This is a genomic window from Pseudoduganella sp. R-43, from assembly GCF_049913255.1.
GTDB lineage: Bacteria > Pseudomonadota > Gammaproteobacteria > Burkholderiales > Burkholderiaceae_D > Rugamonas.
In genome coordinates, this window is record NZ_CP183988.1 from 3961777 (window position 1) to 4019447 (window position 57671).

General features: G+C 60.1%; 44 protein-coding genes and 1 pseudogene (1 of these 45 running past the window's edge). 22 read left to right on the top strand and 23 right to left on the bottom strand.

What is annotated here, in order from left to right; all coding sequences use genetic code 11:
• Window positions 1-231, top strand: the end of a protein-coding gene (locus tag ACN9M3_RS17930; protein ID WP_426318181.1) for a dockerin. 2139 nt of this gene lie to the left of the window's left edge; only the last 231 of its 2370 coding nucleotides appear in the window; its start codon lies beyond the left edge, outside the window; its stop codon occupies window positions 229-231.
• A 14-nt stretch (window positions 232-245) separates the two neighbouring features.
• Entirely contained in the window at window positions 246-827 is a 582-nt protein-coding gene (locus ACN9M3_RS17935) for a hypothetical protein (RefSeq protein ID WP_426318182.1), read from the top strand.
• On the opposite strand, the gene ACN9M3_RS17940 is transcribed toward ACN9M3_RS17935, so the two are convergent.
• From ACN9M3_RS17940 to ACN9M3_RS17950, 3 genes are read right to left on the bottom strand one after another with little or no spacing between them, the layout of a single operon-like run.
• Window positions 824-1744, bottom strand: a complete 921-nt coding sequence (locus tag ACN9M3_RS17940) for a putative DNA-binding domain-containing protein (RefSeq protein WP_426318183.1) — start codon at window positions 1742-1744, stop codon at window positions 824-826. The genes ACN9M3_RS17935 and ACN9M3_RS17940 overlap by 4 nt on opposite strands.
• Window positions 1731-2678 carry a DUF692 domain-containing protein gene (locus tag ACN9M3_RS17945; RefSeq protein WP_426323783.1) on the bottom strand — a complete coding sequence of 316 codons (948 nt, stop codon included), beginning with the start codon at window positions 2676-2678 and terminating at the stop codon, window positions 1731-1733. The genes ACN9M3_RS17940 and ACN9M3_RS17945 overlap by 14 nt, the downstream gene beginning before the upstream one ends.
• Complete coding sequence (locus tag ACN9M3_RS17950) at window positions 2678-4675, bottom strand: ferritin-like domain-containing protein (RefSeq protein ID WP_426318184.1); 1998 nt, start codon at window positions 4673-4675, stop codon at window positions 2678-2680. The genes ACN9M3_RS17945 and ACN9M3_RS17950 overlap by 1 nt, the downstream gene beginning before the upstream one ends.
• Before the next feature lie 612 nt (window positions 4676-5287).
• Here ACN9M3_RS17950 and ACN9M3_RS17955 point away from each other — a divergent pair.
• Genes ACN9M3_RS17955 through ACN9M3_RS17985 form a run of 7 tightly spaced genes read left to right on the top strand, consistent with a single transcriptional unit; the run spans window position 5288 to window position 18762 of the window.
• Window positions 5288-6721: a TolC family protein gene (locus tag ACN9M3_RS17955; RefSeq protein WP_426318185.1), complete on the top strand. Its 1434-nt coding sequence runs from the start codon at window positions 5288-5290 to the stop codon at window positions 6719-6721.
• Window positions 6718-7491, top strand: a complete 774-nt coding sequence (locus tag ACN9M3_RS17960) for an efflux RND transporter periplasmic adaptor subunit (protein ID WP_426318186.1) — start codon at window positions 6718-6720, stop codon at window positions 7489-7491. Before ACN9M3_RS17955 ends, ACN9M3_RS17960 begins: the two co-directional genes overlap by 4 nt.
• A gap of 32 nt (window positions 7492-7523) precedes the next feature.
• Complete coding sequence (locus ACN9M3_RS17965; RefSeq protein WP_426318187.1) at window positions 7524-8360, top strand: phage tail protein; 837 nt, start codon at window positions 7524-7526, stop codon at window positions 8358-8360.
• 43 nt (window positions 8361-8403) lie between these two features.
• A complete protein-coding gene (locus tag ACN9M3_RS17970) occupies window positions 8404-9387 on the top strand; it encodes a tetratricopeptide repeat protein (protein ID WP_426318188.1) in 984 nt (327 codons plus the stop codon).
• Window position 9388: 1 nt separating this feature from the next.
• Window positions 9389-15295, top strand: a complete 5907-nt coding sequence (locus ACN9M3_RS17975; protein WP_426318189.1) for an Ig-like domain-containing protein — start codon at window positions 9389-9391, stop codon at window positions 15293-15295.
• Entirely contained in the window at window positions 15292-16650 is a 1359-nt protein-coding gene (locus tag ACN9M3_RS17980; protein ID WP_426318190.1) for an efflux RND transporter periplasmic adaptor subunit, read from the top strand. The genes ACN9M3_RS17975 and ACN9M3_RS17980 overlap by 4 nt, the downstream gene beginning before the upstream one ends.
• 9 nt (window positions 16651-16659) lie before the next feature.
• Complete coding sequence (locus ACN9M3_RS17985; protein WP_426318191.1) at window positions 16660-18762, top strand: HlyD family efflux transporter periplasmic adaptor subunit; 2103 nt, start codon at window positions 16660-16662, stop codon at window positions 18760-18762.
• Window positions 18763-18978: 216 nt separating this feature from the next.
• Here ACN9M3_RS17985 and ACN9M3_RS17990 read toward each other — a convergent pair whose 3' ends face one another.
• From ACN9M3_RS17990 to ACN9M3_RS18000, 3 genes are all read right to left on the bottom strand, one after another.
• Window positions 18979-19809 carry a hypothetical protein gene (locus ACN9M3_RS17990; protein ID WP_426318192.1) on the bottom strand — a complete coding sequence of 277 codons (831 nt, stop codon included), beginning with the start codon at window positions 19807-19809 and terminating at the stop codon, window positions 18979-18981.
• Between the two features lie 241 nt (window positions 19810-20050).
• Window positions 20051-21124, bottom strand: coding sequence for a diguanylate cyclase domain-containing protein (locus tag ACN9M3_RS17995; RefSeq protein ID WP_426161866.1), 1074 nt, complete (start codon window positions 21122-21124; stop codon window positions 20051-20053).
• An 18-nt stretch (window positions 21125-21142) separates the two neighbouring features.
• Window positions 21143-21391 (bottom strand): hypothetical protein, encoded by a 249-nt coding sequence (locus tag ACN9M3_RS18000; RefSeq protein WP_426318193.1) that lies wholly within the window; start codon window positions 21389-21391, stop codon window positions 21143-21145.
• Window positions 21392-21799: 408 nt separating this feature from the next.
• Here ACN9M3_RS18000 and ACN9M3_RS18005 point away from each other — a divergent pair, with 408 nt between their 5' ends.
• On the top strand, window positions 21800-22009 hold the full coding sequence (locus tag ACN9M3_RS18005; protein ID WP_426318194.1) for a cold-shock protein: 210 nt from the start codon (window positions 21800-21802) through the stop codon (window positions 22007-22009).
• Here the strand turns inward: ACN9M3_RS18005 and ACN9M3_RS18010 are convergent.
• Genes ACN9M3_RS18010 through ACN9M3_RS18020 form a run of 3 tightly spaced genes read right to left on the bottom strand, consistent with a single transcriptional unit; the run spans window position 21996 to window position 23117 of the window.
• Window positions 21996-22250, bottom strand: a complete 255-nt coding sequence (locus tag ACN9M3_RS18010) for a hypothetical protein (protein WP_426161871.1) — start codon at window positions 22248-22250, stop codon at window positions 21996-21998. The two genes, ACN9M3_RS18005 and ACN9M3_RS18010, sit on opposite strands and share 14 nt — an antisense overlap.
• 4 nt (window positions 22251-22254) lie before the next feature.
• Window positions 22255-22452: a hypothetical protein gene (locus ACN9M3_RS18015; protein ID WP_426161872.1), complete on the bottom strand. Its 198-nt coding sequence runs from the start codon at window positions 22450-22452 to the stop codon at window positions 22255-22257.
• Window positions 22453-22478: 26 nt separating this feature from the next.
• The gene (locus tag ACN9M3_RS18020) at window positions 22479-23117 is read right to left on the bottom strand and encodes a hypothetical protein (protein ID WP_426318195.1); all 639 of its coding nucleotides are present in this window, start codon (window positions 23115-23117) and stop codon (window positions 22479-22481) included.
• Between the two features lie 327 nt (window positions 23118-23444).
• Between ACN9M3_RS18020 and ACN9M3_RS18025 the strand changes: the two genes are divergently transcribed.
• The 3 genes from ACN9M3_RS18025 (at window position 23445) to ACN9M3_RS18035 (ending at window position 25756) form a co-directional block, all read left to right on the top strand.
• Window positions 23445-23714, top strand: coding sequence for a hypothetical protein (locus ACN9M3_RS18025; protein WP_426161874.1), 270 nt, complete (start codon window positions 23445-23447; stop codon window positions 23712-23714).
• 92 nt (window positions 23715-23806) lie between these two features.
• On the top strand, window positions 23807-24115 hold the full coding sequence (locus ACN9M3_RS18030) for a transcriptional regulator (protein ID WP_426161875.1): 309 nt from the start codon (window positions 23807-23809) through the stop codon (window positions 24113-24115).
• Window positions 24116-24505: 390 nt separating this feature from the next.
• Window positions 24506-25756: a cation:proton antiporter gene (locus tag ACN9M3_RS18035; RefSeq protein WP_426323785.1), complete on the top strand. Its 1251-nt coding sequence runs from the start codon at window positions 24506-24508 to the stop codon at window positions 25754-25756.
• A gap of 785 nt (window positions 25757-26541) precedes the next feature.
• Here ACN9M3_RS18035 and ACN9M3_RS18040 read toward each other — a convergent pair.
• Together ACN9M3_RS18040 and ACN9M3_RS18045 are read right to left on the bottom strand one after the other, a co-directional pair.
• Window positions 26542-27192, bottom strand: coding sequence for a hypothetical protein (locus ACN9M3_RS18040; RefSeq protein WP_426318196.1), 651 nt, complete (start codon window positions 27190-27192; stop codon window positions 26542-26544).
• 18 nt (window positions 27193-27210) lie between these two features.
• Window positions 27211-27633 carry a hypothetical protein gene (locus ACN9M3_RS18045; RefSeq protein ID WP_426161879.1) on the bottom strand — a complete coding sequence of 141 codons (423 nt, stop codon included), beginning with the start codon at window positions 27631-27633 and terminating at the stop codon, window positions 27211-27213.
• Between the two features lie 277 nt (window positions 27634-27910).
• Between ACN9M3_RS18045 and ACN9M3_RS18050 the strand changes: the two genes are divergently transcribed.
• Window positions 27911-28120 (top strand): cold-shock protein, encoded by a 210-nt coding sequence (locus tag ACN9M3_RS18050; protein WP_426161880.1) that lies wholly within the window; start codon window positions 27911-27913, stop codon window positions 28118-28120.
• 1439 nt (window positions 28121-29559) lie between these two features.
• On the opposite strand, the gene ACN9M3_RS18055 is transcribed toward ACN9M3_RS18050, so the two are convergent.
• The 4 genes and pseudogenes from ACN9M3_RS18055 to ACN9M3_RS18070 form a co-directional block, all read right to left on the bottom strand.
• Entirely contained in the window at window positions 29560-30744 is a 1185-nt protein-coding gene (locus tag ACN9M3_RS18055; protein WP_426318197.1) for a DesA family fatty acid desaturase, read from the bottom strand.
• A 27-nt stretch (window positions 30745-30771) separates the two neighbouring features.
• A complete protein-coding gene (locus tag ACN9M3_RS18060; RefSeq protein WP_426161882.1) occupies window positions 30772-31368 on the bottom strand; it encodes a hypothetical protein in 597 nt (198 codons plus the stop codon).
• Between the two features lie 204 nt (window positions 31369-31572).
• Complete coding sequence (locus ACN9M3_RS18065; RefSeq protein ID WP_426318198.1) at window positions 31573-31905, bottom strand: hypothetical protein; 333 nt, start codon at window positions 31903-31905, stop codon at window positions 31573-31575.
• Between the two features lie 97 nt (window positions 31906-32002).
• A pseudogene (locus ACN9M3_RS18070) lies at window positions 32003-32637 on the bottom strand (GGDEF domain-containing protein).
• Window positions 32638-33014: 377 nt separating this feature from the next.
• Between ACN9M3_RS18070 and ACN9M3_RS18075 the strand changes: the two are divergent.
• Window positions 33015-33359: a hypothetical protein gene (locus ACN9M3_RS18075; protein ID WP_426318199.1), complete on the top strand. Its 345-nt coding sequence runs from the start codon at window positions 33015-33017 to the stop codon at window positions 33357-33359.
• Between the two features lie 416 nt (window positions 33360-33775).
• Window positions 33776-35683 (top strand): PAS domain S-box protein, encoded by a 1908-nt coding sequence (locus ACN9M3_RS18080; RefSeq protein WP_426318200.1) that lies wholly within the window; start codon window positions 33776-33778, stop codon window positions 35681-35683.
• Window positions 35684-36052: 369 nt separating this feature from the next.
• Here ACN9M3_RS18080 and infA read toward each other — a convergent pair whose 3' ends face one another.
• The 4 genes from infA to ACN9M3_RS18100 all read right to left on the bottom strand — a co-directional run bounded on the left by infA (window position 36053) and on the right by ACN9M3_RS18100 (window position 39405).
• Complete coding sequence (infA, locus tag ACN9M3_RS18085) at window positions 36053-36319, bottom strand: translation initiation factor IF-1 (protein WP_426161886.1); 267 nt, start codon at window positions 36317-36319, stop codon at window positions 36053-36055.
• 900 nt (window positions 36320-37219) lie between these two features.
• Window positions 37220-37468 (bottom strand): DUF86 domain-containing protein, encoded by a 249-nt coding sequence (locus ACN9M3_RS18090; RefSeq protein WP_426318201.1) that lies wholly within the window; start codon window positions 37466-37468, stop codon window positions 37220-37222.
• Complete coding sequence (locus ACN9M3_RS18095; protein WP_426318202.1) at window positions 37465-37671, bottom strand: hypothetical protein; 207 nt, start codon at window positions 37669-37671, stop codon at window positions 37465-37467. Before ACN9M3_RS18095 ends, ACN9M3_RS18090 begins: the two co-directional genes overlap by 4 nt.
• Before the next feature lie 213 nt (window positions 37672-37884).
• Window positions 37885-39405, bottom strand: coding sequence for a nucleoside hydrolase-like domain-containing protein (locus ACN9M3_RS18100; RefSeq protein ID WP_426318203.1), 1521 nt, complete (start codon window positions 39403-39405; stop codon window positions 37885-37887).
• A 1065-nt stretch (window positions 39406-40470) separates the two neighbouring features.
• Between ACN9M3_RS18100 and ACN9M3_RS18105 the strand changes: the two genes are divergently transcribed.
• The 5 genes from ACN9M3_RS18105 (at window position 40471) to ACN9M3_RS18125 (ending at window position 49730) form a co-directional block, all read left to right on the top strand.
• Window positions 40471-41532, top strand: coding sequence for a non-reducing end alpha-L-arabinofuranosidase family hydrolase (locus ACN9M3_RS18105; RefSeq protein ID WP_426318204.1), 1062 nt, complete (start codon window positions 40471-40473; stop codon window positions 41530-41532).
• Window positions 41533-41630: 98 nt separating this feature from the next.
• Window positions 41631-43169 (top strand): alpha-N-arabinofuranosidase, encoded by a 1539-nt coding sequence (locus ACN9M3_RS18110; RefSeq protein WP_426318205.1) that lies wholly within the window; start codon window positions 41631-41633, stop codon window positions 43167-43169.
• 97 nt (window positions 43170-43266) lie between these two features.
• Window positions 43267-46341 (top strand): family 43 glycosylhydrolase, encoded by a 3075-nt coding sequence (locus tag ACN9M3_RS18115; protein ID WP_426318206.1) that lies wholly within the window; start codon window positions 43267-43269, stop codon window positions 46339-46341.
• Between the two features lie 378 nt (window positions 46342-46719).
• Complete coding sequence (locus ACN9M3_RS18120; protein WP_426318207.1) at window positions 46720-48630, top strand: cellulase family glycosylhydrolase; 1911 nt, start codon at window positions 46720-46722, stop codon at window positions 48628-48630.
• A gap of 416 nt (window positions 48631-49046) precedes the next feature.
• Window positions 49047-49730 (top strand): PA14 domain-containing protein, encoded by a 684-nt coding sequence (locus tag ACN9M3_RS18125; protein WP_426318208.1) that lies wholly within the window; start codon window positions 49047-49049, stop codon window positions 49728-49730.
• A gap of 13 nt (window positions 49731-49743) precedes the next feature.
• On the opposite strand, the gene ACN9M3_RS18130 is transcribed toward ACN9M3_RS18125, so the two are convergent.
• Window positions 49744-50790 carry an RNA-guided endonuclease InsQ/TnpB family protein gene (locus ACN9M3_RS18130; RefSeq protein WP_426318209.1) on the bottom strand — a complete coding sequence of 349 codons (1047 nt, stop codon included), beginning with the start codon at window positions 50788-50790 and terminating at the stop codon, window positions 49744-49746.
• Window positions 50791-51095: 305 nt separating this feature from the next.
• Here ACN9M3_RS18130 and ACN9M3_RS18135 point away from each other — a divergent pair, with 305 nt between their 5' ends.
• Window positions 51096-52331, top strand: a complete 1236-nt coding sequence (locus ACN9M3_RS18135; RefSeq protein WP_426318210.1) for a glycoside hydrolase family 27 protein — start codon at window positions 51096-51098, stop codon at window positions 52329-52331.
• Between the two features lie 78 nt (window positions 52332-52409).
• Here ACN9M3_RS18135 and ACN9M3_RS18140 read toward each other — a convergent pair whose 3' ends face one another.
• The 3 genes from ACN9M3_RS18140 to ACN9M3_RS18150 all read right to left on the bottom strand — a co-directional run bounded on the left by ACN9M3_RS18140 (window position 52410) and on the right by ACN9M3_RS18150 (window position 57494).
• A complete protein-coding gene (locus tag ACN9M3_RS18140) occupies window positions 52410-52811 on the bottom strand; it encodes a tryptophan 7-halogenase (protein WP_426318211.1) in 402 nt (133 codons plus the stop codon).
• Between the two features lie 172 nt (window positions 52812-52983).
• Window positions 52984-56127 (bottom strand): TonB-dependent receptor, encoded by a 3144-nt coding sequence (locus ACN9M3_RS18145; protein WP_426318212.1) that lies wholly within the window; start codon window positions 56125-56127, stop codon window positions 52984-52986.
• Window positions 56128-56222: 95 nt separating this feature from the next.
• On the bottom strand, window positions 56223-57494 hold the full coding sequence (locus tag ACN9M3_RS18150; protein WP_426318213.1) for a hypothetical protein: 1272 nt from the start codon (window positions 57492-57494) through the stop codon (window positions 56223-56225).
• Window positions 57495-57671 lie beyond the last annotated feature (177 nt).

Here is a 57671-nt window from a genome sequence, read left to right on the forward strand (position 1 = left end):
GCGCTGGGCAAGGCGACTGCCGGCGCCACTTATTCCTCGACCATCTACATCGTTGGCACCATCAGCAACGTATGGGGCGTGCATCGTTCCGACGATGGCGGCGCGACCTGGCGCCGTATCAACGACGACAAGCACCAATACGCGGGCCTCGGCAACCTCGCAGCCGACCAGTCCGTGCCGGGACGCGTGTTTGCCAGCGCCGCAGGCCGTGGCGTCGTGTTCAGCTATTGAAAAAGGGAGAAACCGTGAAACTCAATACTATCCTGGCCGCCTTGTGCTTCAGCATGGCAGCAAGCAGCGCTAGCGCGACCGTCCTGGAGTTCAGCAAGCTTACCGAGATGATGTATGGCGACGGCTTTCCGCTGGCGGACAGCATGCGCTACGATGGACCGAACCTGAAGTACGAGGAGTCGGGTTTCCAGCTAACCCTGCACGCCCCTAATGCAGCACCAGGTGCGGCCAATGTTGGCAGCGGTACTTTCGAACCGCAGACCTACAACTGGCATGACGGCCTTGACAACGGCTCCGACACGTTCGTCACGCTGACCCGCATCGGTGGCGGCTTGTTCAACCTGAGTGGCTTTGACTACTTCGCAGACTGGAGCTCCGTCTCCGCCGATGGGAAACTGGTTGGCGTCATCCAGGACGCAGGCATCTGGGCCACGGCCTTGACCGGCATCATGGAACTGCGCATCAGCTCCGGCGCCTTCACCCAGATCGACAACATCGATGTCGAAGCTTCCACCCGGGCCGTAGGCTTGCCAGGGACGTTGTCGCTGATGCTGGCGGGATTTGCTGCCTCCGGATTCACGCGACGCCGACGCTAATCCTGTGAAGCCGCGGCAAATGGATCGCATCCACCTGCCGCGCGCCCCTTGTCCGGCTCATTGCCTGCAGGGAGACTATGAATCAGGCCCGCCGCCAAGGCACCGGGCAGCCAGGCCAGCAGGTTGGCCCGCATGTCGTGCTCGGACAAATCGGCGTGCCGCGCCGCCAGTGGCAAACACTGGCTGGCTAGCATGCCCTCGGGACCGGCGGCCACCAGCCGGGCCAGGAAATGGTATTGCCACTCCTGCAGTTCCTTCATGCCGACGCGGAATGCCATGCGCGTCACGGCGAGCAGCGAACGTGCGCGTGCCGGCGCGGGCGGTACGTCGGCGGCGGCACGCAGGGCGCGCGCATAGTCAAGCGCCGGCACGTCCAGGTCCAGCAGGCGCAGGCAGGCCGGCGTGCGCAGCAAGGGATCGCACCCCATCAACCAATCCAGCGGCGAGACGGCTTGCCCGGCGGCGCGGCCGGCAGCCTCCAGCCCGGGCGCTCGGCCAGCCTCGGTGCAGGCGCGCTCCAACTGCGCCAGCGCGACCGGCAACCGCAGTGCCCCATCGGCGCCCTGTCCCGCCTGGCTTGCGGCCAGGAAGCCGGCAAAACCCGCGCCCAGGTCATACAGCGATGTGGTGGATGGAGGATGGCGCCAGATGTAGCCTCTCGCAAAGAAGGAAAACAAGTCCTCGCCCAACAGCTTGTGCAGCAGTGGGTAGTCGGCGCGCAGGCAGTCCAGCAGTCGCAGCACATAGCCGTCGGCGTAGATGCGCATGCGCGCGGCAGGCGCTGCCCCATGGCCGTGGGCGATCACGTCGTCCAGGCGCCAGCCATGGCGTTGCAACGCCAGCGCCTGCCCCTGCTCGACGCCACCCGGCGATGTCATCACCGTCAGGAACCAGGCTTGCAAATCAGGCAGAGACATCGACGCCATCCCCCTGCCCCAGGCAGAAATCGAGCGGCGTCGAAACGGCGTCTTCGCGGCGCGCCGCGGCAACGCTCTGCGGCATCCCGCCGTTGAGGACCTGGCGCGCCTTACCCAGTTCGTCCAGCAATTCCGGGTAGGAGGGAATCTTCGCGTCCCATTCCAGCAGGGTCGACACCCCGCCTGTCAAGCGCTGGGCCAGCGCGTACAGCTGCCATACCGGCCCGGGCACCGGCGCATCGTGCGTGTCGACCAGGTAGGCGCCGCAGTCCGCCGGCCCGGCCAGGTGGATCTGGACGATGCGCTCGTGCGGCAGGCGCCGGATGTATTCCGCCGCGTCAAAGCCATGGTTGAAGGCCGAAACGTACACATTGTTCACGTCGAGCAGCAAGCCACAGCCGGTGGCTTCCGCCAGCCGTCCGAGGAACTCCCATTCCGGCATCTGCGAGACGCGGAACTCCGCATAGCTGCTGGGATTCTCCAGGACCAGCGGGCGCTCCAGGTAGTCCTGCACCTGGCGCACGCGCGCTGTCACGTGGGCCAGGCAGGCGTCCGTCAACGGCAGCGGCAGCAGGTCGTGCGCGTTGTGCGACGCCACGCCGGTCCAGCACAGGTGGTCCGAGACCCAGGCCGGCCCGATGTCGCCGGCCAGCCGCTTCAATCCGTCCAGATAGGCGAAGTTGAGCGGCGCCGTGCTGCCGATCGACAGCGACACTCCGTGCATGACCAGCGGCACCTGGCACGCCACGGTCTCCAGCACATGACGCGCATGGCCGTGGTGGCCGATGAAATTCTCGCTGATGATTTCGAACCAGTCGACACCGGGACCATGCGCCAGGATGTGCTGAAAATGCGGCGTGCGCAGGCCCAGGCCGAGCCCAAGATTGGGCAGGCCCAGGCGCTGGCGCACATTGTCGGGCGCTTCGCCTGCCATCAGGTGGATGGCGGCAGGGCCACGCGCAGGTCGGTCGGCTCCGGCATGGGCGCCGTCACCGGGGCGCCGCGCTTGGCCATTACCGCCTTGTAGGCTTCCCATGCCTTCTCGTACACCGAGTCGCCCTTGGTGAACGCCATGGTCTGCCCCAGCGGCACCGCCTGGTGGTCCGGCCCCTCGAAGTCGTACAGCTTCATGGCCGGAGGCGGCGCCGTCTCCGGATACAGCTGCGAGGCCGAAATCGGCACCGCGCAGCCGCCGAAGCTGGCGCACTTGTTGTCGCTCGGCGCGCTGTATGGCGTCACTTTTCCGGTGCTGCCTGCAGCAGGCGCCTGCGCCACCTTGGCGCCGCACAGTCCTCCGCCTCCCGTATCGCGCTGCGCGAAGCCGCAGCCGCCCTGTGCATGGCAACCGTTGGAACCGCGGCAGGTATGGTAGATCTCGATTGCCGCACAGCTGGCGCCGGTATCCGGCTTGGCCAGCGACAGGCCCTGGCAGGCGTGGTACAAGGTATCCTTGCCGGGCGCGTCCAGGCCGTGGCGCAGGTCCGCCGACTGCCCCGTGATGGCCCAGCAGATCGACATGCGGTCACCCGATCCCACCATCGATGGATAGGGGAAGCTGGCGCCCTGGTCCTGCCAGTATGTGTCGAGCACCGTGGTGATGCCGGCGATGGCGCCCACGGCCACCTCGCTCAGCATCTTGCGGGTGGCGGAACCCTGCGCCTTCAGGCGATTGAGCGCATCGGCTACCTGCTGCGGCGTGGGGATGTTGTGGGGCGCCGTTTCGGGATCGTACTGCGCGTTGGTCAGGTCGGCGGCGCTCCAGCCCTTGCCCTCCTTGTCCCATGCCGCATGCCACGATTCCCAGGTCACGACCTGCTTGAGGATTTCGCGCACTTCCAGAAAGCGCTCGAAATGGTCCTGCTTTTTGCTGTCGCCGCGCGCCGCGGCATCGCGCGACGGCGCCTGCTTGCCGTCCTGGTCGTAGGATGGATAGTCCGCTTCCAGCGCGGCGCGATCTTCCTGGTATTTCCCATCCACCGCAGTCAACAGGCGTTGCTTGCGGTAGCGCTGGATCTCGATGGTATTGCCCTCCCCCTGGTCGGAGATCGCACTCATCATGTCGATCACCTTGTCGAAGGCGGTGGCGGCGCTGCCCTGGTCTTCCGTCGTCAGCAAGGTGTCGAAGCGCGGGAACTCTTTCTTCGGGTGGCCATCGGCCTTGGAGTTGAACATGTCCTGCTGCACCGAGCCGGCGCGGAACATTTTCGTAAACAGCGACTCGCCATCCGCATATTCGATGCTCAGGTACTGGGCATAGCATTCGTACATCCAGCCGATGGTGCCGAACATCGGCAGGTTGCGCTCAGTGTAGTCCACCTGCCAGCCCGCGAACGGGACCTCGGGGAAATACCTCTTCGCGTTCTCAGGATCGGCTTCCAGCTCCTTGCGCGCATCCTTTTCCGGCTGCTCGATGGCCAGGAACAGCTTGCACTGGTTTTCGTTCAGCGCTTCCAGGTTGACGCGCACATGGCTGTAGTTACTGGTGTTCTTCAGGTCGACGATGTGGGGAATCACACTGCAGTCGGGTCCATAGCAATGCCAGCCATGCTCTTTCGTCTGCAGCGACAGGCTGGTGAAGGAGGCCTTGACGTCCAGCGCCGTGGCGATGTTGGAAGCCATCTGCAAATGCAGCATCTCCTGGATGAACACACTGAAGATGATGTTGAATGCCTTGGCGTTCGGCGTGCCCGGCATGGCGCGGGTCGACATGCCCGGCCATTCGCGGCCCTTGTAGTAGGTGGTGCCGTCGGAATTGATCTGGTGCATGCCGTGGATCGAGTACATGGTGCTCATGTACAAGGGGATGGTGAACAACTCCACGTTGATGGCCGCTTGCGCCATGGCGCGTGCGGCCGACTTGTCTTCCTCGACGAACTTCAGGCTGCGTCCGGTAATCGGCTTGATGGTCTTGCCCAACAATGGAATCTGCATGGAGGTTCTCCTCGGGGTGGTGAACCAGCGGGCGGCCCGCTGTGCCGCTACGACCTATAGCTCGGCAAGTGTGCCCGAGTCCCCTGCCTGGAATTCTCTCCAAATATTTACTTCGCGGAATATTTCGTTGCCGCTCCTTGAATTGCTTGGAGTTTCGCAACACTTGCGAATTACGAGCCGGACAAAATGGACTGATAATTGGTTATCAACGCAAGGACGTATTAATACTTTTATAACAGTAGAAAAGCATGCGCCCGCCTTCCCGTTTAATTCTCTCCAATGCTCACATGTTGAATTGAAAGCCTAAGTTCAAGCCCAGCCTCCTTTTCCTGAAGGTTGCGGAAATCCTACACATTCGTTCGGAAGCGTAACAGAATATTGTTTTTCCAGAGGCAAGTCTAAAATCCCATGTATTTTATGATCCTATGCGCCAATAAGCCAAACCCTTACCTCCTCGATAACCTGGCACCATTAACCTGAGAAATCAAATTAATGCGCTCCGTCCCTTGCAAGCTTCAAAATAAATATCGTCCAATAAACAAAATCGCGCTTGGCGCCGCAAGCCTGCTAATCCTTTCAGGCTGCTCGACGCTGAACGTCGATAGCGCCAAGTTGACGTTGCCTGAAGTGCGCGCCACCCTGCAGGAGGACAAAACCGCCCTGGCCCGCGACGTCGAGCCGCTGAACGGCCCGCTGACCTTGGACAACGCCATCGCCCGCGCCATCAAATACAACGCTGACCGCCGCTTCCGGGCCATGGAACTGGCAGTGGCTCAGGACAGCTTTGAAGCAGGCAAATACGATATGCTGCCCAGGCTGGTAGCCTCGGCCGGCTACCGCGACCGCAGCAACGACCTGATCACGCGCAGCACCGATTCGGTCACCGGTGAACCGTCGCTGGCCCACCCGTATATTTCTTCCGAACGCCAAGCGCTGAATACTGAAATTGGCATTTCCTGGAGCCTGCTCGACTTCGGCCAAAGCTATTACGCCGCCCGCCAGAACGCCGACCGTGTATTGATCGCCGCCGAGCGCCATCGCAAGGCCCTGAATAACCTGGTGCAGGACGTTCGCTCGGCCTACTGGCGGGTCGTGGCGGCGCAAAAACTGCTGCCGCAGCTGCGCCAGACCATTGCCGATTCCGAAGCGGCGCTCAAGGATGCACGCAAGGCTGAGGACGACCGCATCCGTACGCCGCTGGAACCGCTGCGTTACCAACGCCAGCTGCTGGAAAACCTGCGCCTGCTGGAAACGATCGACCAGGAGCTATCGACCGGCAAGGTCGAGTTGGCCACCCTGGCAAACTTGCCGCTGACAGCTGACTACACCGTGGTCGAGCCGGCCAGCGAAGTCAACGCTGCTTGGCTGCAGCAGCCGGTCGATCGTCTGGAAGAGTACGCATTATTGCGCAACCCGGACCTGCGCGAGGGCATCTACAACGCCCGCATCGCCCAGCAGGAAACCCGTCGTGCGCTGCTGAAGATCTTCCCTGGCCTGTCGTTCAACTATGGCGTCAAGCACAGCAATGACGACTACCTGATCCACCGCAACTGGAACGAAGCCGGCGCACAGGTTTCCTTCAACCTCCTGGGCTTGCTATCGGCCCCGGCACAGATGCGCCTGGCCGATGATGGTGTTGCGCTGGCCAACCAGCGCCGCATGGCGACCCAGATGGCCGTGCTGAGCCAACTGCATATCGCGCGCCTGCAATATGCCAACACGATCCGCCAGTACGAGCGCGCCGACGCCATTGCGGGCGTCGACAATCGCATCGCTCAGCACGTCGCCAACCAGGCCGAAGTGCAGAAGCAGTCGGCCCTGGACCGCATTTCGCAGCAGAGCAGCACTGTCCTGTCGCAGCTGCGCCGCTACCAGGCGCTGTCCAACGCACAGGCCGCTGCCTCGCGCCTGCAGGCGACGCTGGGCATGGAGCCGGCCATCGCAGGTGCCGCCACCATGCCGCTGGACCAGCTGACCGCGGCCGTCGGGCAGTCGCTGCAACGCTGGAACCAGGGCCAGCTGCCGCCGCTTGAGGACGGTAAATGAGCGCTGGACGCACCACTCTGGCCAGCCTGCTGGCAGCTGCCACCCTACCCCTGTTGAGCACCCAGGCCGCCACGCCGCCAACGGTCGGCGCTGCGCTCGATAGCCGTGAGATCCGTGCCCAGTTGATGCCGCGCCGCTACACGACCCTTGCCGCCGAGATTGGCGCCAAGATCAATCGCCTGCCGCTGGCCGAAGGCGCATCTTTCAAGCAGGGCCAGTTGCTGGTGCAGTTCGACTGCACGCTGCAGCAAGCGCAGCAGGCCAAGGCCGAGGCGGCGCTGATGGCGGCCGACACCAACTGGAAGGGCAACCAGAAGCTGGCTCAACTGAATTCGGTTGGCAAGGTCGAACTGGACGTGTCGAAGGCGGAAATGCTGAAGGCCCAGGCCGAAGTGGGGGCCAGCCGCGCGCTGCTGGGCAAGTGCCAGGTCAGCGCGCCATTTGCCGGGCGCATCGCCGAGCAAAAGGCGCGTGAGCAGCAATATGTGCAGCCCGGCCAGGCATTGATGGAGATCATCGACGACAGCGCGCTGGAACTGGAATTCATTGTGCCGTCGCGCTGGCTCAACTGGGTGCACAGCGGCAGCGCCTTCCAGGTCAGTATCGATGAAACCGGCAAGACCTACCCGGCCAAGGTGCAGCGTATCGCTGCCAAAGTCGACCCGGTCAGCCAGTCGGTCAAATTAACAGCAGTCATCGAAGGCCGCTACGGCGAGCTGATCGCCGGCATGAGCGGCAAAGTGCTGATGACACCGCCAACGCCGAAGTGATCTTTTACCACAACGGAAAGAAAGGGGATCCAATGAATTCGCGCTCTCACCGCATCACCCGTTGTCTCACCCTGACTGCGACCCTGGCTGCTGCCGCTGGCTGGAACAGCGCCGCCTATGCCTGCTCGGCAGAACCGTATTTGTCGTCAGTCTGCATCATGGCCTGGAGCAGCAATGACTTCCGCGGTTTTCTGCCGGCCGCCGGTCAGCTGCTGAACATCTCGCAAAACTCCGCCTTGTTCTCCCTGCTTGGCACGACCTATGGCGGCAACGGGCAGAGCACGTTCGCCCTGCCCGACCTGCGCGGCCGCGTGGTGGTAGGCGCGGGCACCGGTGCCGATGGCATCCCCTATACCGTGGGCCAAGCTGGCGGCGTTGCCAACGCCACCCTGACGATGGCGCAAATGCCTCTCCACGTCCATAGCTCCGGCGCGGCCAGCCTGAACGGCGTCGCGGTCACGCTCGACCTGAGCAAAGCCACCGGCGCCACCGCCGCGCTGAGCGGTGCGACCTTCACGGCGAATACCAGCGCCCTGACGCTGAAAGCGTTCAGTGGCAACGGTACAGCCTCGGCTCCCGGAGGTGCTGCACTGGCGACTACGGCCTCCCCAAGCAACAAGATTTACTCGACTACCGCGCCTGACGTCAACATGGCGGCGGGCACCTTCGGCGGCAGCATCGCGGTGAGCTCCACCAGCACGATCCCCGTCACCCTGCCGGCATCGGCCAGCGCCACGCTGAGCGGCACCGCGCCGGGCAGCGGCAACACCGGCCCGGCCGGCGGTAGCACGCCGTTCAGCAATATGCAGCCTTACCTTGTGATGAATTACTTTATTTCCACCCAGGGCGTTTACCCTTCCCGCAACTAAAGCAACGCGGCCGCTCTTCAGGGAGAGCGGCCAGTGGAACGATATGCAGTCTATTCGCATTTCCCTCCTGCTCGCCGCCGCGCTGTCTGCGGCGCCAGCGAGCGCAAAAAAGGCATCCGACCATGCGGAGCCGCTGCATGCCGCCTACGCTTTGCTGGACAAAGGCGATTATGCGCACGCCTATCCTGCATTCCTGCGCCAGAGTGGCAAGAATCCACTGGCTCAATTCATGCTCGGGCTGTTTCACCAAATTGGCTGGGGCCGCCCCGTTGACCAGGATGCCGCCTGTGCCTGGTTTGCCAAGGCTGCCAGGGGCAAGATTCCGACCGCCCAGCACTACAGTGCGACCTGCCTGATGCGCACACCCGACGTACCTGGAAACGCGGGCGCCGCGCTGGCCGAATACCTGGCCGCTGCCGATGGCGGCCACAAGATCTCGCTGTGTTCGGCAGCCGAGTTCTACATCCGTGGTCGTTACGTTGCCAGGGATGTGGTGCGCGGCCTGAACCTGTGCGGCCAGGCCGCGATGGCCAATTCGCCGCCGGCCATGCTGTTGCTGGCCAATTACCTGCAAAACGATCCCGACGTGCCGCGCGATCTTGCCGGCGCGCGCCACTGGTACCAACTGGCTGCGGGACACAACCTGCCCGAGGCACGGTACCAGCTGGCCATCATGCAGTCCCAGGGTGATGGCGGCCCGGTCGACAGCAATGCGGCGCTGGGCAATATGGAAGCCCTGGCTGCCGCCGGCTACGCCGCAGCCTACCTGCCTACCGCCGTCCTGTATGCCCATCTGCCACCGCAAGCCGACACCGGCGCGCCCAGCGCAGTACACCTGGCCAAGGCCTACCTGTGGGCCAGCGCAGCCAAGGCCAGCCTGGCCGACCCGGCCCCGGCTGAAAAACTGCTGGCCAGTGTCCTGGCCCTCATGCCCGCCGAATGGCGCCCCGGACTGGACCGGAAAGTCGCCGACCATTTGGCCAAATTTGCCGCACCTCGCGCCACCGGCGCATCCCCTGGAGCCTGACATGAACGATTCATCCTTCCCCGCCGATCGACGCCGCCGCCCCCTGCGCCGCAGCTCCCAACTGCTGCCGCTGGAGCAGCGTTTCATGTTCGACGGTGCTGTCGCCGATGCTGCGCATGCCGCCCAGGCGCACGAAGCACCGCCGGTCCCGCCCGCGGTCACGGTGCGGGCGGCCGAGCCGGCCAAGGACCAAGGCAAGAAGGAAGTGGCGATCGTCGATACCTCGCTGGCCAACTACAAGACCCTGGAAGCCGGCCTGCGCGCCGGCGTCGGCATCGTCGAATTCGACGGCAGCAAGGACGGCCTGGCGCAAATCGCGCAATGGGCTGCCAGCCAAAGCAATGTCGACGCGATTCACATCCTGTCGCACGGCGCGCAAGGTGTGGTCGATCTCGGCACCATGCACCTGAGCGAGAGCTCGCTGTCGTCGGCCGCGACCCAGCGGGAACTGGCGCAACTGGGCAAGGCGCTGTCCAGCGACGGCGACCTGCTGTTCTATGCCTGCGATGTCGCCGCCGGTGGCAAAGGCACTGCGCTGCTGGATGGCCTGGCACGCGCGACCGGCGCCGATGTGGCGGCGTCGACCGACGCGACCGGCGCCGCCGGCAAAGGCGGCAACTGGGGGCTTGAAGTCCGTGCGGGCAAGATTGAAACCGAGGCGCTGCGCATCAGTGACTACCAGGACTTGCTGACCCTGGTCACCATCACCAACAGCGACGCCGATTATTCGAACTACCAGTTCACCAAGAGCGTCAATGGCGTTACCTTTACCTTTGCCGGCGACCCGAGCTTCGGCGTCGGCATGGATGCATCCTTCGGGCCAGACGGATTGTATGCATTCGATACCAGTACCGGGAGTGGCGTCAAGCTGACCATCTCGGCCCAGTCTGGTTATATGTTCGACCTGAGCGGCCTTGATGTAGGCACCAATGCCAGCGGAATAAGCATCCAATACACCGATGCCGGCAACCATACCAACACGGTGTCACCGGGGGTGGCAAACGGCAGCTGGCAAACCCTCTCAGGTTTGGGCAGCACGGTCAGGAACGTAGTCAGCATCGTGCTGACCGCAAATGATTTCACCCTTTTCCAGAATTTTAATTTCATCAACATCCAGACGATAGCGCCGGCCGCCGTGGTCAACAGCGCCTCGCTGTCGTCCGATAGCGGCACCAGCAGCAGCGACTTCATCACCAACGTTGCCAGCCAGACGATCAGCGGTACGTTGAGCAGCGCGCTGGGCACGGGCGAAAAGGTGCAGGTCTCTTTTGACAACGGCAATACCTGGAGCGATGCCACCAGCTACACCGTCGGCTCCAGCAGCTGGAGCACCACCACCACCCTGTCCGGCAGCAATACCTTTCAGGCCCGCGTTTCCAATTCCAATACCTCCAGTACGGCCTATACGCACACCTACACCCTGGACACCACGGCGCCGGCCACCACCTTCAGCAACGCGGCGCTGGGAACCGATACCGGCGCCAGCAACACCGATTTCATCACCAACGTCTCCAGCCAGACCATCAGCGCCACCCTCGGCAGTACGCTGAGCGCGGGCGATGTGCTCAAGGGCTCGCTCGATGGTGGCAGCACCTGGGCCGATATCACCGCCAAGGTCTCCGGCACCACGCTGACGTGGAACGGGGCCACGCTCGGCAGCGGGACCAATACCCTGATGCTGAAGGTGACCGACGCTGCCGGCAACGACAGCAGCACCTACAGCAAGAGCTATACGCTGGATACCGTCGCGCCGGCCACCACGATCAGCACCGTCAGCTTCTCGAACGACAGCGGCAGTTCCGGCAGCGACTTCAACACCAACGTCGCGTCGCAAACGGTCAGTGGGACGCTGTCGGCCAACCTGCAATCCGGCGAGACGGTGTACGTCTCGATGAACAACGGCGCCACCTGGACCGCGGCCACCACGACGGTCGGCACGAACACTTGGTCGCTGGCAGGCGTCACGCTCACCGCCAGTAACAATATGCGCATCAAGGTATCCGACACTGCCGGAAACGACGGCACCGTGCTAGTCCAGGCCTATGTCTACGACGCCACGGCGCCCAGCACGACGTTCAGCGGCCTGGCTTTCTCCAACGACAGTGGAGCCGCTGGCGACTTCATCACAAATTCCGCCAGCCAGACCATCAGTGCCACATTGAGTGGCAGCCTGGCAGGAGGCGATATCCTGTACGGTTCGCTCGATGGCGGCAGCACATGGACGAACATCACCAGCAACGTCAGCGGCACCGCGCTGAGCTGGACGGGCGTTACCCTCACAGGCAGCAACACCCTGCAGCTGAAGGTAGTGGACGCCGCCGGCAACCAGGGCGCGGCAAGCAGCCAAGCTTATGTGCTGGACACCGGCGTCCCTTCCGCGCCGTCCGCGCCGGTGCTGACCATCGACAGCGGTATTTCCAGCAGCGACCTGGTCACCAATGTCAACACGCCTACGTTCACGGGAAGCGCAGAGAATGGCAGCACGGTCAGGATCTACGATGGCGCTGTGCTGCTGGGCAGCGTGACCGCCACCGGTGGTGTCTGGAGCTACACTTCGACCACGCTTGGCGAGGGCAGCCACAACATCTCCGCAACGGCAACTGACGCGGCCGGCAATGTCTCTGCATCGTCCAGTGCCATTGCGGTGACAGTGGATACAACTGCTCCAGTGGTCAATTCCGTGTCCGTGCCGGCGAACGCCACCTACTACACTGGCAATACGCTGGACTTTACTGTCAACTTCAGCGAAGCCGTATACGTGGACACCAGTGGCGGCACGCCGCGTATCGCGATGGTGATTGGCGCCACCACACGCTATGCCAACTACCTTTCCGGCTCTGGCACCAGTGCCCTGCTGTTCCGCTATACCGTGGTCAACGGCGACAGCGACAGCGACGGCATCACGGTCGGCGCCATGACATCCAACGGCGGCGTGCTATCCGACTTGGCGGGAAACATCGGCGTCAACACGCTGAATAGCGTCGGCAGCACGGCAGCGATCCTGGTCGATGGCTCGCAACCCAGTGTCACCAACATCAGCTCGACTACCGCAGACGGCGCCTATCGCACTGGCAGCACCATCACCATCACGGTCGATTTCAGCGGCACCGTGAACGTTGACACTACCGGCGGCACGCCGACGCTGGCACTCAACTCCGGTGGTACCGCTACGTACAGCGGCGGCAGCGGCAGCAGCACCCTGACCTTCAGCTATACGGTGATGGCGGGAGAAAACAGCGCCGATCTCGATTACACCAGCAGCAGCGCCCTTTCCCTTAATGGCGCCACCATTGCGGACGCGGGCGCCAGCGGCCAAAGCGCCTCCTTGACACTGGCCGCACCGGGCGCCGCCAGCTCGCTCGGCGCCAACAAGAACATTGATATCGACACCATTGCGCCTGTCGTCACCGGAAGCACGGCTGCATTCTCGGCCGATACCGGCATTTCCAGCACGGACCTGATCACCAATGTGGCAGCGCAAAGCATCAGCGGCACGCTGACCGGGAGCCTGCCGGCCGGGGACAGCGTACAAGTCTCGCTGGACAACGGCGCCACCTGGACCACCGCTCTTGCCTCAGGCAACAGCTGGTCGCTTGCCGCACCCGTCGTACTTACCGGCAGCAATACATTGCAAGTGCGCGTCGTCGACCCCGCCGGCAACGCCGGCAGCGCCGCCTCCTTTGCCTACGTGCTGGACACCGCCGCCCCTGCTACCGCTTTCAGCAATATCGCCTTCTCCAGCGACACCGGCATCAGCAATATCGACCTGGTCACCAACATCAGCGCGCAAACCATCAGCGCCAACCTGAGCGCCGCGATGGCAAGCGGCGAACGGCTGTTTGGTTCGCTGGATAACGGCGCCACCTGGGCCGACATCACCAGCGAGGTCAGCGGCACGACGCTGAACTGGGATGGCATCACGCTACGCGGCAGCAACACCTTGCAGCTGCGTATGACAGATGCCGCCGGCAATGATGGCGCCATTACCAGCAAGGCCTACGTGCTCGACACAACGGCACCGGCCACCGCCATCGCCAGCGCATCTCTTTCCGACGACAGCGGCAGCAGCACGAGCGATTTCATCACCAGCGTGGCGGCGCAAATCCTCAGTGGCACGCTGTCCACCAGCCTGGGGGCCGGCGAAACCGTTTACGTTTCCCTGGACAATGGCGCCACCTGGCACGCCGCCAGCGCCAGCGTCGGCCAGAGTAGCTGGTCGCTTGGCGGCCAGACGCTCAGTGCCAGCAATACCCTGCTGGTGAAAGTCAGCGACGTCGCCGGCAACGATGGTCCGGTCCACATGCAAGCCTATGTTTTCGACACGACAGCGCCAGTCAGTCCATCTGCCGATACCGTGTTCAGTAGCGATCTGGCGCCGGTGCTGTCAGGCAGCGCTGCGCTTGCTAGCGGCGAGACGCTTACTGTCACGGTCGGCGGTGCGACATACATCGTCAGCCCAGCCGGTGGCCACTGGAGCCTGGACCTTTCCAGCGCCACGCCCGCCAGCGGCACCCTGGCCCTTGCTCAAAACAGCAGCTACGACATCCTTGCGACCGCCACCGATCCCGCCGGCAATACCAGCAGCGGCACCGGCCAGCTAAGCATCGCCTCCACAACACTGGTTACCGGCTTCCAGCTGTCGGCCGATAGCGGCATCAGCAACAGCGATTTCATCACCAACATGGCTGCACAGACCGTGAGCGGAACGTTATCGGCCCCACTGTTCAACGGCCAAACGGTGGAAGTGTCAGTCGACGGCGGCGCCACCTGGAGCCCGGCAAATGCCAGCGGAAATAGCTGGAGCGCCAACGTGACGCTCAATGGCAGCAACACCCTGATGGCGCGCGTTACCAGCGCCAGTGGGAGCGGCACGCCACTGCAGCATGCATTCACACTGGACACCACTGCACCAACCACCGCGCCATCGCTCATCTCGCTAAGCACGGATGGCATCGTCGACGGTGCCCTCTCGGCCCCTTTGGCTGCCGGCGAAGCCTTGCACGCTTCGTTAGATGGCGGAACCACCTGGTCTGCTGTCAGCACCATCGGTCGAGCCTGGTCCGTGAACAGCAACGGTGCCAGCAGCGTACAAGTAGCCGTGCGCGATACCGCCGGCAATAGCGGCGCCACGCTGGTGATCAATACTGCGGTGCCGCCAGCGATTCCCTTGCCCGTTACACCGATGATGGCAGTTACCCCGCCCAGTGCGCCATTCACCGTCGTTCCGGGTGGGGATGAACAGCAGGGGCAGGACCACCCGGATGCGACGGCGCCATTGGTGCTGCCGCTGACCAGCATGGGCGGGGACATTGCCTCCAGTTGGCCGGGCGCCGCGCCCAAACCAGTGCTGGACATTCTGCCAGCCACCGTCGCACTGGCACCGGTTCCAGGATTCGACCCCGGCCAAAGCGCAACGGCCTTCAGGGATGTACAAGGATCGACCGGTGTCACCTTCCAGATCGCCATCGTGCCGGAACTGCCGGGTGGCGATACGCTGGTGGCATACCGGCCTATCCCGGATGTCAGCAGCGCTAGCGGCCAGCGGATATCCGTACAGATAGGCAGCGAGGCCTTTGCCCAATCGAGCAAGAGCGCGAGCGTCATGTTGAGCGCGCAATCGGCGGACGGTTCACCGCTTCCCGGATGGATCAGGTTTGATGCCCGCACCGGGCGCTTTGAAGGCACGTCACCGCCGGCTTTCGAAGGCACCCTGAGCTTCAAGGTCATTGCGCGCGACAGCAAAGGCCATATCGCAACACAGGTGTTCAAGATTGTCGTTTCCAAGGATGGGCAAGCCGGTAAGCACAGCGAATGGCATGCAGAACCGGCCGGCCGGTCAAGTCTCGGTGAACAGCTGCGCGCGGCGCGCAGTGCGGCTGCGGCCCGTCTGGCGGCGCTCTCGGCATGAACGACGGCGCACTGCAGAACCCCTTGCTGCTCCTGCTGGAACTGGCCCAGCGCGCGCGCGCTGCGGCCAGTGCCAACGAACTGGCCTTCCTGGCGGTGAACGACAGCCGTGCGATGGCGCCTTATCGCCAGGCTGCGCTATGGTTCCAGTCCAGTGGCGTGCATACCCTGTCCGGCGTGGTCACGGTGGAAGCCAATGCACCCTACGCGCAGTGGCTGGACCAGCTTTGCCGCACACTCTCCGAACAGCACACGCTGACGACGCCGCTGGACATCGATCCAGCCCAGCTTCCAACTGCCATCAAAGCCGAATGGGACGAATGGCTGCCAGCGCACGCGACCTGGTTGCCGCTGCGTGGCTTGGCCAGTCCAGGCGGCCTGCTGCTGGCCGGTGAGGCGGCCCTCCCGCCCCATCAACTGGCGCTGTTGAGCGAATGGATGGACATCTGGCAGCACGCCTGGCGCTCCGCGCATCCGTCGCCGGGCTGGTCACTGGGCCGCCTGCCCACGCTGCTACGCGAGTGGTGGCGAGGCAGTACCCAGGGCAAGCACTGGCCTCGCCGGCTGGGCACTGTTGCCGTGCTTCTGGCCGTGCTGGTGTTTCCGGTTCGGCTGACGGTTCTGGCGCCGGGCGAACTGGTGCCGGCCAATCCGGCCACCATACGCGCACCGCTCGATGGCGTGATCGCCGCAATCTCCGTACGTCCGAACCAGGTGGTGACGGCTGGCCAGCCGCTGTTCTCATTCGACCAGGCTCCTATTGGCAGCCGGCTGAATGTGGCGCGCGAGGCCCTGTCCACCGCACAGGCAGAGTATCGCCAGAACGCCCAGCTGATGCTCAACGATCCACGCGCACGAGGCCAGCTGGCCGCGGCGCTCGGCAAGGTGGCGGAGAAGCAGGCGCAGGCCGACTTCCTTGAAGGCCAGGCGCAGCGCTCGCGGGTGTTGGCACCGCAGGCCGGCATCGTTCTGTTCGACGATCCATCCGAATGGATAGGCCGTCCGGTGCAAACCGGCGAGCGCATCATGCAGGTGGCAGCGCCTGACGATGTTGAAATCGAAGCCTGGGTACCGATTGGCGATGCCATCCCCCTGGCCAACAACGCCCCACTACATCTCTACCTGGCCACGACGCCAATGTCGCCACTGAACGGTACGCTACGCTACATGAGCCACCGCGCCGTGGCTCGTCCGGACGGAAGCTACGCCTATCGGGTGCGCGCGAGGCTGAACGCCCCCTCCGGCCAGCGTATCGGCCTCAAAGGCACAGCCAAACTGGGCGGAGAGCGTGTACCACTGATCTACTGGATACTGCGCCGGCCGTTGGCCAGCATTCGCCAGTTCATCGCACTTTAAGGGCGCCCCATGTCATCACGCCTTCCCCTGCTGCGCCAGGAACTATCGATCTCAGTCGGGCCGCGCCTGGCCGACGGCCAGCCCAGCTGGACGCTGCACGACCCGGTGCGCAATCTGTTCTTCCAACTGGACTGGCCCAGCTTTGAAATGCTGAACCGCTGGGGCCTGCACGAGCCGCAAGCCTTGCTTGCACAGGTCAACCGCGATACCACCTTGCAGCTGGAAGCAGGAGATCTCGAACGATTGCAGGCCTTCCTCGCAAATCAGCAACTCCTGCAACCAGCGCTTGGCGCTGCTGCGGAACTGGCCGCCATGCGCGACCGCCAGCGCGGCAGCTGGTACGAATGGCTGCTGCATAACTATCTGTTCTTCCGCATCCCGCTGCTGAAGCCGGATCGCTGGCTTGGCAGGCTCACACCGCAACTGACCTTTCTGTTCTCGCCGCTATTCCTCTGGCTGACGCTGGCCGCGGGCGTGTTCGGACTGGCCGGTGCCTACCGCGAGTGGGACCGTTTTACCGCAACGCTGATGGACACCCTGAGCTGGCAAGGTGCGCTTCTGTACGGCTGCGCCGTCATCTTCGCAAAGATCTGCCACGAATTCGGACACGCACTGACGGCCAAGCGTTACGGCTGTCGCGTACCAGCGATGGGCATCGCCTTCCTGGTCATGTGGCCTGTGGCCTACACCGATACCAACGAAGTATGGAAACTGCCGCGCCGTGAACAGCGCCTGGCGGTCGCAGGTGCCGGTATCGTGACAGAACTGATGATCGCCGCATGGGCCACGCTGGCATGGGTGTGGTTGCCGGACGGAGCACCGAAACAGCTCGCCTTCCTGCTCTCCACTACCACCTGGATTTCGACCGTGGTGATCAACGCCAGCCCGTTCATGCGTTTTGACGGCTACTTCCTGCTGTCGGATTATCTTGGCATGCCCAACCTGCACAACCGAGCGTTTGCACTGGCACGCTGGGATCTGCGCGAGCGCCTGTTCGCGCTGGGCGACCCAGTTCCCGAACCTTTTCCGCCGCGTTTGCAGAAAGGGCTGATTCTATTTGCCTGGATGGTGTGGATTTATCGCTTGGTCGTATTCCTCGGGATTGCCGCGCTTGTCTACCACTTCTTCATCAAGGCCGTGGGCATCCTTCTGTTCATGGTGGAGATCAGCTGGTTCGTCGCATTGCCAGTGTGGCGCGAGCTGCAAGCGTGGCGCACGCGCTGGAGCGTCCTTCGCCATAGCCGCCGCGCCAAACGCAGTGCCGTCGTTTTCCTGTTCTTGGCGGGCCTGTTCCTGGTACCGTGGCCCAATCGCGTGCTGAGTTCAGGGCTGCTGCAACCCAGCCAGCGCCTGGCGCTGTATGCACCGGGTAATGCAGTCCTCGAGGCGCTGCCGGTAAAGAATGGCCAGCAAGTAGCAGCAGGCATGCCGCTGCTACGCCTGTCTACGCCAGAACTGGCGCTTCGCGAAGGTGAAACCACTGCGCACCAGGATGCGCTGGCCTGGCAGTCAGCAGCAGCCGGCCTGGACACGGCAAGCCGCAAGGACTGGCAGGTTCTGCATGACCAGCTGGTTTATGCCAATGCAGAAAGCGCGACTGTGGACTCGGACCTGCAGCGCTACCGTCCAGTGGCGCCGAATGCCGGCGTGCTGGTCGATATCGACCCTGACCTGCGCCCTGGCGACTGGCTGAAGGGCCAGGAATACCTGGGATCGCTGATTACGCCAGGGCGTTGGCAAGTTGTCACCTATATCGACGAAGAGGCCGTGCGACGTATCGCCAAAGGAGATCGTGCGCTGTTCATTGCCGACGGCATGTCCGGGCCCGTGGTGCAGCTGAGCGTGTCGAGCATCGACCGCGATGCCAGCCGTACCTTGGGCGAGCCTGAGTTAGCTGCAACGTTTGGTGGCGACGTGCTGGTGCGGGAGAAGGCTGGCGCGCTGTATCCTGAACATGCTGTGTACCGCGTGCTGCTCGTGGCGGATGCTGAACTGCCTCCGACGAATCCGGAATGGCGCGGCCATGTCGCCATTGCCGGGCAATGGGAGGCGCCTGCGTTGCGCTTCCTGCGCACCGCAACCTCCGTCGCTTGGCGCGAAGCGGGCTTTTAATTGAGCGTCGCCGTCCATACTGACCAATCGGCCAACTGTGACGCTGACCGCTTGATCAAATGGCGTCCATAAAGTGACGAAACCTTGGTCGAGCAATTTGAATAATAGTGACGCGCCTGTACGTTCAGACGCCTCCCCCGCAGGCATTGGGCGCCGCGAGGCTCGGCCAAACCGCCGCAAAGACTAACGCGGTCACCACCGTGCGCCCTAAGCCGATTACCTTAACCCGTCCGAAATACCAATGGCTTTGAGCACGAACGCCTGTTCATCCATTACGCCTTCAGACGTTGTGCCGCAACCGCTATGAGTTTGTTGATCAAGAAAGTAGCGCATCGTCGCAAGTAACAGTCCGTCGCGGCGATCCCAGACGGTTATGTCGACGGACTCGAGATTACTTTTGGTGTCCTTGGGATCGATCCGAGATACCTTGTATTTCACCAGTACATCGGCGGTCGACTCTGGAACACCGAAGTAAGATGCAGAGTTGTCTCCATCATTCTGGCGGCGAATGAACGGATGAATCCCGTTCGTTGCGGCACCTTCAAGCTGACAGCACCGGACCTCCGTGAACTTAATCGACCTAGGAAATCTCGGAGGGTCGCTTCGCAAATTCTGAGCAGTACCCCGAGCATCCAAGGTGAAATAGTTGATCCGGGGTGGATACGTGGCAGGTTCCCAATCATATGCGAGCGACTCCACAGTCGATGCCGGTTTGGCAATGAAGCGCGGCCCCACGTCTTTGCATACGGCTTCGAGCTTAGGTGAGTTGGGTTTAAACGAGTTGAAAGCGATGACGACGGGTATGCTCGCCAACGCGACGATATAGCCCACAGGCAGTGTTAGGCAAGCAGTGCCGATGGCGGTCGACCGTTTCCCCTCAGCGCAAAGTACAAGCGAACCCAACGAAGAGAGAGCAATCCACGAAAAGCCGAAGATCCACACCTGGAACATTCCCTTTGCACTGCCGTCGCCGGCGGCTAGGAACGAAAAGAAGAACAGAACGACGCAGTTCAGGATCGCGATGAGGAGGACGACAATATATGCCATGAGGCGCTAGTGTTGATGCAAAACGGCCTATGGTGCCATGTGACTGTTGGTAAAGCAATATTAGCTCAAGCGCCGATCCTTACCTTGCATCGCGTTCTCACCATCGGCAAATAGAAAAAGCCCCTGAAGAATCAGGGGCTTGGCGGTGTTTTTTTAACCGGGTGCTGCGCTATGCAGCCTGACGGGAAACCTCGACGAGGATGCAGCGACGGCGAAGCGTCGTCTGTCGGAGGCGCCTGATTCAATGCAGACGGCTCCGCTTTTGCGCATACATTTGTTCGTCTGCCAGGAGGACGTAGTACGACAGGGTCTGGTTCGCAGATGAATCGACCAGCACGACGCCGGCACTGATCGAGACGCAATACGGCCGCTCCTGCATCAAGTTGAATGCACTCAGGTTAGCCTCGATACGCGCCAGGATGACCCCTGGCTGCTCGTCGTCCAGGGTATATGCAACAAATTCGTCGCCGCCGAGGCGTGCAACAACATCGGCATGGCGAAACGACTGGCGGAACACAAGCGCGGCGTCCTTGATCATGGCATCTCCGGCCTCATGCCCCAGTTGATCGTTTACACGCTTCAGGCCATCGATATCTGCGAAGATCACGGCACTCTTCGTACGCTTGCGGCGCGCAAGCTTATAGATCTGTTCGGCCTGCAGGAAGAAGCCGCGCCTGTTGTACAGACCTGTCAGCACGTCGGTCAACGACAGCATCCGCATTTCGCTCACCGCTGCGTCCCTTTGCTGCAATTCTTCCGCATGGCTTACTGACGTGTCAGCGATTTCCTGGCGTTGTTCGCGTAGCAGCCGCTCGAGTGAAGTCTGCGACTCGATTTTGCCCAGCGCTGCCCCAGCCAACTGCAAAATGTATGAGAGCGTGCGTTCGTAGGCGTCCTGCGTCGCCGTATCCAAGTCGTGATCCCAACTGACTGCGAGGACCACCGCAGCGGCGTGCGCTGGCACGGCCAGCACCAGCCTGCGCGGCCCTCTGTATTCGAGCTGCTGTTCATCATAGGACTGGGCGTTCGCAGCCTCTACCGCGTCGGCGGTCATACGCACGGCGGCGCGGTATAGCGGATGGTCTGTGCCGGCCGAACGCGCAATGCCGTGGCTGTCGAATTCGACCAGTTCCGTCCGGTCGCTGCGCAGGAGCAGCAAGGCCGAATCGAACCGGACAGTCTCCGCCAGCGCGCGGCCGATCAGTGCCAACGAACCTTGCGCCTCGTCGGTCTGAAGCAGGTCGCGCGCCAGGGTCAACAACATGCGCAACTGGGCTGGTCCGAGCTGCCGCGTTTCCACCCGATCCTTTCTCATTGGGCATCGCCCTCCATGCTAGTCCTCCACCTCGTCTGTCGTCGGCGGCGCATCGGACGGAGTAATAGCCTCCGAGACTAGTTGATCGGTACTGGGGGCTCGGCGCAACAACGGCTTGTCGAGCACTCGTGCAATCACGTCCGAGGGAACGCGCCTGTATTCCATGTACTTCTGTGCCAGCGCCCGGTTGCGCACCGACTCGATGTTGATGCCGCGCGCCACCGCCTTCGCGGTACCAATGTCAGAGCGCCTTTGCCGTTCGTTCATCTCGGTCCCGATATGCTAAACATGTTGATGCTTCATGACTTCCGGTTCCCCAGCCACAAGGCGTTCTTCGCTTTTGCGGCCTGCACTGAGTGTATTCCTATTCCGGCCCATGCGCCGCCCACTTTCCTGGTCCTTCAAGTGTTGTTTGCTGAGTGGCACCGCCGCCTCGTATTGGCCAATCAACTCATCAACCGGCAGAGCTGACACGTTCCGTGAAAATCGCTAGGTGTTCGTCTGAAAGACCTGTATATTGGATTCACCGCGTATTCAGCACCGCTAAAGAATTGCCGGTTTCTCTCCTGTCTCGCCTATCTTGGCGACTCCCGTCTGATTCCCTCATCTGTTGCCCCTGCTCGTTGGCGCGTATCGCCGGAAACGGCCCGACTCTACATCTTTTGAGGTTATTTGATGACTACCCAAACCGGAATCGTTAAATGGTTCAACGAAGCCAAGGGCTTCGGCTTTATCACCCCAGACGCAGGAGGACCAGATCTGTTCGTCCATTTTCAGGACATCCAGGCTACTGGCTTCAAATCGCTCGCCGAGAACCAGCGCGTCTCGTTCGAGCGCAGCCCCAGCCCTAAAGGCGAAAAGGCGACCAACGTCAGTCCTTCCTGACAATCTGCGCTGCCTTCCGTTCGCGCGTGTGCTGGACCTTCAACCGCTTTTCCCACCAGCCATAATCTGACAAGGTTTCCTTGGCCACCTCCACGCATCGCAAATAGTCGGGGACTGCCTTGGAGCATGGCGGGGCCGGTGGTTCAATGCCCTGGGAGGTGCAATAGCGTACTGCATCCTCCAGATCGCCGTCATTGAGCAAATCCCGGCACGCGGTCGAGTGAATCAGTGCAAGGTTCATGTCTCTATCCAGAACTCACCAATCGCCTGGAAAAGCGCTGCAGGAGACGCTGGCCGCAACGCTCCAGCGTGGCAAAGGTCGGCTGCCGCATCGCGGTAGAGATCGGTCCGGTCATGTACGCGGTCACCAGTCCGGCCAGCGAAAGCTGCCGCCAGCTTAAGGAGAGACGGCCTTCAGCCACCCACTGCAGATACCTCTTCATACCGGCGCTCCTTCACGATCCTGGGTCTACAAGTTGGGGTGGTCCTCAGCAAACGCGATCGCGTCGCACAGTTGGCCATACCGATAGCCTCCATACAGGAAGTGGCCCTCAATATAGGCGATGCCATGCAGTTTCATCATGCTTTCGTCTTCGTCGGTTGGGTGATATGCCGCCACCCAGCTCGGTTGGAACGCATCATCGCGCAAGAAGCCGGCTTTGGCGTGTTCTGCGACTGCGTAGCGCAAGGCATCCCGAAATACATCGTAATGGTGCTGCCGAAATGCATACCGCCTCCCATCGAACGAAATCTCAAATTGTGCCGCCAGGCTTTCATCCGATTCCTGCTGCATATTTGTGTCGCGCGGGCCTTCCATGACCTTCCCACCTGAACTATCCCGACTCCCATTCATTACGCAGATCTGACGCCGGGCCTTTAACATCGCGTCGGTGTTGGCGCCCTCTCGGGATCCGAACGCCTCGTCCGGGAAGATAATCGTTCGCCTGATGCTGTCCGGCCATTGAAGGCTGGTGCAGTCCGATGATGGCGGCATATGTTTGAGTATGGCAGTCGAGGCGTACTTCAGTGCTCCGTCCTGGCACCTGAACTCAGCGCACCTGAGCAGGATATTCCACCCCTGGAACCACGTTGTTGAGTGTTGGCGCATGGCGCCCTCCTTCGCTCGCGTTCAGGAACAATCTCGGAAAGGTGGCGGCAACGAGCAAGCCTTCCTTCCCGGCGCTGCACGCCAACGGCGTGCCAAACGCATGTGCAATACCAATTCAGGACGATTATGGGCTTTGACGCGATTGCGCTGTCAGGCAGCAATGCTGAGGAAGACCGGCACGAAACTCGATATTGGCTAGGTACCTGCTTACCCAATATACGCCCACAAACGAAATTCACCTAATGAATTCGGCAGCCAAGACGAGCCGTGCAAACGGGCCATTGCCGGATATACTGGAATGGTGGATTCGGGCGCTGGGAGGAACCGATGGAGAGCATGCTGCAGTGGAAAGTCTCCTATTGCCGCTCAGATGGGAGCACCGGCCTGGTCTTCATCGCGCTGCCCAGCGAACCTCTATGCACTGACCTGATGGACTCCATTCTTCAATGGGATACGGATCGCGCATACCTTCACCCAGGCGCGCTGCCAGAAACCGATCGGTTTGCGCAAGCGATCGCATTCTTTGAGTTTAATCACATCACAAATATGCGCGTGAAGTCACTTGATGACCAGATAGACTCTACGTCCGACGCCTAGTTCCCGGCAACATACGGCGTCAGTACAGCGCGAAACTGGGACCCGCGTCAATGGCAAGCGATGGCGTCGGCAGGATCACTTTGGGAGGATGTATGGAACTGCTCGAAACAGAAGACATTGCCGAGTTTCGGAAGATTTTGCGCAGGAGTCGCTTACTTCGTGCAGACTTTTCTCTCAGCGCTACGGACACAACCGATCCGAAGACTGATGAAGTGCCGGCATTGCAGGGTGAATTGACGGTGCGACGAAAATCGACCGGACAGACCAAACAATACCTGATCAGTGACAGCACCTCGTGGCTCGACCTGTTTCGCAATGACATCAAGAGCGGCGCGTTTATTGGACAGGATTCTTTGCAAGTGCGCTATCCGGCAAGTTGGCCGCACAAGACCAGCCATTAACGTACGCTCTGCCCCAGCCTATTCTGCCCATCGAACCTGGCTGCATAGTACAGAATTGTGCCCAGCATCGATGCGCGCCGGTCGCCGACACGCATCGCTCGGCGCTTTAGCCCTCTTTGACTCTGCTCCCGGCGTGGTATCAGTGGGCCTACTAAATGCCCGCAATCGAGCATGGGCCAATGCACTCTTGGCGCCAGGCAGCGAAGCGGCGGCACCGAGCCCGCAACGGAGCCGCCCCTTGGCGCCGATGCAGGTAGACTCGAGCAATCCCGCACCAATGGACGAATGTGCAGTCATGACAACTGACGGTCCCGGGTGATCCCATCGTTGCAAACTCTAATGCCTTCGTCATATTGGGTCCTCCTTGCAGGCCTCTTGCTCATCGCAATGATGTTGGGCGGGACGTTGCTTGGGCGTCTCCCGCTGAGCGGAGCCATGATTTACCTCGCAGTTGGCTACGTGCTTGGTGTGGCGGGGCTTATCACCCCGGACCCAATCCGCCATGCCGGGGCTCTGCAACTGGCGACGGAAGGCGCCCTGCTCATTTCGCTCTTTTCGGTCGGCCTTAAGCTGGAGCTTCCATTGCTGGACCGTCGTTGGCTCGCACCTTTCCGACTTGCCTTCGCGGCGATGGCAATGACCGTGGCGCTCATCGCTGTTATCACTGTCTATGGGTTCGGCTTGTCTGTTGGCGCCGCGATCCTGCTTGGCGCAATTCTGGCACCTACGGATCCTGTGCTCGCATCGGCGATTCATTCGGAGTCAGGACCGGCGCCCGATCCGACCCGCTTCAGTCTCGCCGGAGAAGGCGCACTCAACGATGGCACGGCATTCCCCTTCGTTCTACTGGGCTTGGGTATCATGCAGCTGCATGATCTCGGGGAATCCGGATGGCGTTGGTGGGTTATCGACCTGCTCTGGTCAACCGCCGGCGGAATGCTGATCGGGGCAGCCGTCGGCGGCATGCTCGGCACACTTGTGATCTACCTGAGAACGCGACACCAAAGCGCAGTCGGATTGGACGAGTTCCTCTCGCTTGGCGTCATCGCGGTCTCGTTCAGCCTGGCACAGTTGGCATTAGCTTCCGGCTTCTTGTCGGTCTTCTTCGCCGGTTTAGCGCTGCGGCGCGCGCGAGACTTTCCCATCACCGGGACGACGCCGATGACGCGGAGCGCGGGCTTGGAAGCCTCGCCCACCAATGCGTCAACCCATTCCCATCATGCCAGTGGCGTCATGACCCGGGCAGTACTGAGCTTCAATGAGCAGTTGGAGCGTCTCGCCGAGCTGGCAATTGTATTGATGATCGGCGCCATGCTGCCTTCGATGGTCCTATTTAGCGGATTGTGGTGGCTCATCCCAGCGATCTTCTTTGTCGTGCGCCCCGTGTCGGTCGTGCTTGCATTTGCCGGCTCCAAAGTGCCAACGCACCAGTTGGCAGCCTTGAGCTGGTTAGGGATCCGAGGGATCGGGTCTATCTATTATCTGATGTTCGCCATCCGCAGGAACATCGACGATGGGCTCGCTCAACAGCTCGTCACGTGCACCCTGGCTGTGGTTACGACATCCATCATCGCGCATGGCATCACTGTTCTACCACTGTTGAAATGGTACGCATCCCGTAACCGCGGAGCCGCAAAATGATATGCTATAACTAGGGCGGAACCCACGGGGATTGGCGTTGACGAGAATGAGTTCGCCACTGCCGCTCTTTGTACCGTACTGCCCTTGAGGACAGGTGGCTTGCGATGAATACGTTACTTGAAAAAGAGCGGAGGCGGGATTGGCGTATGGCCGAGCTTGTACAGTACGGCATGACGCTGCGCGCTGTTATCGGCCTAGCGGAAGCCCAACGATACTTGCTCTCCCGCTGTGTTCCCCAGGCGGTTGTCGATCGCGCTTTGAATGCCGTCGGACCTCGGCCATCGATGCCGACGCGCATCGCGCAGGAATTGGAACGGTGCCTACTCACCAAACCCGTTCGATCCGTGCTGGATTAGCTGGGCATAGACTTGGGCAGCACCTCTCCCCTATAGGTCGAACCTCTTCTTGGTTTCAATGGTGGCCCGATCGCTCCAGCGGCCGCCGCGCTGAAGTGTAAATCTTAACAGCGATCTGTCGTGGTACACGGCCCGCAGAAAATGACCATGAGCCTGGTGTGAATTGCCGCGCTCATACCGAGCGATCCAGGCATTCTCGGCCGTGCGGCGGCCCCAGGCGTCGTACCGCAATGAGAATGCAGAGACGGCGAAGCGCCGTTTGCCGGAGGCGCCAGATTCAATGCCGGCGGCTCCGCTTTTGCGCATACATTTGTTCATCTGCCAGGAGGACATAGTAAGACAGGGTCTGGTCCGCGGATGAATCGACCAGCACGACGCCGGCACTGATCGAGACGCAATACGGCCGCTCCTGCATCAAGTTGAATGCGCTCAGGTTGGCCTGTTGTACAGACCTGTCAGCACGTCGGTCAACGACAGCATCCGCATTTCGCTCACCGCTGCGTCCCTTTGCTGCAATTCTTCGGCATGGCTTACTGACGTGTCAGCGATTTCCTGGCGTTGTTCGCGTAGCAGCCGCTCGAGTGAAGTCTGCGACTCGATTTTGCCCAGCGCTGCCCCAGCCAACTGCAAAATGTATGAGAGCGTGCGTTCGTAGGCATCCTGCGTCGCCGTATCCAAGTCGTGATCCCAGCTGACTGCGAGCACCACCGCAGCGGCGTGCGCTGGCACGGCCAGCACCAGCCTGCGCGTCCCTCTGTATTCGAGCTGCTGTTCATCATAGGACTGGGCGTTCGCAGCCTCTACCGCGTCGGCCGTCATACGCACGGCGGCGCGGTATAGCGGATGGTCTGTGCCGGCCGAACGCGCAATGCCGTGGCTGTCGAACTCGACCAGATCCATCCGGTCGCTGCGCAGGAGCAGCAAGGCCGAATCGAACCGGACAGTCTCCGCCAGCGCGCGGCCGATCAGTGCCAACGAACCTTGCGCCTCGTCGTTCTGAAGCAGGTCGCGCGCCAGCATCAACAGTATGCGCAACTGGGTCGGCCCGAGCTGCCGCGTTTCCATCCGATCCATTCTCATTGGGCATCGCCCTCCATGCTAGTCCTCTGCCTCGTCTGTCGTCGGCGGCGCATTGGACGGAGTGATGGCCTCCGAGACCAGTTGATCGGTACTGGGGGCTCGGCGCAGCAACGGCTTGTCGAGCACTCGTGCAATCACGTCCGAGGGAACGCGCCTGTATTCCATGTATTTCTGTGCCAGCGCCCGGTTGCGTACCGACTCGATGTTGACGCCGCGCGCCACCGCCTTCGCGGTACCAATGTCAGAGCGTTTTTGCCGTTCGTTCATTTCGGGCCCGATATGTTGAACATATTGATGCTTCATGACTTCCGGTTCCCCAGCCGCAAGAGATTCTTCACGCGTCATAATCGCGACGCCGTCACCGGCACTCTGGGCCAGCGCAGGGAAAGAAAATTTCAGTCCAGCATTATCAAGGTGCTTCGCCTGATTTGCGGCCTGCACCGAGTGTATTCCTATTACGGCCATGCGCCGCCTACTTTCCTGGCCCTGCAACGCAGTCAGCTGCCAGAACTAACAAATTCCGTGAAAATCGCTAGGTGTTCGTCAGAAAGGCATGTACACTGGACTCACCGCGTATTCAGCACCGCTAAAGAATTGCCGGTTTCTCTCCTGTCTCGCCTTTGTTGGCGACTCCCGTCTGATTCCCTCATTTGTTGACCCTGCTCGTTGGCGCGTATCGCCGGAAACGGCCCGACTCTACATCTTTTGAGGTTATTTCATGACTACGCAAACCGGAATCGTTAAATGGTTCAACGAAGCCAAGGGCTTCGGCTTTATCACCCCGGACGCAGGAGGACCAGATCTGTTCGTCCATTTTCAGGACATCCAGGCTACTGGCTTCAAATCGCTCGCCGAGAACCAGCGCGTCTCATTCGAGCGCAGCCCTAGCCCCAAAGGCGAGAAGGCTACCAACGTCTGTCCTTCCTGACAATCCACGCATCCTTCGACTCCCAATACAGGTGAGCCACATGTCCATATGGCGAATTCAATACCAAGACGATCATGGAGCGCATCAAGAATGTTTTGGGGAACGAGACGGCCGGCCGAGTCCTCATGAAGCCATGGAGATCGTGGTCCAAAGCCTTATTCTGGCTGCACACACACGGCATGAGCGCTGTACCAAACTTGACGCTGCTATCGGCAGACGCGCTTTCCGAATTTCGGGTCCACTTCATTTCACCAGTTAGCGCGATTTCCCAGACCAACCGAGAAACCAAGTGCCCGCCCGAACGGTAGTAAATGACAACTGGACCTTCAACCTTTTGGCTCATGTTCTTCATCCATAGGTCGCCAAACACCTGACAAAGCGCTGAAGGGGGCATGGCGCAACAGTCGCTTCGCCTGGACTGAAGTTGAATGCGGGACCAGCCTCGCCAAGGCGCTACGTTCAGCCTGAAATACGTCCAGCGTCAGGATGGTCAGCTCACGCGTGTATAGCGCACGATGGCCAAGGACGGTTCAAAGTCTCCAAGGTCGGCACGAACTGTCCTGCGCATCGCGTCAAGAGCTTCCGGGGGGCCGAAGCGGCCTCCCATTGCCGCGTCATCATCCCCGTCGTCAACCCAAGCCAGCAGCGGAAGCAATGTGCCACGAAAGGTTGCAGCATGAGGGAACGATGGGTCTAACAACGTGCAAATATATCGTCACCGTGACGATCGTCATGTGCGTGGTCACCAGTCAGATCAGCGAAAGCGGCCACCAGATTTAGGCGAGAAGACCTTCAGCCGTCTACTGCAGACACCTCTCCATGCCGGCGATCATTAGCTGGGGGGATTACCAGTTGCCTTGCAATGGACGGCCCGAAGAGATAAGCCGGCTTCAATGTATGCTGGAGTTCCCGCTCGATCAAATTTATAGGCATTCGATAGAAGCGCCGCACATACCCACTACATTTCTTTTAGGTAGGGACTTGTGCAGGATCGACGCCAACACATTCACTCGCCAGACGCGGCTCAAGCAGAAAGCGGTAACTCATTCGGTTCGTCTTCATCTGTCCGAACTTCGACGATCTCTGCGCGCCGTCTGATCAAGCTGGATGCGCGTACACACAAGAGGCCGAACGAAGACCGCTTTGATCAGAGTCATCCGCAGACCATATGACACAGCCGTGCGCAATCCTGCCGTTGTGCCAAAGGCAACTCTAGTTAGAAGGACGATGGACATCTGTTGAGCAGTAACTTGGTCAACGCGTCGTTTCTTTTGCATAGATCCCATCCATCTTCGGAACGCATTTCGGATGAAGCCTTTTTGCAAGGCTGGAATGCCGAAGGACTCCTTGCGCCAGACAATAAAGCATGGCGCCAGCCAGAGCGCCTTCGTTCAACAGCTCTTGGCATGTAGGTGAACGTATCGAGAGAACTCATCGCGTCACCCGTAACTGGCCAGTTGCCGCGCGAAGCGCTGCAAGGGGCGCGGCCCACAACGCTCCGCATCAGTGCACCATCGTTGCAGGCGGGCCAACAGTTGCTCTTGCGTTTCAGACGAGCGGTCCCACAGCGTTTCAAGCGTCTTCTGCGCCATATGCATTCGATGAAGACGTTCACTATGCGTCAACACCCGTTCGAGATCCCCGCACTGCGCACCAGAGAGACGGCATGGCGCTTGCTGCAACAACCCCTTGGCTTGCTGTAGGTCTGCCCTCGATATCAAGTTCGCCATTCGCGGACGCTCAGCCTGAAAGACCGCTTGTTTGAGCACAGTCAATTCCCGCATCAGGACCGCGCGATGTCCCAGAACCAATTGCAGCGTGCGCAGGGTCGGCGCGAACTGGCCGGCACAGCGCGTCAATGGAACGGGCGCCTTGCGCAGTGTTGCGAGACGCATCAATCCCATCAGCCTGATATAGACCCAGCCGACGTCCACTTCGAACCAGCGGACGGAGAACTTTGCCGAGGTAGGAAAAGTGTGGTGGTTGTTGTGCAGCTCTTCGCCACCGATCAGTACCCCAAACGGCAAGATGTTAGTCGCGGCCTCTTTGCATTCGAAGTTGCGGTAGCCGAAATAGTGCCCGAGACCATTGACCACCCCTGCGGCCAGAAACGGAATCCACATCATTTGGAACGCCCATAGCGTCAGCCCCGGAATTCCAAACAAAAGTAGTTCAATCACCAATAACAGGCCCACGCCTTGCCAGGTATAACGCCCGTAAATTTTTCGTTCCATCCAGTCGTCCGGACCACCTCCCCCATAGCGCCCAACCAAGCCGGGGGCGCTAGCCGCTTTCCGGTAGAGCTCAGCGCCCCGCCACAAAACTTCATTAATGCCCTCCTGTAACGGGCTGTGCGGATCTCTTGCTGTTTCGCAATGCGCATGATGACACCGGTGTACCGCCACCCACTCCCTCGTCACCATCCCCGTGGTTAGCCATAGCCAGAAACGAAAGCAGTGCGCCACAACTGGATGCAAGGTCAATGCGTGATGCGTTTGGCACCGATGCAGGTAGATCGTCACGGCGACGATCGTCGCATGCGTCATCGCCATTCCGACCAGGATCAATTTCCACCAGCTCCAGGCCAGCAATCCCCCCATCAACCATTGCACGGTTTCTCCCATCACGCAGATCCTTTCAACTTCACTAAACTACAGCCCCGGATGTGCGATGGCGTAAGTGACCGCATCACGCAACTGGTCGTACCGATAGCCGCCGTAATGAAAGCGCCCTGTTGCAAAGACGATGCGATGCTGACGCATCAAGAAGTCCTCCGCGTCTGTCGGGCGATAAGCGCTCCTCCAATTCGGCCGAAAGCCATCATCAGGTACGAACCCCTCTTTGGCATGTTCAGCGATGGCGTAGCGTAAAGCATCGCCAAAGACATCGTAACGATATTGCCGGAAGGTGTACCGGAGCCCGTCGAAAGAAATCTCGTACTGTTCCGCCAGGAGCTGGTCCGCCGATGGCTTGCGCAACGTGCCGTCAACGCATTCCGTATCCCCGGCCCCACCAGCGACAATGCCGCTTTCCATGGCAATGATTTCGCGCTTGGCGCGCGAAGTGGCGGCAACATTGGCATCCTCTCGCGTATCAAAGGCCTCCTCGGGGAACACGACGGAACGTTTGCCGAGGTTCCGGAGAATAGCAGTCGACGCGAACCTGCGCACGCCATCCTGGCAACGAAACTCGGTACATCGCAAGACGATACGCCATCCATGGAACAAGGTGTCTTCCCGCCATCTCATCGCGCACTCCTTCGCTCGCGTTGGTGAAGGATTAGTGAAATGAGGTCGCGACGAGCAAGCTCTCGTTTCAGGCGAACCACGACTTAGAGAGGGGTGTAGGCCATACCGCCATCCTGGTTAGTCCCGGGAATTAAGGCTGCCCGGCGCCAATCATTGGTCAAAGAAGCGTCATGACCCCACTATACGCGCAGCGTACGAAACCACCTATTCATTTCGGTGGCCCTGCGTGCCTTGGTGCTTCATGAACTCAGCCTCACTGGCAGCGTTGCGCTCTTCGCGCGCGGCAATGGGATCGCCGCCGCTATCAATCCGGTTTGCGGCGCGCTCGGCGTCAGTGTGCGGCCCTTCGGCACCGGTTTCATGCGCGTCATCGTCGCCCGGAGGATGCAGCATGTCCTTCAACATGGCACTTAGTTCAGCAGCATCCGGGGCCAACCCGCGCCTTTTCCTCTGATGGATATAGTGTTGGATTTCGGCTTCTTGTTCGGCGCTCAAGGGCAACCCGTGGAAAGCGGTTTCTGGTTCATTGCTGTGCACGATATCTCTCCAGTCCGGCATGACACCAAGTCTACGCTCTATTCCACAACTATTGGAAACCGATTTCGCTGTCCATGAGCGAACTGCGTTTGCCTGGCTAACTTGTTAGCGACAAGGCATGGTCGCGTGGTTGCACCAGATTGAACTCGGCGATCCGGGCAAGTATCCGCCTTGTGATTGCGCGCGGGGTCGCATTATCGAATGTGAATGCGGCAAATTTGTCCCCGCCAACACGTCCCACCACGTCGGCCTGCCGAAAGGCGCTACGAAAGAGCCGTGCTGCTTCGCGAATCAGGTCGTCTCCCGCAGCGTGGCCAGTTGGTCATTCACATTTTTTAGTCCATCGACATCGGCGAAAATGACGGCGCAGGCAAGACGCTGGCGGCGGGCGATCAACAAACACTGTTCCGATTTGGCGAGAAAACCGCGTCGATTCTGCAGGCCCGTCAGTTCATCCTGAACGGCCATTTCACGTGCTACCACTGCCTCACTCTCACTGATTCTTAACTCTTCGACGAGCCGCGATTCTGCCGCCGCATGGGCCTCGTGCTGTTCATGAACCAGTTCGTCACACTTCAGCGGATGCCACAGGGTCGTGAGCCGAATGCCCGCCAGTTCGGCGATAAGCGGGAGTACAGTGCACGCTCCGCGCTGGATAAAAGAGCCCGCGGGCCGGTCCAGCGGGACTTTCTCCAACTTCTTCCTTAGTTTGCGGCATTCCTGATGGTTCATTTCCAGGAATTTTTTCTTTCCGGGAGGATCGAGGTAGTAACAACTGTCGCCGCCCCTCGATTGCTGATCAACAAAACACCGTCAGGATTCAATGACGACAAATTCTGATAGATGGATCGTAATGCGGCTTCGACGTTTACGGCACTCATCAAAGCCTTTGCAATCCGCAACAGCATCATGTCTTGGCGCGCTCGCTGTCGTTGGAGGCAACGGGCAATGCCTGAGCTAACCACTTCAGTTCCCCACTGCCTTGCGGACCAACAATGATCGCGGTGCGACAACGCTGTAGCATTTACAAATCAGAGAGCCGGCGCTAAGCTAGAAGTTCAGCCGAATACATTATGTCATCTTCGAAATAGGACAAAGGAGACGCAGACGTGCGTGTGTTGACTGCCGCAATTTCGGTGGTAAAAATTCAGATCGATCCGCCTGATGAGGGCGGACAGACCACCGTGCTTGTTTATCAGCACGTGAATCGCAAATCACTGGCACCTTGCCAACCAGAGACGAGCTATTTTGTTGTTTCGGATGGAGAAGAGAGGCGTATCGCCAGAGCACCAGAATGGGATGACGCACTTGGTGGTTTTGAGAAAGCGTTTTGGGATGAATCCGGAAACGCTTATATTGCTTCGGATTCAATGGGTAAGATCGATCGCATCTTTCCGTCCCCTTCAATGGGCCTCTCTACTTGTTTGGATGCAGACCACCTCGACCTTCGATAAGCGCTTCCAGCCTTCCCACCAAGAGCGCATTCGTGCCCAAGCATCGAAATAGCCAGCCTTTCTCACACGTGGCCACGGTGACTTAATGAAGGGCGGCGTAATCACCCGCTATAGGTGCATTCTGCCGTCGACATCGGCAATACCATTCCATGAAGAGATAAGCCTTGCTCACCGTTCTGGCGCGATTCGACGAGGACCGTGACTTCGTGTTGGACGGATGGCGAGACGCATTCGACGAGCGACGCTAGACATGTCCTGTATCCGCGAGCGGACTGCGTCCGAGCTCCTGTTGTGACTGGACAGCCCACACCGTACGTCTGCGTTTGACCGCCCTCCCCATTCCAGCTACTCTCGATCAATGCTTCTCCATTCAGCGCCCCTGGAGCACCTGTTGGGCACATCTTTGCTACCCTGCCATGACCTTCCACGTTAAACGGCTTGCAGCACATCAGTTCGAGCAGTTCATCTCAGAGGTGGCAGACTACGCTATCTATACGATATCTCCGGAAGGCGAGATTACCAGCTGGAATGTCGGCGCGGAACAATCGACGCAATACGCCGAAACGGAGGTGCTGGGCAAGCATTTCTCGCTGTTCTGCACCGCCGAAGATCGCATTACGCGACTTCCTGAGGTGGCACTCCGCGTGGCTGCAGAGCAGCGTTTCGAAGGCGAAGGCTGGTGTGTCCGTAAGGACGGAACCCAGTTTTGGGCAAATACCGTGGTGGATGCAGTGCGTGACGTAACGGCAAAGCTGATCGGCTTTACCGTCATCACACGGGACATCACGGAGCGGGTTCGGGCGCAGGAAGCACTCTATGCGAGCGAACAGCAATTTCGGCTGCTGGTACAAAGCGTAACTGACTACGCCATCTACCTCCTTTCGCCCTCCGGCATCGTCACCAGCTGGAACACCGGCGCCGCGCGCATCAAAGGCTACGAGAGTGAGGAGATCGTTGGCCAACATTTTTCACGTTTCTATACGAACGAAGACAAGGCCGCTGGGCTTCCAGAGATCGCACTGAAGACTGCCGAGCGAGAAGGGAGATTTGAACGCGAAGGCTGGCGCGTCCGCCGGGACGGCACCCGATTCTGGGCACACGTCGTCATCGACCCGGTGCGGGACCGTATGGGCCAACTGATAGGGTTTGCCAAGGTGACACGCGACGTCACTGCGAAACGGTATGCCGACGATGCACTTGCGCGTGCGAAGGACGCGCTATTCCAGTCCCAAAAGGTAGAAGCACTTGGCAAGCTGACAGGGGGCGTCTCGCATGATTTCAACAACCTCCTGAACGTCATCGTCAATGGTTTGCACTTGCTAAAACTCGAATCGAACCGTGAGACGCAACAGCGTACGATCGATACAATGGAGCGCGCCGCAAAGCGCGGCGCCAAATTGACGCAACAGTTGCTGGCCTTCGCGCGCCAGCAGCCGATTCGGCAGGAGCATGTCAACGTCAATCAGGTATTGACAAGTTTTGAGCCCGTCCTCCGGCGCGCAATCCGCAGCGATATCTCGCTCGATCTGTCTCTTGCTCCCCATTTGCCCGACATCCTGGTGGACGAAGCCCAACTGAAAGCAGCAGTGCTCAACCTGGTCGTCAATGCTCGCGATGCCATCCAAGGGAACGGCAGGATCGTGATCAGCACAGAACTGGACGACACCCCTGCCAAGCGGCCAGATACCGGAACTGGGATCGCGTGCGACATTCTCCTGAGAGTAGAAGATACTGGGACAGGGATGAGTGAAGAGGTCGCTCAACGGGCTATCGAGCCTTTTTACACGACCAAGCCGCTCGGCGAAGGCACTGGACTCGGCCTCAGCCAGGTTTACGGACTCGCGGGACAGTCGGGGGGCACTCTCACTCTCGCCTCTTCGCTGGGCCGCGGCACCATCGTCACGCTTGCCATCCCCATAGTAGCAAGCGCAACCGCGAACGCATCCACATCATGTCCCATCAAGGTCCTGGTCGTTGACGATCAGCCTGAGGTACTGGAGATGACCGTTCAGCTCATCGAGAGCCTCGGATACTTAGCTCTCTCCGCGCATAGCGGCCAAGCGGCCCTGGACCTGCTGAGTCACGAGCCCGGCATAAGCATTCTCTTCAGCGATGTCGTGATGCCTGGGATGAACGGCCTCGAATTGGCGTCGAGTGCGATCGAACTGGCACCTATGCTGAAGGTGATCCTCGCAACCGGGTACATGAATTCCTTCCTGCTCGAGCAGCGGCACGGCTTCGGATTGGACAATTTCCCACTGCTGCAAAAGCCGTTTTCCTTCGAGGATGTCGCCCGACAACTGAAAGTGCTCGCCACCACATGAAAGGTGAGACCGTGATATTCCCTGGTTGTCGATACGGTTAATCCGGAAGCCTCGACGGCAAAGCCGGCTTGAGCTAGCGCTTGTGGCGCACAAAGGAACTTCCGACGAGACTGGATTTTGGAAATGCCCGTCAAAGCCCGTCAGCTGCAATGCATGATGGGCTTGTCCAGTTCCGTTCTCAAATAGTGCGGGCCGGACACCTGTGCCGTTATACTGATTGTCTTGAACTGCCCACGAGCACTCAATGCACTGCTACCAGACTGGCTTTCGAACCGCGTCGCCACAAAGTTTATGCGGTCACGTGAGGACCGCACAGACAACTGGATGGTACGGACGCCCATTTCCGAATGCTTATCTTTGTGATCCAGGTTAGCGGCTGCGCCGGAATGCATTGCGCGGCGCCGCCCGCTTCGGCGAATCGATGTGACGGAATGTGATGCGCCCCTTGCTCAGGTCATACGCCGACAACTCAAGCGTCACCCGGTCACCCGCGAGGATGCGAATAAAGTTCTTTTTCATACGCCCTGCCGCATAAGCGATCAGGCGATGCCCATTTTCCAGTTCAACACGAAAACGGCTGTCAGGAAGCACCTCGTGCACCACGCCCGGCATTTCAATAAGGTCTTCTTTTGCCATCTCTCACAACCTTCGCACAATGTGGATATTGGTGGCGCGAGAACCCCACGCCGACTCGGTGAGCTCATACGAAACGAGCTTTTGCTCGAGTAAGCCGGCAGATTGATCTCCAACAAAGTCTCCAATCTCGGCTGCAATATCGCATCCCCCAGCATCCGGTCTGATCTGACCGATGCCCTTTAGCCTGCTAAACCAATGAATCGTGCCTGTATGTGTGCTCATGTGCTGCTCCTTGCTGTAGACGTGCGAACCCAATTCTCAAGTAGAGCCAGTGGTCGAGGATCGGACAGGAATGGCCGCCAGGCCGAGACAGGTAGGAAACAGGACGGTGACGAAGTACCGAAGTGGGAGGTCAGTGTATAGGAAGTTGGCCAAATCACCTAATCTGCTTGTTCCGATAGTTCTTCAATTCAACATTCTCTGAGGGGAGAACTGGGCAAGCATGAGCCGGCCCGAATAAGCACGTCCCATGGGTAAATGGGTTGCACGTTCCCAAGCTGTTGATTTCCTTAGAAATTGTACAAAAACGCACATCAGTTCGAGGCGTAGGGCCCTGCAGTACGTTTGCAGTGTTTTGGAGGAAGTTATGCAGGCACTGTGATCGGCTTTGCGTTCATGGGGAGCAAATCATCCAGGAGCGAGGAATCAGCGTTACAGGAACTGGCCAGAATTAAAGCTCATTGATAATTCTGTGGGGCGATCATGCGATTTTTCTGGCAAGCGTATGCACCTAAAAATAAAGCCCTGTAAAAACAGGGCCTTACTGGTCATTTAAGCTGGAAATCTAATATTGCCATTTGGAAATTCACTCCCACTCGGATATCATCGAGGTTTATAAGGCCCTGATTTATTGCCGTTTTTCTGATATCGAAAACTCCAATACCATCAACAATACCATTATCAAAACCTTGACGCCGAGCCATCAAAACCCTGAACTTCACTATACTTGCAATGACATTCTGCACCTAACCTACAGTACAGGAAGGTCGGTGTGAATCGTCTTCCAACTTTGAAGTAAACATAGGCAACTGCGTTGCGCATCTCGTAAGCGAACGCCAGCGGCAACTCGGGATGCCGTGTTGCGAACTCCGGATAATGTTTTTGGATGTTGTTGCTAGCCTCGCCCAGGATCTCAAGGTTACGGATCACGGCATCCTGAACCAGCTCTTTCGCAAAAAGACGACTTCGTCCAGATTATCGGTGTATCGAGTGATGCGTTCGATCACCTGCAACATGTGCGCAAGATAGTCGATCAAGCGCTGCTCATCCTTGCTCATACAGGCACAGCTTTTGCGAAAACGGCGGCACTGAATTTCTCTGGCAGTGCTTTCGAGTGGGTCAGCGAATTTCATCAGGGCCAGCGGTAACGCCGCACACAAGGCCGGATAACTGCGACTTTTCTAGTCTTAAATTGCTTGAAATACCTTGCAAAAGGGAGGCGTCCATATAGATTGAATCGCCGCGCGTCTAAGCCGCCTGCCGACCTACCAGCAGGCGGGCCACGTGGGCCGTCATGGCGACGCCCGTGTGCGCAAGATCAGAGCCGTGCTTCTGGCGCAGCCTGCTCAGGGCGCAGACGGCACGAGAGTGACGATGACGCGTCGGTAGCGCGTCAGCGCTGGTCTGCCCTTATCGACCACCTTTACGATGAAGTGGGCGGTCTCCGTCTTGGTTACCACTGGCGCCTGCCCCGATACGGTATGATGATTTTCCGCATACCCCAGCTTGATCGGCTCCCTGTAGCTGCCAGCTTCCGGGTACTGAAACCACAGGTAGCTCAAGCTATCTCCATCGGGGTCGGAGCTGCCGGCGGCGCTCATCACGAAGTTTTCGCCGGATTTGATGGTCAGCCGATCGCTATGACCGAGCTTGACGACCGGCGGATGATTCGCCTCCTTGTATGGCTTGGTGGTCCAATCCATTCGAGCTGCGAAATCGTTCTGAAAGTCTTTGCGCCAGCGCATGATGGTGGTTCTGTACCCAGTGAAAACCTTATCGTGAGCCCGCACGCTGCGGAAATAGTCGCTGTTGACCATCGGAGTGTAAGTATCCACGGCGTTGGTCCAGATGGCACGGGGCTCTTGCAATAATGGTACATTGCCGGTGAAGCCTTTTGGATCGGTTGTCTCCAACGCTGGCGTGTACAACTCGTAGCGCCCACCCCAGCCGCCCCAGTCCGGATGCTCGGGCGCGTTCAGGCCGTTTGGGATCAAGGAAAGGAAGGATGGCGTATCGCCCTCCACGCTAAAAGAGACATCGGGATAGATCGCGCCCAGCGGTCCATGCCCCTGTTGAATATTCGTAGCGATCCAGTCGTTGCTGACCTCCGTGCTGTCGAAGCCCGGCTCGATCGTGTGCATGCCGGTCCAAGTGCCATTGCCATACCCGCCGGGGCTGACGATATAAAACAGTTCGGGAAACCGAGTGCGCATCCAGATTCCGGAATCGTCCTGATCGGAGATCGTATAAACGCGCAATTTACTTACCAGGTGAGCAGCCTGCTCCGGGGTCCTGTCGCGGCCAATGCGATACAACGCTTGAGCGAGAGTATTTGCACCGCCCCAGACCGCAACCCATAGCGGCCGCGTGTCATTTTTTTCCAGGGCCTTGATAATGGCGTCCGATCCCGGCGAGTCCTTGCCATCGCCGACACCAAGCATACCGTACAGTTGCCGGCCGGAGCGCACCACGGCTTTCAGCCTCGCCGGTTTCGGAAAACCCGGTTCGTGCTTCAACAGCTGGGGTTGTACTCGGCCGTAGGCGTCGATGATCGCATGGATGGATTCCGGAGCGACACGCGACTTCTGATGCGTGGAGGTAGTGGCGACGATGCCTTCGATATCGATCTGGTTCGCGTACAGAAGCAAGCGCACGAGCGACTGGCTGTCGTCGGGATCGGCCTCGATATCGGTGAGAACAATCAGGCGTTGTTTCGGTTCGGCGAAGCTAAGGGCCGGCACGCAGGCCAATAACGCCATCGATATCGTCATGATTGGAAGTAGTCGCATCATCTCTGTATTGGATTGGGCGCCGGTGGCGCGCACCGCGTCGCCGAAGATCTGGTGGTAAGAATTGAGCGTCGACAAATTGTCACACGGCCAAGAAGGTTTTCTACGGCCAAGCTGAAGCATAGAGAGGACGGCGCAGTCGACGGTAGCGATTTTTCTGGAAATGCTTGCAGTGTGCGGATAGTTGAAAGACTTGGGGATTTACTTCTGTTTGCCGAGTGCTCTGACGGTGAAGCCAATCCGGCGAGCCGCTTCCGTATGGCGCAGTTTGTTCAAGCCGCAGATGCCGCACACGCGCCAAGTCTACTTGGCCGACACAAGGCGGTCATATTGGAGGTGATGCGGCGCGCTCACGAATTCGGCTTGCCAGCAGACGGCAGGTGCGCGCCAACCACGAGCGCTGCCAAGCTGGAATTGGCTTGGCGCGTGAGCAGTGGCCACGGCAGGCGGGTTGCCGCCGATTGCCCGATACTCAAAGCGCTCTATTGTTGACTTCTGCGGTTGGGATCTTGGTGGTCCAGCAGCAGCACGGCGGCGGCTCGGCGCCCCGTCGCCATCGGAACAAAGCGATGGCCAGCCTCATTGCGCATCGCCGGCACGAGCCAGACGTGCGGTAAAAGGACACGGGATGGCAGGCACCGAAATAGCGCTAATGGTGAAGATAGTACAAGCGTGCAGATAATCGCATTGATTATGCACTTCCTTGCGGTCGATGTGCGGCGACGGCGGTACGGCCGCTGGCACTCAGGTGGTGGCTGGCTCGAACAGCGGCCCTTTAAAGCGCGCAATAGCAAAATCTGCACGAGCTCGCGTACCGGCCGTGCAGAATTTTCGCCCAAGGCCGTCATGGCAGGCGGCGGCCCATTTTGGCGTGTATTTTTGCCGCAAAATTTGGGATAGACTCCGCCGGATTGCTGGGCAGGTGGCCGGACGCCCCATCCCGCAAACGAAACCAGTCAACGGCATGTCGGGCGTGTTCGGCGCCGACAGTGGCGGCGGCAGCTGGCGCCGCATCCCCGACGATAAGCATCAGTTTGGCGGTATCAGACCCATGGCGGCCGATCAGAACGAAACAGGATGCGCTGGCGGACGCATGCTTCGATTCGGCCGTCTACGTGTGCCAAGAAAGAGAGAAAGATCTCAATGAAACTAAAAAAATGCAGTATGGGGGTGACCTTGTGGGCTGCCTTGGCAATATGTGGCTGTGGTGGGAACAAAGCAATTGCCAACAGCCCTACCGAGCCTGCCAAGACGACATTTGATTGGACTTCGAGTCCGCCGCTTATTGCGCCACAACCAGATCCAACTCAAAAAATTTTCGGCGTGAAGGATCCTACGGTTGTTTACGCGAACGGCAAATATCACGTATTCATCACGACGGCCGGGTCTACTGGTTGGGGTCTCGGGTACACAAGCTTCGACAAGTGGTCGAACGCGTCGGCTGCGAAAATAGTCCCACTTAACAAATCCCCTATGGGCCCAGGTTATCGCGCAGCGCCGCAAGTATTCTATTTCGCTCCGCAGAAAACATGGTACCTGGTCTATCAAGGCGCCGATCCGCTGTATTCGACCTCGAAAGATATCGACGATCCCCTGTCCTGGAGCGCGCCGAAAAAGTTCTTTCCAGTCGAACCCGACATCGTCAAGGCCCCGCTCGGTGTTGGCTGGCTGGATTTCTGGGTGATTTGCGACGACAAAAAATGCTATATGTTCGCTACCGACGACAATGGGCGTTTGCTTCGATCCGAAACCGGGTTAAGCCAGTTCCCGAATGGTTTCCGCAATACCGTCGCCGTCATGACCGAGAAGAAGGAAGATCTGTTCGAGGCAAGCAATACCTACAAGATTGCCAACACGAACACCTACATTACTCTGGTAGAGGCAATTTCGCCAAAAGGACGTTACTTCCGCGTTTGGAAGAGCGATAGCCTGGGCGGGAAATGGGAGCCATTCTCTTCCGCGCCAATGAACGCTTTCGCGACTAGCGATAACGTTGAACAGATTTGGTCGGAAGGGATTTCCCACGGTGAAGTGGTGCGGACTAATACCGATCAGACGATGACAATCGATCCTTGTCGGCCGCTCGAATACCTCTTCCAGGGGAATGACCCTGCAGTGCGTGTGGACGATTACATCAAAATTCCATACCGGTTAGGTGTTCTCACGGCAAAGGGTGAAAACCCGGTGAGCGCCCTCTGCCGCTGATCCAGCGGCCTACATCGAACGCTTCCTGCAGGAGCTGCCGCGCAGCCGGCGGCTCTGCCGCAATCCTTAAAAGACATATTCTGGAATCCGATCTCCGTATGAACATTATCAGACAAAGCCTCGTCATTCTCGGCATGATCGCGGCACCGGCTTTTGCCGCCAGCCAGGTCAGCATCAGCATCGACGCCGGCAAACCCGGCACTGTCATCAACAAGAACGTGTACGGCCAGTTCGCCGAACACCTCGGAACCGGCGTCTACGAAGGCATGTGGGTCGGCCCGCAGTCGAACATCCCCAACACCAGGGGCTGGCGCAACGACGTCGTCGGCGCGCTCAAGGAGTTGCATGTGCCGCTGGTGCGCTGGCCGGGCGGCTGTTTCGCCGACACCTACCATTGGCGCGACGGCATAGGCCAGCAGGACAAGCGGCCGAGCAACGTCCACGCCAATGGCAGCGTCGACCAGATCAACGCCGTCGGCACCCACGAATTCTTCGACCTGATCGAGATGCTGGGCGCCGAGGCCTACGTCAACGGCAACGTCGGTACCGGCAGCGTGCAGGAAATGTCCGACTGGGTCGAGTACATGACTGCGGAAGGCGGCTCGCCCCTGGCCAGGCTGCGCGCGCAGAACGGGCGTGAAAAGCCCTTCAAAGTCGCCTACTTCGGTATCGGCAATGAGTTGTGGGGCTGCGGCGGCAACATGAAGCCCGACTACTATGCGAACCTGTACAGCAATTACGAGCATTTCCTGCGGGCGCCCGAGAAGTCCAGGCCGAAAATGATCGCCAGCGGCGGCAGTGGCTTCGACACCGCGTGGACCCAGGTCCTGAGCAAGGAACTGAAGGACCGCACGACCGGCATCAGCGTTCACCAGTACACCATCCCGACCGGCAAGTGGGACGTCAAGGGCAAGGACCTCGGCTTCAAGGAAGGCGAGTGGATCTCGACCCTCGCCAATACCTTGAAAATGGATCAGCTGATCAAAGATCACGTGGTCGTGCTGGACAAGAACGATCCCGAAAAGAAGATCGGGCTGATGATCGACGAGTGGGGTACCTGGTATGACGAAGTGGGTGCCAAGAGCGCGTTGTTCCAGCAGAACTCCCTGCGCGACGCGCTCGTGGCGGCGCTCAACTTCCATATCTTCCACGAGCACGCCCAGCGGGTCCCGATGGCCACCATCGCCCAGATGGTCAACGTCCTGCAGGCAATGATCCTGACCGACAAGGAGAAAATGGTCCTGACCCCGACCTACTACACCTTCCAGATGTATGTGCCGTTCCAGGATGCCAGGTCCCTGCCCCTGGCAATCAAAGACAACACCAGCTACACCCTGGGCGGATTGACCATTCCCGGCGTGAGCGCTTCTGCGGCGCGCGCCAAGGACGGCAAGCTCTACCTGGCGCTGGTCAACACCGATCCGCACAAGGCGACCGATGTTGCCATCAACGTCGCCGGCGCCAAGGTAACAGCCGCGACTGGCAAGCTGCTGACCTCGACCATGATGGACGCGCACAACACCTTCCAGTCTCCGCAGGCCATCAAGCCGGCGACCTTCAGCACGCGTGCCGCAAGCGGCAAGCTCTCGATCAAGGTACCCGCCAAGGCCGTGATGGTAGTCGCTCTGGAGGAGTAATCGCCGCACGCGCAAGCGCTACGTGATCGCAATGTCCACGCACGCCCATCGGCACCGATGTGCAACATCCTGTCCGCTAACCACTTTTCGACCCCTTATGAAACCAACCAGCCTCGCCGCCGTGCTTCTTGTGTCCGCATTTGCCTCGCTGCCTGTGATCTCCTATGCGCTCAACCCGGTTATCCAAACGATGTATACCGCCGATCCGGCTCCGATGGTCCATAAGGGCACGCTCTACCTGTTCTCCAGCCACGACGAAGACGTCGGGGAAAAGAACAACTTCAAAATGAAGAACTGGGTGCTCGCCACGACGACGGACATGGTGAACTGGACCCAGTATGGCGTGATCGCCTCGCTACGGGATTTCCCCTGGGCCGCCAAGGAGAACTCCGGTTGGGACGGTTTCGACAACGGCGCCTGGGCTCCCCAGGTGATCGAGAGGGATGGCAAATGGTATCTCTATGCGCCGGTGCACGGCCGGGGCATAGGCGTGCTGGTGGCCGATAATCCCCTGGGGCCCTACAGCGATCCCCTCCGGAAACCACTGATCGCCGGCCACGCCGGCGGCCTGTACGACAGCATCGATCCGACCGTGTACGTCGACGACCAGGGCCAGGCCTATCTCGCCTGGGGCAATCCCAATCTGTGGTCGGTGAAGCTGAACAAGGACATGATTTCCTACGACACCAGCGTCGGTGAGAACGGCATCATTGGCCACCCGATGACCGTCAAGGCACTGGGCGAGCGCAACCCGCCGGACACACAGGGCGTCACGTTGCCCAAGCCTGCTCTGCGCGGCACATCATACGAAGAGGGTCCCTGGTTCTACAAGCGCAAGAATCTCCATTACCTGTTTTTTGCCGGTGGCCCCATCCCTGAGCACCTCGCCTACTCCACCGGCCCGACACCCGAAGGCCCGTGGACCTACGGCGGGGTCGTCATGCCCCCGCAAAGCGCCTTCACCAACCACCCGGGCGTGATCGACTACAAAGGCAAGACCTACCTCTTCTACCACAACGCCGCGCTGCCGGGAGGCGACGGCTTCAAACGTTCAGTGGCCGTCGACGAGTTGAAGTTCAATCCGGATGGCTCGGTCCAGATGGTGCAGCCGACCAAGGAAGGGCCGGCGCCGATTGCCACCCTCGCCCCCTACAAGCGCGTCGAAGCCGAGACCATCGCCTGGGCTTCCGGAGTCAAGATCGAGCCCAGCAGCGCTGGCGGACAGAATGTGCGGGACATCCACGACGGGGACCACATCCAGGTGCGCAATGTCGATTTCGGCGAGATCGGCGCGCGCGCCTTCATGGCAAGCGTCTCCAGCACGGCCAAGGCGAAGCATGCCACTGGCGCGCAGATCGAGATTCGCCTGGACAAACTCGACGGCCAGTTGATCGGCACGCTGGCGGTCGCGGGAAGCGGCGGCCAATGGATGTCGCAGTCCACCCGGATCGCCGCGGTCTCCGGCGTCCACGATCTTTTTTTCGTGTTCCGCGGCGCGGCAGGCGAAGAACTGTTCAAGTTCGATTACTGGCAATTTTCCGAACGCGAACAGCCCGATGCGTCCCGTCCCCTCGCGGCGGCACAGGCGAGTCCTGCCCATAACCCCCTGATCTGGGCCGACGTCCCGGATATCGCAATCATCCGAGTAGGAAAAACCTACTACATGAGCAGCACGACGATGCACATGAGCCCGGGCCTGCCGATCATGAAGTCGACGGATCTGGTCAACTGGAGCATGGCCTCCTACGCCTATGACACCCTGGCCGACGACGAAGCCTACCGCCTCGAGAACGGCAAGAACGTCTACGGCGCCGGTTCCTGGGCCAGCAGCCTGCGCTATCACGACGGCGTGTTTCATGCCTCGACTTTTGCCGCTACTGCGGGAGGACGCACTCATATCTTCACCACGCGCGATCCCGATCGCGGCCCATGGAAGGAGACGAGTTTCGAGCCCCTGATGAACGACCACAGCCTGTTCTTCGACGACGACGGCCGGGTCTATATGGTCTGGGGCTGCAACCGCATCATGCTCACCGAGCTGAAACGCGACCTCACCGGCATCAAGCCCGGCGGCGTCAACAAGCCCATCATCGAGCACGTCAACGCCCTCTTCGGCGCCGACCAGGGCGGACTCTGTGGCGAGGGATCGCAGCTTTCCAAGATCAACGGCCGCTACTACCTCTTCAACATCGCCTCTCCCAAGACCCGCTGGGCGCGCACCGTCATCGTCCACCGCGCCGACAAGATCGACGGCCCCTACGAGGGCCGCATCGCGCTCGATGACCGCGGTATCGCCCAGGGCGGCCTGATCGACACCCCGGACGGTAAATGGTATGCCTACTTGTTCAAGGACAATGGCGCCGTCGGTCGCATCCCCTACCTTGTACCCGTGACCTGGAAAGATGGCTGGCCTGTGCTGGGCAAGGACGGCGAGGTGCCCATGAAGCTCGACCTCCCTGCCGGCGGCCAGGGCACCTCCGGCGCCTCCGGCATCGTCGCCTCCGACGAATTCGACCGCCTGCCCGGCGCCCTCGACCTGCCCCTCGCCTGGCAATGGAATCACAATCCCGAGCCTCGAACCTGGTCGCTCACCAAGCGCCCTGGCTACCTGAGCCTGGTTACCAGCCGGGTCGATTCCAGCCTGCCCGAGGCCAGGAATACCCTCACCCAGCGCACCTTTGGCCCTGACAGTTTCGCCACCACCAGCATCGACGTGAGCGGCATGCAAGACGGGGATTGGGCTGGCCTGGCCGCGTTTCAGAAGAAGTATGGTTTTGTCGGCGTCAAGATGAGCGGCGGCGCCAGATCGCTCGTCATGGTGAGCGCCGACTCCGACCACCCCGAGGAGATCGCCTCGATTCCCCTCTCCGGCAAAACCGTTCACCTCAAGGTCGAGTGCGAGTTTCAATCTGCGTCCGGTGACGCCCGCTTCGGCCTCGACGAAACTGGTGCCAAGACCTACGGCATGCCCGGCGCGCCTGAACTAGCCCGCTTCTCCTACAGCCTCGACGGTAAATCCTGGACCCCTATCGGTCGCCCCTCGCGCCTTGCTTACACCTTCCCGCACTTCATGGGTTACCGCTACGCGCTTTTCTTTTATTCGACCAAGACCTCTGGCGGCCGCGTCGACTTTGACTACTACCGGATCGGCCAAAGCGGGGCCTCCCGCTGACCGCCTCGCCATCACGGGACAAGCAACGGCATAGTGCGAATGGCGAAGATTTTAGAAGGTGCAGAAAATGGCATAGATACTGCACTTCCTTGCATTCGGCCTGCGGCGATGGCGGCGCAGCCGATGGCGCCTTGATGGTGGCCCGATTTGAACGGCCGGCTGTAGAGCGATCAATAGCAGAATCTGCACGAGTATCGATACCGGCCGTGCAGAATTTTCGAGCGCCGCCAGAATGGCCGGCGGCAGCGCATTTCAGCGTCTATTTTTACCGAATTTCTTGGGATAGACTCGGCCGGTTTGCTGGGCAACTTGGCCTGCCCACCGTCCTGCAAGCGAAGCCAGACTTACGGAAGTAGCCGTCTCGCGGGCAGGCATTCCATGTCTCCCCATAACGTTAATAATGATGAGGTAATTGAAATGAATAGACGTTGGATCAATACATTCCTTCTTATGACTTTAGGGAACGTTGTGAGTGCGCAGGCTCAGACTTGCACTCCAACAGCGGTGACACCCTATATTCATTCGTCTGGCGCCTGGAATATGTCGGCGGCTGCAACGGTGAATGCCGGGAGCCAGATCGTATTTGGCCCGCAACCAATACAAGGCGGCCCCTGGTCATGGAGCGGGTCCTGCGGGACATCAGGTTCTGCGCGTGAGCAAATCGTTACGCCAAGCGCTAGCTGCAGTGCAACAGCTGTCTACACCAACAGTTGCGGTGCAAAAACTGCGCAGGATTTCACGATTACGGTTCCTCTTTATCCTAATTACAATACCAATCCACTTCCTCCGGATGCGACTGGCATGAGCAGCAATGCCAAAGAGTTGGCTGCCAAGATGAAGCTGGGCACGAACATTGGCAACACCATGGAGGCTTGGGGGTGCAGCCCCGCCGCAGAGACTTGCTGGGGTCTGCCCATGGTTTCTGCCGCCTACGTCAAATTGGTCAAGGACAGCGGTTTCGACGCGATTCGGATCCCCGTATCCTGGGATCAGTATGCCGATCAGGTCACTGGAAAAATCAGCGATGCTTGGCTCAACCGCGTGAAGCAGGTGGTGCAGTATGCCGTGGATAACGGGCTCTACGTGATCGTCAACATCCATTGGGATGGTGGTTGGTTGGAGAGGAATATCTCCGAAGAAAAGAAGGCCGCAGTCAACGCCAAGCAGAAAGCCTATTGGGAGCAAATCGCCACGAAGCTGCGTGACTTTGACGAACGTGTCTTGTTTGCTAGCGCTAACGAGCCCGATGCTGAGACTGCCGAGGAAATCGCCGTTCTTGACAGCTACCACCAAACCTTTGTGGATGCGGTTCGTTCGACAGGCGGCAAGAACGCTTATCGGGTGCTGGTGATCCAGGCGCCAAGAACCGACATCAATCTGGCTCACGAACATTGGGATGTCATGCCATCCGACACGGTAGCGGGTCGCCAAATGGCTGAAGTCCATTTTTACCCGTTCAGTTTTACGCTCCAGGACAAGGATGAACCGTGGTCACAAATGTTCTATTACTGGGGCAATGGTTACCACTCGACGACCGATACCTATCGCAATTCGACGCGAGAAGAAGAGGCCCATGTCGATGAACAATTCGCCAAAATGAAAACCAAGTTTGTGGACCAGGGAACGCCAGTCGTGTTGGGGGAGTACGCCGCAATGCTGCGTCCTCACCTTACTGGGGATGATCTCGCCCTGCATCGCGCTTCGCGGGCGTATTACCACCAATACGTGACTCGCAAGGCGCTTGAAAATGGCATGTTGCCGTTCATGTGGGAAGTCGGCGTGGACCCCGGTCTGTTGTTTGACCGCGGTACTCCGGCTGTAGGGGATCAGCAAACACTTGATGCACTTTTGGCAGGCGCTGGCAAAGCCATTGTATTGGATACTCGCCCAAATAAATGGGCCTTGAGCAGTGGCGCCACAAGTGGTGGATCAGCTTCGTATACCCAATTTACTCTAAGCCAAGCGGGCGCTGCTGCCGGCTACACGTTCGCCAATCCGGTTAGTTGGACCGGGGCGAGCCTGAAAGTGGTCCTTAATTTCGACCAGGCGTTTGTTTCAAATCAAAATGGAGGAATGGATCCCTTGTTCCAGTTCTACACTTATTCGGCCAATTGGGCTGCTTCCGAGTTTAAGTGCTGGACTGAAAATAGAACGCTGGTTGCAGGTCAGGATACAGAGTTCACGTGTTCTGGTTTTGGCCTCCAGAACGCAGTGGGGGTAGGTATCCAATTCGCCGGCTCCGCAGGTTCGGTGACCATTAAACGAGCGAGTATCAGGCTTGCTCAATAAGATGCATGAGCAGTTGCGACGCCTCGCGCGACGCGGCTGCTCACCGGCGCGGAAAGCATGTTCCTCGTTGCCAACGCGCCGCCGCCTGCTTAAGTTGTCGACCTCTTATCGATGTTTATTTTCTGTAGAAACGCATGTGCCCAACACTGCCAGAAACCAGTTTGCCCCCGTCCGGAGCTGAACGTGAGCCGCACTGGGAGCGCAAGCATAATCGCTCCGCCATAGGCCTTGTGATTCTCCTCCATCTGGCACTGGGAGCGATCGTGATGCTGGAGCCCTCGCGCAAGCCTCCACCCAAACCGGGGCCGCGCAGTGTCGATGTCGTGCTCTTCGAGGCGAAGGTGCTGGAACGAGACATTCCCGAACCTCTGCCCGAACCACGCGAAGTCGCGCCTCCCACGGTAGAGCCCCCGTCCATGCCGGATCTGCCTCCCGTCAAAGTGGCCGAAAGCCCGGTGGCTGCGCCGCTTGCGGTCGATGCCGTGCCGGCGCCGGCGCCATCAATCGCCGCAGCACCTCCCCCTCCCCCTCCCCCGCCGCAGCCTGCGGCCAAGGAGGCCAGCGAACCGCCCAAGCTGTTCGAAGAGTGTGCCGACTCGTCGGATCGGCAAATGGTTGCCGACGTCTATCGCCTCACCGTCGGCAACCAGTCGGTGTCCGAGATGCGACGGAAGAAGCCTATCAAGCGGGTTTGCCTGGCCCAACTCGATATCACGCCGCGCTCCTTCCGCGAAGGCTTTCCCGGCATGGGCTCGACAGTCGAATGGTTCGGGATGGATATTCGCTTTACCGTCAATATCGCTGAAACCGCCACATGGGAACTGCTGCTCTTAGCCGACGATGGCGCCATTCTCAGCGTCGACGATGAAAACGTGATCGAGAACGATGGCATTCACGCCCCTACGCCCGTCGCGACCAGGATCAAGCTGGAGAAGGGCCTGCGCAATTTCCGCGTGCGCTACTTCCAGGGTCCTGGCCCGGATCTCGCATTGATGCTTGCCTGGAAAAAACCGGGCGCGGCCGATTACAGCTACCTGCCGCGTAGCCTGCTAGGGCGGCCCCCGGCCGGCGCGCTGCCACCGATCCAGCACAGGGATTGACGTCCGCCTCGCCCTAAAGGACGCGGATTCCTGCGGCCAGCGTCGCACGCCCGCGACGGAGAATGTTTATCGCAGCATTGATATCACGATCATGGAAAGTACCGCAATCGCTACACTGCCATTCTCTTATTCCAAGCCCTGCGATACCGGTAGGCCGCGCATCGGGCATCGCGCCGCAATGCGAGCAGAGTTGGGTGGTAAAGCGTTCGTCCACTTCGGCGAACCAGGCGCCATGCTTAACAGCCTTGTACGCCAACATTTGACGGAAGCTCGTCCAACCGGCGTCGAGCACCGATTTGGCCATGCGCGTTTGCGCCAGCGCCGCGGCGTTGACGTTGCCCACGGCGATCAAGTCATCTTGGCGCACCAAGTCAGTCGTTGCCTTGTGCAGGAAGTCCCGCCTGCGTCGCGCAACCTGGGCGTGGATGGCCCGCACACGCCGCGTCTTACGCGCCCGCTGGGCAATGGCCAGCGCCGCTTGCGCATGGCGGTAGAACTGGGGCGCCTCGAGCGTTTTGCCATCCGATTGCTTGGCGAGAGCGTGCAGGCCAAGGTCGATGCCCACCTGCCGCACCGGGAGGCGTTTGTCCGTCACCGCCACATCGACCACAATGTTCAAGTACCAATAGCCACGACTGTCGCGGGAGAAATTTGTGCCGTCCTTGATCTTCCCTTCGGGCAGTGGGCGACTATTGAAGACGCGGAAGGTATGGCCGGCAAAGCGAAACGCATCACCTTCGCGTTTGAGATCACGCCCCTTGAGCGGCACCCAGCCCGACGCTTTCCGGCCTCGGTAGCGCAAGAACGGGCGCTTTCTCTGCGCACGCGATTTGGTGTACTGCTCACAGACTGCATTGATGCTGCCCGAATGCAGTCGCAATTCCTTGCTGCTGCCGGTGGTCAGTACGTTCAGGTCGAATCCCGTCAGCCAAGCTCTGCCAAAGCGCAGGGCATCCTTCTGCCGGCCATTGCAGTAATTCCATACGAAGTTGACTGTACGCGCTTGCTCATTGAGCAGGCCGCTCAGCGACTTGACGCGATATCGGAAGACCATAATCATACTGTACTTATATACAGCATATGCCGCCGACTGACGCACGCTTGCACGCCTTTCAAGCGTGCCAAACGACTGCTGCGGCGTGGCCTTTCACGGGGCCCGAATTGCTGCGCAATTCGCAGTCGGCTCCTTTCACTCCTCGCCCTGAAGGGCGAGATTTCTCGGAGCAAAAACTGATGAAAATAAAGCAGGTAACACATAGACCACTCGTGCAGAGCACGGCAATAATGGCGGCCGCTGCGAATCGCCGGCACCGATGGCGCCGCGCTGGTAGCGGCGCCATCGAACACATGATGAAGGGATTCGAGTTGAATACCAAACGCACGGCGCAGCTCCTGTTAGGCGCCGTGCTGGGCGCCGCCGCCTGCGGCAATAGCTGGGCTCAAAAGGCTGAAGGCCTGGCCGCCACCCCGCCAATGGGCTGGAACAGCTGGAACAAATTTGCCTGCGATATCGACGAACGCCTGATTCGTGAGACCGCCGATGCCATGGTCAAGACGGGCTTGAAGGACGCCGGCTACCAGTACGTGAACATTGACGATTGCTGGCAAGGCCAGCGCGACGCCAACGGCGACATCCAGCCCGACCCCACCCGCTTCCCATCCGGCATGAAAGCGCTGGCGGACTATGTGCACGGCAAGGGGCTCAAGCTGGGCATCTACTCGGATGCCGGCGCGACCACCTGCGGCGGCCGTCCCGGCAGCCGCGGCTACGAGTATCAGGATGCGCGCACCTATGCGAAATGGGGTATCGATTACGTCAAGTACGACTGGTGCGACACCCCCGGCTTGAACGCCGAAGCGGCCTACACGACGATGCGCGACGCGATCGCCAAGACGGGCCGTCCGATGGTGTTCAGCATATGCGAGTGGGGCATGAGCAAGCCGTGGGAGTGGGCCGGCAAGGTCGGCCATATGTGGCGCACCACGCCCGATATCTATAATTGCTTCGACTGCCAATTCAGTCCCGGTTTCTCGACTGGTCTGGGCGTGCTGCGCATCCTCGACAAGCACGCTGAAGTAGGCCTGCGCAAGTTCGCAGGACCCGGCCACTGGAACGATATGGACATGCTTGAAGTGGGCAACGGCATGAGCGAGGATGAAGACCGCGCCCATCTGTCGATCTGGGCCATGATGGCCTCGCCCCTCATCCTGGGCAACGACCTGCGTTCCATGTCCGAGACTACCCGCCGCATCCTGACCAACCCCAGCGTCATCGCGGTAAATCAGGACAAGCTGGGTGTGCAGGCGTTGCGCATCCTGGCCGATGGTCCGCTGGAGGTCTATGCCAAGCCGCTCGACGGCGGGGAATGGGCACTGATGTTCCTGAACCGCTCCAACCAGGCTGCCGACGTTCAACATGATTGGAAAAAGCAGGTCCTGATCGATGACCTGAGCAAGAGGTCGGTCGATTTCACGCAGACCGTCTACCGCTGGTCCGACCTGTGGAGCAAGAAGACGGGCGACACCAGCGCCAAACTGCAAGCGCGCCTGGCGCCGCACAGCGTGCTGATGCTGCGCCTGACCGCTCCCGCGAAACCATAGGACGCGCCCGGCCGAGCGGCGCGCAAGGTGTCCTTACCTTTGACCTGGCATCGATGGCCGGGCCGCACAGGGTCCGGATCATAGGTCATGGTTGGGGTCAATGTCCCAGACGCCCGCGCAAGTAAGCGTGCGTGCGTGGGCATGGCCGCCACGGCGGTAGCGATGCATTCGCGGCGCCACTGCAATGCGTGCAGCGCCGCGCTCGACGTCGCCCAGCGCAGGGTCGGTGCGCTCGGGCCAATGGCTGGCCATTGCCGAGGGCACGCATTGCTCGCCCAGGGAGCCAAGGCCGGATTCGCCCAGCCGGTGGTACTGGCTCCGCACCGAGTGGGATCCGCTCAGTTCGCCGAAATCGCCGAAGGTGTGGAAATAGCTTTCGCCGCGCGCGCGCCAGTCGCAAAACTGGATGCCCAACTTGTAGCTGCCGTTGGCGGCGCGCAGGAACTCGGCCTCGTCGATGCCGCGGTGGCCGTCATCCACCCGGCCGCGCCGCCGCCGATGATGACGATTGTTCGATGGCTTTGTCAGGCATCGGCAACCCATAAAAAAAGAGGCGGCCGGAGCCGCCTCTGAAACTGCCGGCAAAGCCGGCAGGAGAGGACGGTAGGTTCATTGCGCCTGAGTGGCGAGGGACTTGGTCCGGGTCCGCGGTCTAGTACGTGTAGCGCAGCGCCACGCGATAACTGCGGCCAGGTTCGAACCAGGCGCGGGTCATGTTGCCGATATTCTGCTGCTGGGTCTGCTTAACGACGGTATCGAGGATGTTGCTTGCCGAGAAATTGGCCTGGACATGTTCGTTAAACCTATAGTCGAACCCGAAGTCCAACTGTCCGGCCGCTTCCTGCCAGGTCGGTAAGCCCCAGCCCACGTCCCGCGGATAGACCGTCTTGCCATCAACAACCGTCGCCCGGGTCGGGTCGGCACTGGTGGCATCCTGGCCCTGCGTGCCATTGACGGTGACGCCCTGCAGGAAGCGACCGCGCCAGCTGTACGCCAGACGCATCGACATCGGCCCCCTGTCGTAAAAGAACATGAAGTTGTAAGCGTTTTTCGACAGGTACTGCAAGGGCATCTCGGTGAACGGCATGCCATTGGTGTCGCAGCCAAGCAGGTTCAAGGAACTATTGTTGAAGGAATTGGCGGCCGGGCAGTACTTCAGATTGTACGGATGGTGCAGCGTCTGCTTGCTCTTGATGTAGGTGTAGTTCGCCGAGACGCCGAAGCCCTTGGCCCATTCCGGAAGAACGCTCGCCAACGCTGGCACGTTATTGAAGTAGGTCTGGCCGGCGAGCTCCAGTCCAGTCACTGAACCGTCCGCTGCGTTGTTTGGCGCGGTGATCACGAAGGTTTGCGGGTTGCCGGCCAGGTCGTTGTAGTCGCGCGTATAGGCCGAGCGCAAGATGATGTCACGCAATCGCTTGTGAAACAGGGCGCCCGTCAGCGACGAACCGTGACCCGGATACCACTCGAGCGTCACGTCAAAGCTGTCGGCCTTGGTGGGCCTCAGCTGGACGTTGCCCTTGTTATTACCCCGATAGTTGATGTCCTGTATGGTGGCGCCGCCGGGGGCAAAGATGACGTTTTGAAACAGCTCGACGTATTCGTTCAGGTCGCCAAAGCTCGGCCGATACATCGACTTTCCGAACGCGAAGCGCGATTGCAGCTGAGGGGTAAGTTCCATCTTCAGGTTAACACTCGGCAGCACGTCCACGGCGCTGCGGCCGTCGATAATCGGCTCGTTGATCGGTCCGAACTTCGGCACCGACGGCGCCGTGCCCGTGCCGTAGGTCGGTTTGAACACCGTGTAGCCGTGGGCCCGCGTGTCGGTGTGGACCACGCGCACACCGGCGCTGCCCTCGATCGGGAAACGCAGCTCGTCGAAGCCGAAGCGCGTCATCAGGTAGGCGGCCTCCGTCGTCTCCGACTGGCGTGCGGTTTTGGCCGGGTTGCCGTCGAAGACGAGCGGCATCCACGGATCGGGCAAGTTCGAGCAATCGTTGTTGGTCTGGGACTGCGCATTGCCCTGCTCGCATTGGATCTTCATGATCGGATTCGCCGCCTGCGCGTAGGCGTTGGGATAGTCCTTGACCGCAGCCAGGGCCGGCGTCACCAGGGCGCCCGGGTTGGGGATCTTGCCGTTGAAGAAGTCGTTGAAGGTGTATAGGCTGGTCGGCACCAAGGCTGCGACCCGCGGATCGCTCAGGTAGGTGAAATTGGCGCGCGACGCCCAGGTCGGCTCGTCCGTCTTGGAGGCCGGCTGCCCCGGTGTGGACGAGTTTCTGACTTCCCATGGCCTGGCGATGCTGTACCATTCCGAGCCGCTCGCCGCGACGCGGTTCGCCGTGCGCTTGGTCGCACGCACGCCGAAGCGAACGTCGCGCATGACCGGATGGTCGAACTTGAAGCGCACGTCGGTCTTCCACGCATACAGGTCGGCGTCCGCCTTGTCCCTGCCCGGCCCGAACATCTCCAGGTAGTAGTTTGCCGGATTGCGCAGGTGCGCCTTCGCCTTGTCGTCGAAGGTGATCTCCCCAATATTCTTGCTCAGGTCGATATTCATGCTCGGCACGAAGGTGGCCAGGGTCATGTTGCCGCTATTGGACTTGTTGGTGGCATGGACCCATTGCAGGTCGTTCTGGAGCGACCAGCGCTCGTTGATAGTCCACTTGACGTTCCAGGCGATCTCGCGGGTCTGTGAGCGCCTGTCGTGATAGGTTTGGTTGGTATTGAAACCCAGACCGCCGTCCACGAAATTGTTCGCGCCCCGGCCGCCGATCGGGTAGGTGTAACGGGCCGCCTGCAGGATGCCCTTGCTGTCGAACACCGGGTCGATGAGCTTGGACTTGTAGGAATCTTCCACACCCGTGAACAGCGCGTTCTCGGTGCCGGTTTCCTTGTAGCCGGAGTGGAAGTAAGTGAGCGCGGACGCAGCCCCCCCCTTCTTCCACTGTAGCGCAGCATACACACCGGCGCGGTCGGTCTTGCTGAGGTTGGTGCGCCACGAGGCCGATTTGGGCACCCACACTGTTTGGCCGTCGACGATATCGGTGCGCGGAAAGTAGGCGTCGACTTGCACCGTGTCGTTGCGGGAATGGTTCTGGTTGGCGGACAAGTTGAGCAGCGCGCCCCATTGGCCGAAGTCGTTGTCCCAGCGTTTCGAGATCAGGCCGGAGAGGGCGGGCGAGGTTTGCCGGCCGAGTTCGCTGTGGTTCACGTAGGTCGATGCCGCGAATTTGTCGCCCTTGTAGTCGAAAGGCAGCGCGGTGCGCAAGTCGACCTGACCGCTCACGCCGCCTTCGATCAACTCGGCCGGCGGGTTCTTGTGCACGATCACCGCTGACATCAGTTCCGCCGGAATATCGCCCCAGCTCAATTCGCGCCCCGGCCACCCGGCCGAAAACGATTCCCGTCCATTCAAGGTGGACGAACCCCAGGTCAGGCCGCGCACCGAAATGCCGGAACCCTCGACCGAGAAATGCTCCGGGTCGCCGCGCGAGCGGTTGCGGTCCATCGTCACGCCGACGACGCGCTGCAGTACCTCGGTGATCGACTTGTCGGGCAGTTTGCCGGCCTCTTCGGCGACGACGCCGTCGACGACTTCCTCGGCATTCTGTTTGAGCTTGGTTGCGGACTGCATCGCAGCGCGCTGTCCGCTCACGACCACCACGTTCTCCTCTTCCTTGGAAGCCGCTGGTGCCGGCGCCGTTTGCGCCTGCGCGGCGCCGCTGTAAAGCGCAGCGACCTGCGCCGCCGCGAACGCCAGCGCGGTCATCCTCAAGGGTTTGCGCTTGATCATTGTTCCAATTGTCCTCATTCTCTCAATCCTCTTGAAATCCTGTTTCGTTTTGGCTGCCCACCGCGCCGCGCGGCACGGTAAATGGCCTTGCGCCATCACTGGAAGGTGATTGGCCCGGTCAGCGTGATCGTGGTCGGGTAATTCGGAGCCGAGGCGGTCGGACTCGGCACTCTGAAGTTGCCGACCGGTGAGGCGAACCTGATCGCGACGATCGGGTAGTCTTGCAGCTCAAACCAGGGGCTTAGGTCCTTCAATTCACACGCCTCCGAGACTGTGAAGTCCTTGAGCTTAAGACTGTAGTTCGCCGGTACCGGGGAGCTTGGCTTGAACGTCGCCCGCACCCTCACGTTGCAGGCGTCATTGTTCGCTTTGCGGTTGAAGTGGCCGAGGATCAAGTCGACTTCGACCTGGTTTTCGCCCGTGGCGAACCATTCCTGGTTCTGCGAGAAGTTGAACTTCAGCGCCGCCTGGGCATCGATCCGCACGCCTTCCGGCGTGTCCGAGGTGGTCGAGATCTGCGTCACGTTAGGTGCGTACAGGTCGATTTCGGACCAAACCCTCCACCAGCGTCCGTCGGTGTGGGGCTCGTTCTTATAGGTGTAGGTATTGCTGACGCTGCTGCCGTCCGCCGTAACGCTTGTGTCGCACCAGCCGTTGCACCACCAACCGGTCTCGCTGCTGCCTCCGCGTTGCTCAACCTTCCCCGCCTCGCTGGTGCTCGTTGCATTCTTGTAACCACTCAAGAACTTGATCTCGGGCGCCAGTGCGCTGCCGATCGGCATGGTCTTGACCACTTTCGCCGTCTCGTAGATATCACCGCCGTCCAAGGTGGCGGTGACGGTGCACAACCCATCGGCGAGCTTTTGCAACGTGGTCCCGCTCACCGAGCACACCGTAGGCGTGCTGCTGGTAAAAACGGGGGTGATGCCGGCCACGGTGGACGTTGCATCCAATTGCAAAGGCTGCGAGTCCAGGGGCAGCGGCCCCGGGTTGCGGAAGAAGACCGCCGCCGGCCGCTTGGGAATGACAAAGAGTTGGCGTTGCGTGGCTGCAGCGTAGCCATTCCCACCGACCTGGTTGGCGTTTACCGAGCACTCGCCTGCTTTCAGCAGCGACAGCGTGGCGCCGCTGACGGTGCAGGTGCCCGGCGTGTTCGACACGTAGGTAATCGGCCCGCCGGAGCTGGCCGTGGCCCTCAGCGTGATCGTGGCGATGGTCGGCGGAACAGCCACCGTCTCCCCGCCCGGGAACGGGAAGGAAACTGATTGCGCCATTCCGCCTTCACCGCCGCTCCCACCCCCACTGCCACCGCAGGCGGCCAGCAGGGCAACGCAGCCCAGCCCAATAGCCGTAATCTGGAATCTCATTTGGTGTCTCCTAAGGATTTGATGCTTCTACTCTGTTGCGTTTACTAGAGCTTGCTTATCAGCGGCACCGCAGCCGAAAACGTGCGATTCGCCTCCGCCAGGGCATCGCCGTGCATAGGATGAGCACGAGGTGTGCATTGGCTCTCGACCGCTGTCGCTGCGAACGCAGCCGGCTTG

What these genes read in the sequence shown, in the direction of transcription:
- ACN9M3_RS17960 (WP_426318186.1), top strand. Translation starts at nt 6,718, where the DNA reads ATGAGCGCTGGACGCACCACTCTGGCCAGCCTGCTGGCAGCTGCCACC.
- ACN9M3_RS18095 (WP_426318202.1), bottom strand. Translation starts at nt 37,671, where the DNA reads ATGAAATTCGCTGACCCACTCGAAAGCACTGCCAGAGAAATTCAGTGC.
- ACN9M3_RS17970 (WP_426318188.1), top strand. Translation starts at nt 8,404, where the DNA reads ATGCAGTCTATTCGCATTTCCCTCCTGCTCGCCGCCGCGCTGTCTGCG.
- ACN9M3_RS18025 (WP_426161874.1), top strand. Translation starts at nt 23,445, where the DNA reads ATGGAGAGCATGCTGCAGTGGAAAGTCTCCTATTGCCGCTCAGATGGG.
- ACN9M3_RS18055 (WP_426318197.1), bottom strand. Translation starts at nt 30,744, where the DNA reads ATGGGAGAAACCGTGCAATGGTTGATGGGGGGATTGCTGGCCTGGAGC.
- ACN9M3_RS18125 (WP_426318208.1), top strand. Translation starts at nt 49,047, where the DNA reads ATGCCGGATCTGCCTCCCGTCAAAGTGGCCGAAAGCCCGGTGGCTGCG.
- ACN9M3_RS17980 (WP_426318190.1), top strand. Translation starts at nt 15,292, where the DNA reads ATGAACGACGGCGCACTGCAGAACCCCTTGCTGCTCCTGCTGGAACTG.
- ACN9M3_RS18110 (WP_426318205.1), top strand. Translation starts at nt 41,631, where the DNA reads ATGAACATTATCAGACAAAGCCTCGTCATTCTCGGCATGATCGCGGCA.
- ACN9M3_RS17965 (WP_426318187.1), top strand. Translation starts at nt 7,524, where the DNA reads ATGAATTCGCGCTCTCACCGCATCACCCGTTGTCTCACCCTGACTGCG.
- ACN9M3_RS18145 (WP_426318212.1), bottom strand. Translation starts at nt 56,127, where the DNA reads ATGATCAAGCGCAAACCCTTGAGGATGACCGCGCTGGCGTTCGCGGCG.
- ACN9M3_RS18000 (WP_426318193.1), bottom strand. Translation starts at nt 21,391, where the DNA reads ATGAACGAACGGCAAAGGCGCTCTGACATTGGTACCGCGAAGGCGGTG.
- ACN9M3_RS18080 (WP_426318200.1), top strand. Translation starts at nt 33,776, where the DNA reads ATGACCTTCCACGTTAAACGGCTTGCAGCACATCAGTTCGAGCAGTTC.
- ACN9M3_RS17995 (WP_426161866.1), bottom strand. Translation starts at nt 21,124, where the DNA reads ATGAGAAAGGATCGGGTGGAAACGCGGCAGCTCGGACCAGCCCAGTTG.
- ACN9M3_RS18010 (WP_426161871.1), bottom strand. Translation starts at nt 22,250, where the DNA reads ATGAACCTTGCACTGATTCACTCGACCGCGTGCCGGGATTTGCTCAAT.
- ACN9M3_RS18050 (WP_426161880.1), top strand. Translation starts at nt 27,911, where the DNA reads ATGACTACGCAAACCGGAATCGTTAAATGGTTCAACGAAGCCAAGGGC.
- ACN9M3_RS18060 (WP_426161882.1), bottom strand. Translation starts at nt 31,368, where the DNA reads ATGAGATGGCGGGAAGACACCTTGTTCCATGGATGGCGTATCGTCTTG.
- ACN9M3_RS18130 (WP_426318209.1), bottom strand. Translation starts at nt 50,790, where the DNA reads ATGATTATGGTCTTCCGATATCGCGTCAAGTCGCTGAGCGGCCTGCTC.
- ACN9M3_RS18015 (WP_426161872.1), bottom strand. Translation starts at nt 22,452, where the DNA reads ATGAAGAGGTATCTGCAGTGGGTGGCTGAAGGCCGTCTCTCCTTAAGC.
- ACN9M3_RS18150 (WP_426318213.1), bottom strand. Translation starts at nt 57,494, where the DNA reads ATGAGATTCCAGATTACGGCTATTGGGCTGGGCTGCGTTGCCCTGCTG.
- ACN9M3_RS18005 (WP_426318194.1), top strand. Translation starts at nt 21,800, where the DNA reads ATGACTACCCAAACCGGAATCGTTAAATGGTTCAACGAAGCCAAGGGC.
- ACN9M3_RS17975 (WP_426318189.1), top strand. Translation starts at nt 9,389, where the DNA reads ATGAACGATTCATCCTTCCCCGCCGATCGACGCCGCCGCCCCCTGCGC.
- infA (WP_426161886.1), bottom strand. Translation starts at nt 36,319, where the DNA reads ATGGCAAAAGAAGACCTTATTGAAATGCCGGGCGTGGTGCACGAGGTG.
- ACN9M3_RS17990 (WP_426318192.1), bottom strand. Translation starts at nt 19,809, where the DNA reads ATGGCATATATTGTCGTCCTCCTCATCGCGATCCTGAACTGCGTCGTT.
- ACN9M3_RS17950 (WP_426318184.1), bottom strand. Translation starts at nt 4,675, where the DNA reads ATGCAGATTCCATTGTTGGGCAAGACCATCAAGCCGATTACCGGACGC.
- ACN9M3_RS17940 (WP_426318183.1), bottom strand. Translation starts at nt 1,744, where the DNA reads ATGTCTCTGCCTGATTTGCAAGCCTGGTTCCTGACGGTGATGACATCG.
- ACN9M3_RS17945 (WP_426323783.1), bottom strand. Translation starts at nt 2,678, where the DNA reads ATGGCAGGCGAAGCGCCCGACAATGTGCGCCAGCGCCTGGGCCTGCCC.
- ACN9M3_RS18030 (WP_426161875.1), top strand. Translation starts at nt 23,807, where the DNA reads ATGGAACTGCTCGAAACAGAAGACATTGCCGAGTTTCGGAAGATTTTG.
- ACN9M3_RS18040 (WP_426318196.1), bottom strand. Translation starts at nt 27,192, where the DNA reads ATGAGAATGGATCGGATGGAAACGCGGCAGCTCGGGCCGACCCAGTTG.
- ACN9M3_RS18105 (WP_426318204.1), top strand. Translation starts at nt 40,471, where the DNA reads ATGAAACTAAAAAAATGCAGTATGGGGGTGACCTTGTGGGCTGCCTTG.
- ACN9M3_RS18035 (WP_426323785.1), top strand. Translation starts at nt 24,506, where the DNA reads ATGTTGGGCGGGACGTTGCTTGGGCGTCTCCCGCTGAGCGGAGCCATG.
- ACN9M3_RS17985 (WP_426318191.1), top strand. Translation starts at nt 16,660, where the DNA reads ATGTCATCACGCCTTCCCCTGCTGCGCCAGGAACTATCGATCTCAGTC.
- ACN9M3_RS18020 (WP_426318195.1), bottom strand. Translation starts at nt 23,117, where the DNA reads ATGCGCCAACACTCAACAACGTGGTTCCAGGGGTGGAATATCCTGCTC.
- ACN9M3_RS18120 (WP_426318207.1), top strand. Translation starts at nt 46,720, where the DNA reads ATGTCTCCCCATAACGTTAATAATGATGAGGTAATTGAAATGAATAGA.
- ACN9M3_RS18115 (WP_426318206.1), top strand. Translation starts at nt 43,267, where the DNA reads ATGAAACCAACCAGCCTCGCCGCCGTGCTTCTTGTGTCCGCATTTGCC.